This is a genomic window from Mesorhizobium sp. B3-2-1 (assembly GCF_006439515.1).
Lineage (GTDB): Bacteria > Pseudomonadota > Alphaproteobacteria > Rhizobiales > Rhizobiaceae > Mesorhizobium.
The window spans coordinates 1-54,911 of sequence record NZ_VFTI01000027.1; the positions used below are offsets into that span (position 1 = coordinate 1).

At 63.9% G+C, this 54,911-nt stretch carries 55 protein-coding genes, 1 other RNA gene and 2 pseudogenes; 28 read left to right on the plus strand and 30 right to left on the minus strand.

What is annotated here, in order from left to right; all coding sequences use genetic code 11:
• Positions 1 to 122: 122 nt before the first annotated feature.
• Together FJW08_RS24190 and miaA are read right to left on the minus strand one after the other, a co-directional pair.
• Positions 123 to 917, minus strand: a complete 795-nt coding sequence (locus FJW08_RS24190; protein WP_140758093.1) for a GGDEF domain-containing protein — start codon at positions 915 to 917, stop codon at positions 123 to 125.
• A 105-nt stretch (positions 918 to 1,022) separates the two neighbouring features.
• Positions 1,023 to 2,012 (minus strand): tRNA (adenosine(37)-N6)-dimethylallyltransferase MiaA, encoded by a 990-nt coding sequence (gene miaA, locus FJW08_RS24195; RefSeq protein ID WP_140812592.1) that lies wholly within the window; start codon positions 2,010 to 2,012, stop codon positions 1,023 to 1,025.
• Between miaA and serB the strand changes: the two genes are divergently transcribed.
• Both serB and FJW08_RS24205 read left to right on the plus strand, forming a co-directional pair.
• Positions 2,002 to 2,889 carry a phosphoserine phosphatase SerB gene (gene serB, locus FJW08_RS24200; protein ID WP_140812593.1) on the plus strand — a complete coding sequence of 296 codons (888 nt, stop codon included), beginning with the start codon at positions 2,002 to 2,004 and terminating at the stop codon, positions 2,887 to 2,889. The two genes, miaA and serB, sit on opposite strands and share 11 nt — an antisense overlap.
• The gene (locus FJW08_RS24205; protein WP_140812594.1) at positions 2,886 to 3,458 is read left to right on the plus strand and encodes a GNAT family N-acetyltransferase; all 573 of its coding nucleotides are present in this window, start codon (positions 2,886 to 2,888) and stop codon (positions 3,456 to 3,458) included. Before serB ends, FJW08_RS24205 begins: the two co-directional genes overlap by 4 nt.
• 43 nt (positions 3,459 to 3,501) lie before the next feature.
• Here FJW08_RS24205 and FJW08_RS24210 read toward each other — a convergent pair whose 3' ends face one another.
• Positions 3,502 to 5,019 carry a DegQ family serine endoprotease gene (locus FJW08_RS24210; RefSeq protein ID WP_140812595.1) on the minus strand — a complete coding sequence of 506 codons (1,518 nt, stop codon included), beginning with the start codon at positions 5,017 to 5,019 and terminating at the stop codon, positions 3,502 to 3,504.
• Here FJW08_RS24210 and FJW08_RS33315 point away from each other — a divergent pair.
• Complete coding sequence (locus tag FJW08_RS33315) at positions 5,009 to 5,134, plus strand: hypothetical protein (protein ID WP_263489008.1); 126 nt, start codon at positions 5,009 to 5,011, stop codon at positions 5,132 to 5,134. The genes FJW08_RS24210 and FJW08_RS33315 overlap by 11 nt on opposite strands.
• Positions 5,135 to 5,164: 30 nt before the next feature.
• On the opposite strand, the gene FJW08_RS24215 is transcribed toward FJW08_RS33315, so the two are convergent.
• The 5 genes and pseudogenes from FJW08_RS24215 to FJW08_RS24235 all read right to left on the minus strand — a co-directional run bounded on the left by FJW08_RS24215 (position 5,165) and on the right by FJW08_RS24235 (position 9,155).
• Positions 5,165 to 5,353 (minus strand): DUF2065 domain-containing protein, encoded by a 189-nt coding sequence (locus FJW08_RS24215; protein ID WP_140758098.1) that lies wholly within the window; start codon positions 5,351 to 5,353, stop codon positions 5,165 to 5,167.
• A gap of 6 nt (positions 5,354 to 5,359) precedes the next feature.
• Positions 5,360 to 6,343: a protease modulator HflC gene (locus FJW08_RS24220; RefSeq protein WP_140758099.1), complete on the minus strand. Its 984-nt coding sequence runs from the start codon at positions 6,341 to 6,343 to the stop codon at positions 5,360 to 5,362.
• Positions 6,343 to 7,458, minus strand: a complete 1,116-nt coding sequence (gene hflK, locus FJW08_RS24225) for an FtsH protease activity modulator HflK (RefSeq protein WP_140758100.1) — start codon at positions 7,456 to 7,458, stop codon at positions 6,343 to 6,345. Before hflK ends, FJW08_RS24220 begins: the two co-directional genes overlap by 1 nt.
• A gap of 166 nt (positions 7,459 to 7,624) precedes the next feature.
• Complete coding sequence (locus FJW08_RS24230; RefSeq protein WP_140812596.1) at positions 7,625 to 8,143, minus strand: dihydrofolate reductase; 519 nt, start codon at positions 8,141 to 8,143, stop codon at positions 7,625 to 7,627.
• Positions 8,143 to 9,155 (minus strand): annotated as a pseudogene (locus tag FJW08_RS24235) (DUF4424 domain-containing protein). Before FJW08_RS24235 ends, FJW08_RS24230 begins: the two are co-directional and overlap by 1 nt.
• Positions 9,156 to 9,335: 180 nt before the next feature.
• Between FJW08_RS24235 and cobF the strand changes: the two are divergent.
• A complete protein-coding gene (gene cobF, locus FJW08_RS24240; RefSeq protein ID WP_140812597.1) occupies positions 9,336 to 10,100 on the plus strand; it encodes a precorrin-6A synthase (deacetylating) in 765 nt (254 codons plus the stop codon).
• A 125-nt stretch (positions 10,101 to 10,225) separates the two neighbouring features.
• On the opposite strand, the gene FJW08_RS24245 is transcribed toward cobF, so the two are convergent.
• From FJW08_RS24245 to modA, 4 genes are all read right to left on the minus strand, one after another.
• Positions 10,226 to 10,567 (minus strand): winged helix-turn-helix domain-containing protein, encoded by a 342-nt coding sequence (locus FJW08_RS24245; RefSeq protein ID WP_140758104.1) that lies wholly within the window; start codon positions 10,565 to 10,567, stop codon positions 10,226 to 10,228.
• 74 nt (positions 10,568 to 10,641) lie between these two features.
• Positions 10,642 to 11,754, minus strand: a complete 1,113-nt coding sequence (gene modC, locus FJW08_RS24250) for a molybdenum ABC transporter ATP-binding protein (RefSeq protein WP_140812598.1) — start codon at positions 11,752 to 11,754, stop codon at positions 10,642 to 10,644.
• On the minus strand, positions 11,751 to 12,455 hold the full coding sequence (gene modB, locus FJW08_RS24255) for a molybdate ABC transporter permease subunit (protein ID WP_140812599.1): 705 nt from the start codon (positions 12,453 to 12,455) through the stop codon (positions 11,751 to 11,753). Before modB ends, modC begins: the two co-directional genes overlap by 4 nt.
• A gap of 25 nt (positions 12,456 to 12,480) precedes the next feature.
• Positions 12,481 to 13,275, minus strand: a complete 795-nt coding sequence (modA, locus tag FJW08_RS24260) for a molybdate ABC transporter substrate-binding protein (protein WP_140758107.1) — start codon at positions 13,273 to 13,275, stop codon at positions 12,481 to 12,483.
• A 107-nt stretch (positions 13,276 to 13,382) separates the two neighbouring features.
• On the opposite strand from modA, the gene FJW08_RS24265 reads away from it, so the two are divergent.
• Positions 13,383 to 13,586, plus strand: a complete 204-nt coding sequence (locus FJW08_RS24265) for a TOBE domain-containing protein (RefSeq protein ID WP_140812600.1) — start codon at positions 13,383 to 13,385, stop codon at positions 13,584 to 13,586.
• 11 nt (positions 13,587 to 13,597) lie between these two features.
• Here FJW08_RS24265 and FJW08_RS24270 read toward each other — a convergent pair whose 3' ends face one another.
• Entirely contained in the window at positions 13,598 to 14,392 is a 795-nt protein-coding gene (locus tag FJW08_RS24270; RefSeq protein WP_140768817.1) for a thymidylate synthase, read from the minus strand.
• 361 nt (positions 14,393 to 14,753) lie between these two features.
• On the minus strand, positions 14,754 to 15,065 hold the full coding sequence (locus FJW08_RS24275; protein WP_140812601.1) for a DUF2853 family protein: 312 nt from the start codon (positions 15,063 to 15,065) through the stop codon (positions 14,754 to 14,756).
• 168 nt (positions 15,066 to 15,233) lie between these two features.
• Between FJW08_RS24275 and ssrA the strand changes: the two genes are divergently transcribed.
• The 3 genes from ssrA (at position 15,234) to FJW08_RS24290 (ending at position 16,796) form a co-directional block, all read left to right on the plus strand.
• Positions 15,234 to 15,594, plus strand: a transfer-messenger RNA (tmRNA) gene (gene ssrA, locus FJW08_RS24280).
• A gap of 110 nt (positions 15,595 to 15,704) precedes the next feature.
• Complete coding sequence (locus FJW08_RS24285; protein ID WP_140812602.1) at positions 15,705 to 16,271, plus strand: AAA family ATPase; 567 nt, start codon at positions 15,705 to 15,707, stop codon at positions 16,269 to 16,271.
• 87 nt (positions 16,272 to 16,358) lie between these two features.
• Entirely contained in the window at positions 16,359 to 16,796 is a 438-nt protein-coding gene (locus FJW08_RS24290; RefSeq protein WP_140812603.1) for a VOC family protein, read from the plus strand.
• A gap of 151 nt (positions 16,797 to 16,947) precedes the next feature.
• Here the strand turns inward: FJW08_RS24290 and FJW08_RS24295 are convergent, their stop codons facing one another.
• Entirely contained in the window at positions 16,948 to 18,153 is a 1,206-nt protein-coding gene (locus FJW08_RS24295; protein WP_140812604.1) for a multidrug effflux MFS transporter, read from the minus strand.
• 186 nt (positions 18,154 to 18,339) lie between these two features.
• On the opposite strand from FJW08_RS24295, the gene FJW08_RS24300 reads away from it, so the two are divergent.
• The 4 genes from FJW08_RS24300 (at position 18,340) to FJW08_RS24315 (ending at position 20,179) form a co-directional block, all read left to right on the plus strand.
• Positions 18,340 to 19,029: a TetR/AcrR family transcriptional regulator gene (locus FJW08_RS24300; RefSeq protein ID WP_140812605.1), complete on the plus strand. Its 690-nt coding sequence runs from the start codon at positions 18,340 to 18,342 to the stop codon at positions 19,027 to 19,029.
• A gap of 146 nt (positions 19,030 to 19,175) precedes the next feature.
• Positions 19,176 to 19,712, plus strand: coding sequence for an SspB family protein (locus FJW08_RS24305; protein WP_140812606.1), 537 nt, complete (start codon positions 19,176 to 19,178; stop codon positions 19,710 to 19,712).
• A gap of 12 nt (positions 19,713 to 19,724) precedes the next feature.
• Positions 19,725 to 19,958 (plus strand): DUF4169 family protein, encoded by a 234-nt coding sequence (locus FJW08_RS24310; RefSeq protein WP_140812607.1) that lies wholly within the window; start codon positions 19,725 to 19,727, stop codon positions 19,956 to 19,958.
• Positions 19,955 to 20,179, plus strand: a complete 225-nt coding sequence (locus FJW08_RS24315) for a ribbon-helix-helix domain-containing protein (RefSeq protein WP_140812608.1) — start codon at positions 19,955 to 19,957, stop codon at positions 20,177 to 20,179. Before FJW08_RS24310 ends, FJW08_RS24315 begins: the two co-directional genes overlap by 4 nt.
• Before the next feature lies 1 nt (position 20,180).
• On the opposite strand, the gene FJW08_RS24320 is transcribed toward FJW08_RS24315, so the two are convergent.
• Positions 20,181 to 21,983 (minus strand): chloride channel protein, encoded by a 1,803-nt coding sequence (locus FJW08_RS24320; protein ID WP_140812609.1) that lies wholly within the window; start codon positions 21,981 to 21,983, stop codon positions 20,181 to 20,183.
• Between the two features lie 164 nt (positions 21,984 to 22,147).
• Between FJW08_RS24320 and FJW08_RS24325 the strand changes: the two genes are divergently transcribed.
• From FJW08_RS24325 to FJW08_RS24335, 3 genes are all read left to right on the plus strand, one after another.
• Positions 22,148 to 22,579: a MarR family winged helix-turn-helix transcriptional regulator gene (locus FJW08_RS24325; protein WP_181183035.1), complete on the plus strand. Its 432-nt coding sequence runs from the start codon at positions 22,148 to 22,150 to the stop codon at positions 22,577 to 22,579.
• Between the two features lie 105 nt (positions 22,580 to 22,684).
• Complete coding sequence (locus tag FJW08_RS24330) at positions 22,685 to 22,990, plus strand: hypothetical protein (protein ID WP_140758118.1); 306 nt, start codon at positions 22,685 to 22,687, stop codon at positions 22,988 to 22,990.
• Between the two features lie 33 nt (positions 22,991 to 23,023).
• The gene (locus FJW08_RS24335; RefSeq protein ID WP_140812610.1) at positions 23,024 to 23,917 is read left to right on the plus strand and encodes a sigma-70 family RNA polymerase sigma factor; all 894 of its coding nucleotides are present in this window, start codon (positions 23,024 to 23,026) and stop codon (positions 23,915 to 23,917) included.
• A gap of 19 nt (positions 23,918 to 23,936) precedes the next feature.
• Here the strand turns inward: FJW08_RS24335 and FJW08_RS24340 are convergent, their stop codons facing one another.
• Positions 23,937 to 27,953, minus strand: a complete 4,017-nt coding sequence (locus FJW08_RS24340) for an AsmA family protein (protein WP_140812611.1) — start codon at positions 27,951 to 27,953, stop codon at positions 23,937 to 23,939.
• A gap of 133 nt (positions 27,954 to 28,086) precedes the next feature.
• On the opposite strand from FJW08_RS24340, the gene FJW08_RS24345 reads away from it, so the two are divergent.
• Together FJW08_RS24345 and FJW08_RS24350 are read left to right on the plus strand one after the other, a co-directional pair.
• A complete protein-coding gene (locus FJW08_RS24345; RefSeq protein ID WP_140812612.1) occupies positions 28,087 to 29,049 on the plus strand; it encodes a Dyp-type peroxidase in 963 nt (320 codons plus the stop codon).
• Between the two features lie 91 nt (positions 29,050 to 29,140).
• Positions 29,141 to 29,512, plus strand: coding sequence for a hypothetical protein (locus FJW08_RS24350; RefSeq protein ID WP_181183036.1), 372 nt, complete (start codon positions 29,141 to 29,143; stop codon positions 29,510 to 29,512).
• A 17-nt stretch (positions 29,513 to 29,529) separates the two neighbouring features.
• Here the strand turns inward: FJW08_RS24350 and FJW08_RS24355 are convergent, their stop codons facing one another.
• A complete protein-coding gene (locus FJW08_RS24355; protein ID WP_140812614.1) occupies positions 29,530 to 30,048 on the minus strand; it encodes a hypothetical protein in 519 nt (172 codons plus the stop codon).
• A gap of 101 nt (positions 30,049 to 30,149) precedes the next feature.
• On the minus strand, positions 30,150 to 31,565 hold the full coding sequence (locus tag FJW08_RS24360) for an FAD-linked oxidase C-terminal domain-containing protein (RefSeq protein ID WP_140812615.1): 1,416 nt from the start codon (positions 31,563 to 31,565) through the stop codon (positions 30,150 to 30,152).
• 102 nt (positions 31,566 to 31,667) lie between these two features.
• On the opposite strand from FJW08_RS24360, the gene FJW08_RS24365 reads away from it, so the two are divergent.
• Both FJW08_RS24365 and FJW08_RS24370 read left to right on the plus strand, forming a co-directional pair.
• Positions 31,668 to 32,153, plus strand: coding sequence for a thioesterase family protein (locus FJW08_RS24365; RefSeq protein ID WP_140812616.1), 486 nt, complete (start codon positions 31,668 to 31,670; stop codon positions 32,151 to 32,153).
• A gap of 252 nt (positions 32,154 to 32,405) precedes the next feature.
• Positions 32,406 to 32,603 carry a hypothetical protein gene (locus tag FJW08_RS24370; RefSeq protein WP_140758125.1) on the plus strand — a complete coding sequence of 66 codons (198 nt, stop codon included), beginning with the start codon at positions 32,406 to 32,408 and terminating at the stop codon, positions 32,601 to 32,603.
• Between the two features lie 101 nt (positions 32,604 to 32,704).
• Here the strand turns inward: FJW08_RS24370 and FJW08_RS24375 are convergent, their stop codons facing one another.
• Positions 32,705 to 33,184: an Lrp/AsnC family transcriptional regulator gene (locus FJW08_RS24375; RefSeq protein ID WP_140812617.1), complete on the minus strand. Its 480-nt coding sequence runs from the start codon at positions 33,182 to 33,184 to the stop codon at positions 32,705 to 32,707.
• Between the two features lie 89 nt (positions 33,185 to 33,273).
• Here FJW08_RS24375 and FJW08_RS24380 point away from each other — a divergent pair, with 89 nt between their 5' ends.
• Positions 33,274 to 34,194 (plus strand): DMT family transporter, encoded by a 921-nt coding sequence (locus tag FJW08_RS24380; RefSeq protein ID WP_140812618.1) that lies wholly within the window; start codon positions 33,274 to 33,276, stop codon positions 34,192 to 34,194.
• On the opposite strand, the gene FJW08_RS24385 is transcribed toward FJW08_RS24380, so the two are convergent.
• Entirely contained in the window at positions 34,191 to 35,090 is a 900-nt protein-coding gene (locus FJW08_RS24385) for a dienelactone hydrolase family protein (RefSeq protein WP_140812619.1), read from the minus strand. The genes FJW08_RS24380 and FJW08_RS24385 overlap by 4 nt on opposite strands.
• A gap of 420 nt (positions 35,091 to 35,510) precedes the next feature.
• Here FJW08_RS24385 and FJW08_RS24395 point away from each other — a divergent pair, with 420 nt between their 5' ends.
• A complete protein-coding gene (locus FJW08_RS24395) occupies positions 35,511 to 35,942 on the plus strand; it encodes a hypothetical protein (protein ID WP_140758129.1) in 432 nt (143 codons plus the stop codon).
• Positions 35,943 to 36,347: 405 nt separating this feature from the next.
• On the opposite strand, the gene FJW08_RS24405 is transcribed toward FJW08_RS24395, so the two are convergent.
• Entirely contained in the window at positions 36,348 to 38,663 is a 2,316-nt protein-coding gene (locus FJW08_RS24405) for a glucose/quinate/shikimate family membrane-bound PQQ-dependent dehydrogenase (RefSeq protein ID WP_140812621.1), read from the minus strand.
• Between the two features lie 249 nt (positions 38,664 to 38,912).
• On the opposite strand from FJW08_RS24405, the gene FJW08_RS24410 reads away from it, so the two are divergent.
• Complete coding sequence (locus FJW08_RS24410; RefSeq protein ID WP_140812622.1) at positions 38,913 to 41,624, plus strand: UvrD-helicase domain-containing protein; 2,712 nt, start codon at positions 38,913 to 38,915, stop codon at positions 41,622 to 41,624.
• A gap of 38 nt (positions 41,625 to 41,662) precedes the next feature.
• On the opposite strand, the gene FJW08_RS24415 is transcribed toward FJW08_RS24410, so the two are convergent.
• The 3 genes and pseudogenes from FJW08_RS24415 to FJW08_RS24425 form a co-directional block, all read right to left on the minus strand.
• The gene (locus FJW08_RS24415) at positions 41,663 to 41,977 is read right to left on the minus strand and encodes a hypothetical protein (RefSeq protein ID WP_140758180.1); all 315 of its coding nucleotides are present in this window, start codon (positions 41,975 to 41,977) and stop codon (positions 41,663 to 41,665) included.
• A 124-nt stretch (positions 41,978 to 42,101) separates the two neighbouring features.
• On the minus strand, positions 42,102 to 43,655 hold the full coding sequence (locus FJW08_RS24420; RefSeq protein WP_140812623.1) for a trimethylamine methyltransferase family protein: 1,554 nt from the start codon (positions 43,653 to 43,655) through the stop codon (positions 42,102 to 42,104).
• 13 nt (positions 43,656 to 43,668) lie between these two features.
• A pseudogene (locus FJW08_RS24425) lies at positions 43,669 to 43,860 on the minus strand (glycine cleavage T C-terminal barrel domain-containing protein); the annotation flags it as partial.
• 223 nt (positions 43,861 to 44,083) lie between these two features.
• Here FJW08_RS24425 and FJW08_RS24430 point away from each other — a divergent pair.
• Together FJW08_RS24430 and FJW08_RS24435 are read left to right on the plus strand one after the other, a co-directional pair.
• Positions 44,084 to 45,553: an esterase-like activity of phytase family protein gene (locus FJW08_RS24430; protein WP_140812624.1), complete on the plus strand. Its 1,470-nt coding sequence runs from the start codon at positions 44,084 to 44,086 to the stop codon at positions 45,551 to 45,553.
• Between the two features lie 244 nt (positions 45,554 to 45,797).
• On the plus strand, positions 45,798 to 47,258 hold the full coding sequence (locus FJW08_RS24435; protein WP_246682531.1) for an MATE family efflux transporter: 1,461 nt from the start codon (positions 45,798 to 45,800) through the stop codon (positions 47,256 to 47,258).
• A 24-nt stretch (positions 47,259 to 47,282) separates the two neighbouring features.
• Here the strand turns inward: FJW08_RS24435 and FJW08_RS24440 are convergent, their stop codons facing one another.
• The gene (locus tag FJW08_RS24440; protein ID WP_140812626.1) at positions 47,283 to 48,488 is read right to left on the minus strand and encodes an MFS transporter; all 1,206 of its coding nucleotides are present in this window, start codon (positions 48,486 to 48,488) and stop codon (positions 47,283 to 47,285) included.
• Between the two features lie 316 nt (positions 48,489 to 48,804).
• Between FJW08_RS24440 and FJW08_RS24445 the strand changes: the two genes are divergently transcribed.
• Entirely contained in the window at positions 48,805 to 49,380 is a 576-nt protein-coding gene (locus FJW08_RS24445) for a TMEM175 family protein (RefSeq protein WP_140812627.1), read from the plus strand.
• 2 nt (positions 49,381 to 49,382) lie between these two features.
• On the opposite strand, the gene FJW08_RS24450 is transcribed toward FJW08_RS24445, so the two are convergent.
• Entirely contained in the window at positions 49,383 to 49,664 is a 282-nt protein-coding gene (locus FJW08_RS24450; RefSeq protein ID WP_140758137.1) for a hypothetical protein, read from the minus strand.
• 134 nt (positions 49,665 to 49,798) lie between these two features.
• On the opposite strand from FJW08_RS24450, the gene FJW08_RS24455 reads away from it, so the two are divergent.
• Complete coding sequence (locus FJW08_RS24455) at positions 49,799 to 50,665, plus strand: SDR family NAD(P)-dependent oxidoreductase (RefSeq protein WP_140812628.1); 867 nt, start codon at positions 49,799 to 49,801, stop codon at positions 50,663 to 50,665.
• Between the two features lie 3 nt (positions 50,666 to 50,668).
• Here the strand turns inward: FJW08_RS24455 and FJW08_RS24460 are convergent, their stop codons facing one another.
• The 3 genes from FJW08_RS24460 to FJW08_RS24470 form a co-directional block, all read right to left on the minus strand.
• Positions 50,669 to 51,097, minus strand: coding sequence for a low affinity iron permease family protein (locus FJW08_RS24460; protein ID WP_181183037.1), 429 nt, complete (start codon positions 51,095 to 51,097; stop codon positions 50,669 to 50,671).
• A gap of 286 nt (positions 51,098 to 51,383) precedes the next feature.
• On the minus strand, positions 51,384 to 52,025 hold the full coding sequence (locus tag FJW08_RS24465) for a DapH/DapD/GlmU-related protein (protein WP_140812629.1): 642 nt from the start codon (positions 52,023 to 52,025) through the stop codon (positions 51,384 to 51,386).
• 443 nt (positions 52,026 to 52,468) lie between these two features.
• The gene (locus FJW08_RS24470) at positions 52,469 to 52,987 is read right to left on the minus strand and encodes a CreA family protein (protein ID WP_246682533.1); all 519 of its coding nucleotides are present in this window, start codon (positions 52,985 to 52,987) and stop codon (positions 52,469 to 52,471) included.
• Between the two features lie 199 nt (positions 52,988 to 53,186).
• Here FJW08_RS24470 and FJW08_RS24475 point away from each other — a divergent pair, with 199 nt between their 5' ends.
• Together FJW08_RS24475 and FJW08_RS24480 are read left to right on the plus strand one after the other, a co-directional pair.
• Entirely contained in the window at positions 53,187 to 53,765 is a 579-nt protein-coding gene (locus tag FJW08_RS24475; RefSeq protein WP_140758141.1) for an SCO family protein, read from the plus strand.
• 10 nt (positions 53,766 to 53,775) lie between these two features.
• The gene (locus tag FJW08_RS24480; protein WP_140812630.1) at positions 53,776 to 54,648 is read left to right on the plus strand and encodes a 50S ribosomal protein L11 methyltransferase; all 873 of its coding nucleotides are present in this window, start codon (positions 53,776 to 53,778) and stop codon (positions 54,646 to 54,648) included.
• Positions 54,649 to 54,911: the final 263 nt, after the last annotated feature.

Below are 54,911 nucleotides of genomic sequence, written 5' to 3' on the forward strand. Positions count from 1 at the left end.
AAGCGATCCGATCAAATCATCTTCAGCCAAAACCTTGCAAGCAGGGGGCCGTCCACATATGAGCACCGGAAGCGCAGAAGTCGGCATCAAGCGGCCAGCATCACGAATTTAGTGACGGGATTTCAGGCGCAGACGCGATTGCGGCCTTGCCTCTTGGCTTCGTAGAGCTGGCGGTCGGCGCGGCGATAGAACTCCTCCGCCGTTTCCTTGCGGTCCCAGACGGCAAGCCCGACGCTGGTCGTGATCTTGAGCCGGACATTGTTGCCGGAGAGGATCGACATGTTGGCGATCGCCTTGCGGATGCGCTCGGCGAATTTGGCCAGAAGGTCCGCCTCCATATTGGGCGTGACAACGGCGAACTCCTCACCGCCCAGGCGCGCCACGACGTCGTGATAGCGTGTCATGTCCTTGAGGCAACTGGCGACCGCCCTGAGCACCTCGTCGCCGACATCGTGGCCATGCGTGTCGTTGACCTGCTTGAAATGGTCGAGATCGAGGATCATCAGCCCGACCGGCTTTTCGATGCGGCGGAACTCCTCGAGATATTCCTTCAGCGCGTCATCGAAATAGCGTCGGTTCTGCATGCCGGTCAGGCCATCGGTCAGGGCGGCGTGCTCGAGCGTTTCGGAGCGGGCGCTGAGCGAAACCGTCATGGCGCGAAGTTTGCCTTCTTCCGTCGCCTGTTTGCGGATCAGCGGGTAGATGAAGAAGACGCCGAAAAACAGCGCGGTCGCAAGCAGCACGCCCGTCGCGAACAACAGCTTGTTGAGGTAGATGACCTTGTCCAGGCCCGACTGCGTATGGAGTTCCGGGGCAAAGGATTGCAAGAGCCCATAGGAGTGCAGCGTCACCAGGCCGGCAGCCAGGATCACGAAGATGAAGACGAAGAAAGCGGATTCCGCCTTGTGGAAACGCATCTGCTCCCCGATGGAAAAGTACCCCAGGACCTTATGGCATGGACCGGCTTACGGAGCGTTAATTCCGGCAACTTCGGCGGGAACCTTGCCCTCAAGATCAACTTTTCAAGTTGCATTAGCAACAAGTGTTTGGATCGTGGTTTCGAAATTGTCATCGGGGCGCAATCTTCGCCATTCCGGCCCCAGCTGATGTCGAAACCAGGTCGCCTGCCGTTTGGCATACTGCCTGGTCGCGATCTTGGCGCGCTCGATCGCCTCGGGAAAGCTCGATTGCCCTGCCATTGCGGCCTGCAGCTCGCGAACCCCGATCGCCTTCATCGCCGGCAGGTCTGGATCCAGATGAAGGGCCGCAAGCTGCTTGACTTCCTCCAGCGCGCCCTTGTGCAGCATCCGGTCGAAACGTCTTTCGATGCGGTCGACCAGCGCAGCCCGATCCGGCTCGATGACCAGGAAATGCGCGCTCTGCCTGTCGATCAGCGGCCGGCCGCGCTCGGCCTGCCATTCGAGGATCGACCGGCCGGACGCGTCGAGCACCTCGAGCGCCCGCACGATGCGCTGGCTGTCGGTCGGCTTCAACAGCATGGCGGCTTTCGAATCCTCGTGCAGCAGGATGCCATGCAATTTGACCGCGCCGTGCTCCTTCAATTCATAGCGCCAGCGGTCGCGTATCCGCTGCGGGATATCAGGCATTTCCGAAATGCCCTCGGCCAGCGCGCGAAAATAAAGGCCTGTGCCGCCGACGAAGATTGGCCGCCGCGAGAACGCTTCGTCAGGCCGTTCGAAGAACGTGCCGTCATCGATGAGTTTCAGCACGTCGCGCAGCCAGGCACCGGTCGAGTAGGCGGAGCTGGGATGGACATGCCCGTAGAGAAAATGCGGCGCTCGTGCGAGCTCGGTCGCCTCCGGCCGGGCGGTCAGAACGTCGAGAACCGAATAGCCCTGCATGGAATCGGTGTTGACAATGACGCCGCCTGTGCGTTCGGCCAGTTCGAGCGCCAGCGCCGACTTGCCGCTGGCGGTTGGCCCGGCTATCAGGATCGCGTTCTTCACGCGGCCTTTGCCCGCATCCGTCCCGGAATTCTCGATGCCGCTCATTGCCACGCTTGTTTCCCATCCCGCTGACCGCGCTCTGTCGCCGTCGCTTGCGAATATGGCCTCACGGTCGGTGGGCGCAAGCGCTGTCATCTGGCTGGCCGAGGGGATTGCCTGCGATCTTGCCTTGCCGCCAGTGGCGCAGGCTGATGAAACGATTGCAAACCTTCGTGCCGCATTGGCCGTCGAGCCCATCGACGTGGTCGTCCAGCAGGCCGAAACACGTCGCAAGAAAATCCTTCTCGCCGACATGGATTCGACCATGATCGACCAGGAGTGCATCGACGAACTGGCCGACGAGATCGGCGTCAAGGATCACGTGGCCGCCATCACCGCGCGATCGATGAATGGCGAGATCGCCTTCGAGCCGGCGCTGCGCGAGCGCGTGGCACTGCTCAAGGGTCTCGATGCCGCCGTGGTCGAGCATATCGTCGCCAATCGGCTGACGCTGGCTTCGGGCGGCCGCGCGCTGGTCCAGACCATGCGCGCCAACGGCGCCTGGACGGCGCTCGTCTCGGGCGGCTTCGAGGTGTTCACCACGCGCATCGCTGCGATGCTTGGCTTTCAGGAAAACCGCGCCAACAGCCTGCTCGACCAGGATGGACGCTTCACCGGGCTGGTCGGCGAGCCGATCCTCGGCCGCGCCGCCAAGGCCGAGGCGCTGCTCGAAATCTGTGCGCGCCTTGGCCTGACGCCGGCCGATGCCATCGCCGTCGGCGACGGCGCCAACGATCTCGACATGATCCGCCTGGCCGGCACCGGTGTCGCGCTCCATGCCAAGCCTAGCGTCGCGGCGCAGGCAAAAGTCCGGATCGACCATGCCGACCTAACCGCGCTGCTCTATCTGCAGGGCTACAGGAAGGAAGAATTCGTGCAATGAAACCAATCCGTACCGAACGCCTGATCCTGCGCAATTGGGAGGATCGCGACCGCGAATTGTTCCATCGCATCAATTCCGACGAACGCGTGATGGAGTTCTTTCCGTTCCGCCGCGTCCGCGCTACCGCCGACGCCATGATGGATGAGTTCCGATCCTGGATCGCCGAGGACGGCTATGGTTTTGCCGCCGCCGAGATCGCGGCCACCGGCGACTGCATCGGCTTCGTCGGCCTCCTCGAAACCGATCATGTACCCTCCCTGCCGGCCGGCACGATCGAGATCGGCTGGCGGCTGGCACCGGAATACTGGGGCAAGGGCTACGTCACCGAGGCGGCGGAGGCCTGGCTCGCCTACGGCTTCGAGACGCTGGGCGTCAACGAGATCGTCTCCTTCGCCGTGGCCGACAATCATCGCTCCACCGCCGTCATGAAACGCCTCGGCATGAGCGCCGACCCGACCAGCGACTTCGACCATCCCGACATTCCCGACAGCCACCCCGCGCTCAAGCGGCATGTGTTGTACCGGCTGTCTCGCCAAGATTGGCAGGCGAGAAAAAGGGCGGCTCTCTAACCGCCCCTTCCATCAAAATCAGATTTTTGCAGGCCCTACCGGATCAATCCATCCGGATCGTCACGAATCTGAGCTCACCGGTCTTCGAAGCCAGCATCAGCAGCGCGTTCTTGCGCCCCTGCTCCTTCAGGGCGCCAATCCGGTCCATGACGTCCTTGGGCGTGGCGACCGATTCCTGCGCGATCTCGGTGATCACTTCGCCCGGCTGGATACCGCGTTCGGCGGCGGCGGAGTCCTTGGCAACATCGGTGATGACGACGCCGGAGACATCGCCGGCGATGCTGAACTTCTTGCGCGTCTCGTCGTTGAGTTCGCCGACCGTCATGCCGAGCACCGCGGCAGTCGAGACGGCCGGAGCCTTGTCGCCGCCCTTGTTCTGGTCGGTGTTGCCATTCTCGCCGCTGGCGAGCTTCTCGCCATCCTCGAGCCGCCCGAGAGTCACCTTCACCGTCTGCTCGACGCCCTTGCGCACGATCAGCACATCGACGGCCTTGCCGACGGGGCTTTCAGCGACGACGCGCGGCAGGTCGCGCATTTCATGGATGTCCTTGCCGTCGAACTTGATGATGACGTCGCCGGCCTGGATGGTGCCGTTGTCGACAGGCCCGCCCTTGATGACGCCGGCCACCAGCGCGCCCTTGGCGGTCGTCATGCCGAGGCTTTCCGCGATGTCGTCGGTCACCGGCTGGATACGCACGCCGAGCCAGCCGCGCCGCGTCTCGCCATATTGGCGCAACTGCTCGACGACGCCCGCGGCGAGTTGCGAGGGAATGGAGAAACCGATGCCGATCGAGCCGCCGGACGGCGAAATGATCGCGGTGTTCATGCCGATGACCTCGCCGGCGCTGTTGAACAGCGGTCCGCCCGAATTGCCGCGGTTGATCGCCGCGTCGGTCTGGATGAAATCGTCATAGGGACCGGAATTGATGTCGCGGTTGCGCGCCGAGACGATGCCGACCGTGACCGTGCCGCCGAGGCCGAACGGATTGCCGACCGCCATCACCCAGTCGCCGACGCGCATCTTGGTGGAATCGCCGAATTTCACCGCCGTCAGCTTGTGGCCTTTCGGATCGACTTTCAGCACCGCGACGTCGGTCTTGGTGTCGGTGCCGACCAGGGTAGCCTTCAAGGTCACGCCATCGGAAAAATTGACCTCGATGTCGTCGGCATCGGCGATCACGTGGTTGTTGGTGACGACGATCCCTTGCTCGGCGTCGATGACGAAACCCGAACCGAGCGATTGCACCTTCTGCGTCCCATTGTCCTTGTTGCCGCCGCGGTTCTTGAAGAAGTCATCGAAGAAATCCTGGAACGGCGAGCCTTCGGGCAGCTGCGGCATCGGCACGGCGCCCGGACCTTCGGTGCCCTTCACCGTCTGCGAGGTCGAGATGTTGACCACCGCGCCGAGCACGCCTTCTGCCAGGTCGGCCACCGAGGCAGGTCCATCGGCGGCGAATGTCGGCGTCACGAAGGACGGAACGGCGGCGGTGCCCAGGACAAGCGCTGCCGCGCCGGCGACCAACGTCCGTCGAGCGGCGCGCAAAAGGGTGTTGGATGTCATCGAGAAGCCTCCCGGCATTTCTGAAAGAGAAAAGCGCTTCGACGAAAACGCCGTGTTGCGCCATGATGGCAAGAAATACGGCACGTTTGCGGCTATGGCTATCGGCAGAGTGTAAATCGAGCGTTATTCCGCAAACCGCCCGCCTCTACCCGCCTCGGATCAGCCAGACGACGCCGACACCGATGGCGATCGCCACCAGCCCGCCAATCCGCAGTGCATTCTCCGGCATCGACAGCACTTCGCCCGCGAGTTTCCTCGCAAAGCCGGGGAAGCCGCCGTAGACCAGGCCCTCTATGACGAGGACCAGGCCTATCGCCGCGAAGAAATCCTGCACCGGCCTTTACTGGCCGGTGCTGGGTTGTGTCGTCGGCGCGGCAGGTGCCGTCGTCGGCGCAGCAGGTGCCGCAGCTGGCGCGGCGGGGGCCGGCGGCTTCGCCGGCCCTTCCTTGCCGTCGGGATCGCGGAAGAAGCGGAAGAACTCCGAGCTCGGCGACAGCACCATCGTCGTCCCGGTGTTATCCAGCGCGGTGCCATAGGCGTTCATCGACCGGTAGAAGTCGAAGAAGGCCGGATCACGCTGATAGGCTCCCGCGAAGGTGGCGCTGCGCTGGGCTTCGCCCTCGCCGCGCAGGATCTCGGACTCCTTCCGCGCTTCGGCAACGATCTCGACCACTTCACGATCGGCGCGCGCGGTGATGCGCTGTGCCGCTTCGTTGCCGCGTGCCCTCAGCCGCGCAGCCTCCGCCAGGCGTTCCGCCTTCATGCGGTCGTAGGTCTGCTGCGAGACTTCGGCCGTCAGATCGGTGCGGCGGATGCGGACGTCCTCGATCTGCAAGCCGAGCGACGTGGCGTCGGGCCTGAGCTGATCGCGAACTTCGCGCATCATCACGGCACGCTCTTCGGAGAGCGCGGCCTCGAAATCGCGCAGACCGTAGACGCGGCGCAAGGCAGCGTCGAGACGCGTCCTGAGCCGCGCTTCAGCCAGTTCGATCTGACCGGACACCGCCGCACGGAAGACGCGCGGATCCGAGATGCGGTAGGCGATGAAGGCATCGACCTCGTAGAACTTGCCGCCCGACACCTGGACGCGGATGTTGTCGAGATCGAAGCGCAGCACCCTGTTCTCGATCAGTTGCACCGTGTCGGCGTCGAAGAACGAGAACGGCGCCTTGAAGTAGATGCCGGGTTCGGTCTTGACGTCGACGATCTCGCCGAAGCGCAGCACCAGCGCCTGCTGGCGCGCATTGACCACGAAGACCGAGGAATAGATCAGGAACAGGATGACCGCCACTACGACGACGAAGATGGGAAGACGGTTGGCCATCACTGGGTACCTCCCGTTTTCGCAGCGGGCGCAGCAGGCGCCGGCGGTTTCGGCTGCAATGCGGGCAGCGGCAGATAGGGCACGACACCTTGTCCGTTGCCCTGTTCGACGATGACCTTGCTCGAGTCCTTCAGAACCCTCTCCATGGTTTCCAGATAAAGGCGTTTGCGCGTGACATCCGGTGCTTTGACATATTCGTCATAGACCGAGATGAAGCGCTGGGCCTCACCTTCGGCTTCCTGCACCACACGGTTCTTGTAGGCGGCCGCGTCTTCGCGGACCTGGGCCGCCTCGCCACGCGCCTGGCCGAGCTTCTGGTTGGAATACTGATTGGCCTGCTCGACGAACTTGTCCTCGTCCTGCTCGGCGCGCTGCACCTCGTCGAACGCGTCCGCAACCTCGCGTGGCGGTGCCGCATCCTCGATGGAGACGGCATTGACCTGTAGGCCGGCCTTGTAGCCGTCCAGCGTCGTCTGGATGATCTCGCGCACCGAGGCGGCAATGCCCTGGCGGTCGTCGCGGAAAATGTCCTGCGCCGGCCGGCGGCCGACGGCTTCGCGCATGGCGCTTTCGGCAACCTGCCTCAGCATGCCGTCCGGGTCGGAGACATCGAACAGGTAAGCGCGGGGATCGGAGACCTGATAGGCAACCGAAAACTGTACATTGACGATGTTCTGGTCGCCCGAAAGCATCAGGCCGTTGCCGCTGGTATTGCCACCGCCAATGTCTACGAGCTGCTCTGAAATCTTGGCCGTCTCGACGGTCTCGAGCGGCCACCAGTGGAAGTGCAGGCCTGGCTGGGAAAGCTGGGCCTTCGGCTTGCCGAAGCGCAGTTCGACCGCGACCTCGTCGGGCTGCACGGTATAGACCGCCTGGAAGGCCCACAAAACGACCAGCACCGCGGCGATCAGCCCGAACACGGCCGGACTGGCGCCACCGCCGCCGGGCAGCACGCGCCTCAGCCGATCCTGGCCACGGCGAATGATGTCTTCGAGGTCGGGAGGCGACCCCTGCGGGCCGCTCGGCCCCTTGGGTCCCTGCCCCCAGGGTCCCTGATTGTTGCCGCCGCCACCCCACGGGCCGCCGCCTCCGCCACCTTTGTCGTTCCAGGGCATGAATGTCCTTTCGCTTGGAATTCCCTCAAGCGCCGCAGTTACGGCGCAAATCCAGTGTCGTTCTTCTATAGGGACGCCACGGCACGCTTTCAACGCGATGCCTGTCGACTTCATCCGTTTTGGGCCGGTAGCGACCCTTTGTCGTCCTACAATTGCGTTTTTGCCTTCAAACCATCTCGCGGCGGCGCTCGTAAACCGTATAGCGCGTCGCGTGGCTGTCCTTTTCTCCTGATGGAACCTCCTGCGAACCGACCACGTGCCATGTATCAGGGTCGATCGGCGGGAAATGCGCATCGCCGTCGACGGCGGCCAGCACATGGGTGACGTGCAGACGGTCGGCCAGCGGCAGCGCCTGGGCATAGATCTCGCCGCCGCCGATGATGCAGACCTCGTCGACGCCTATCATGCAGCGTCCGCGCACGGCGGCCAGTTGGATCGCGGCTTCCAGAGTATGTGCCACCTCGACGCCCTCGGCGCGCCAGGCCTTGTCGCGCGTAACGACGATGTTCAGCCTGCCCGGCAGCGGCCGGCCTATGCCTTCATAGGTTTTGCGGCCCATGATGATCGGCTTGCCCATCGTATCGGCCTTGAAGCGCTTGAGGTCGGTGGAGAGCCGCCAAGGCAACCCGCCGTCCCGCCCGATCACGCCGTTCTCGGCAATGGCGACATAGATCGCGACATGCATCAGTTTGCGTCCCCGCCATTGCTGTCAGATGGTTCGAGCAGCAGGATGTCGATATCGTGCTCGGGATAGAAATCGTGCGCCGTCATCTCGAAACTCGTCGGCCCGACCTTTTTGACGTTGTCGCCGCAGAACGAGACCAGGGCTTTTGGATTGCCCTTGTCGACGGTCAGCTTGAACTTGCCGATGGTGCCCGCCGCCCAGTTGCCACCGGTGGTCAGGATATAGGCGATGCGGCTTTCGTAGAATTTGGGATAACCGTCCGGATTGGCCTTCGCCGCCTTGCGCACCGCATTCTCGAAGGTGTCGTCCATGCAGTAGCGGGTCTTGTAGGCTGCGTATGAGCCCTGGAACTGGCCCTCATTGAAAAAGCTCACCGACGACGTGCCGCCGACACTCGGCTTGTAGCGGTGCGAGACGTGAACGTCCTTGTTGGCCGGAAAGGCCGAGCGCCACCAATAGGTCGAGCGCAATTGCCAGAACGGCGCATAGCCGGGTTTTTGGCCACTCTCGGTTTCCGGATCCTCGATGATGATGCCGCGGTCGACCAGTCGTCAGCCACCGTTTGCGGCAGCTTCGCCAGCGCCGCCTTGGCGGCGTCGCCGAACGGATTGAAGGGTACGTTTTGCGCCTTCAAATCGGCGCTGATATCGATGCCGAGCGCGAACACCTTCTGCTCGAGTTGCGGCTTCGCCGGCGCGCCGTCGATCGTCACCTCGAAGCCGAGGAAATTATCGCTCTGGTTTTCGGGGATCGCCGGCATCTCTTCGGGATCGCCCGAAATGTCAGGCATCGGGAAGGCGACGATCGCCTCGACATCCTTGTCGGTGTTGTTGTGGAAGACGTAGTCCACCGTCACCTTTTCGGGCGAGATGAAAAGATCCTCGCTTTGCATCGCCACGGCATCGCTGCGCGACAGGATCAGGCCGCCGGTGCCAAGCTCGGCAACCGAATCATTGGCGATTGCCGGCGCCGCCGACAGGGCCAGCACGGTGGTCAGGACATATCGCAGCATGAAAGCCTCCTCGGCGAGAATGCCCGCGGGACCCTAGCCGTTTCAACGCGGCGTTTCAAAGTCCTTCCGCGTCAGTGTTCACGCATGCGGTCTGGACACGCGTGCGGTCTGGACACGCATGCGGTCTGGACACGCACGCGGTCTGGACTAACAGGTTACGATCGGGCAGGAGTTCGCGCCATGCGCAAGCTTCTCGTCATCGGCATCGGCGCCGGCAATCCCGACCACATGACCGTCCAGGCCATATCAGGCCTGAACCGGGCGGACGTCCTGTTTATTCCCGACAAGGGCGCCGACAAGACCGACCTAGCCAACCTGCGGCGCGAAATCTGCGACCGCTTCGTCACCAACCCGACCTCACGCAGGGTCGAGTTCGACGTGCCGGTGCGCGCTGAACCAACGTCTTCCTATCGCTCGACCGTCGACGACTGGCACGAAGCCATCGCCGCCATCTACGAGGGACTGATCCGCGACGAGATTGCCGCCGATGGTTGCGGCGCCTTCCTGATCTGGGGTGATCCCTCGCTCTACGACAGCGCCTTGCGCATCCTCGAGCGCGTGCGCCTGAGGGGCAATGTTGCCTTCGACCTGGAAGTCATCCCCGGCATAACGGCCATCCAGGCGCTGGCCGCCAGCCACAAGACGGCGCTGAACCGCATCGGCGATCCCGTGCTGATCACCACCGGCCGCCGCCTGGCCGAGGAAGGCATGCCGGACAATGCCGGCAGCGCCGTCGTCATGCTCGACGGCAAATGCGCCTTCAACACGCTCGCGGACAAGAACCTTTTCATCCAATGGGGCGCCTATCTCGGCACGCCGGACGAGATCATCATCTCCGGCCGCCTCGGTGATGTCGGCGCCGAGATCGAAAAGCGCCGCGACGAAGCCCGCCGGGAAAAAGGCTGGATCATGGATACGTATTTGCTGCGGAAGCAGGAAGAATAGGCAGTAGGCAGTAGGCAGTAGGGAAGAACACTAGACGCGCGTCAGATATGATTCGGAACAAAGATCTCTGCCGGCCAGAAATTGGACTAGGTGCCCTACTGCCTACTGCCTATTCCCTTACTCCCCTACCCCGCTTCAATCTCCGCCTGCAACGCATCCATATGAGTCGCTGCCGCGGCGGTCGCTGCGCGCTCGATGGCGCGAAAACGGCTGACCACCGCCAGGCCGACCGTCGTCAGTTGCGCGCCGCCGCCCTTGTGGCCTCCGGTTTGCGCCGAGACCAGCGGCTTGCCGAACACCCGGTTCATGTCCTCGACCAGATCCCAGGCGTGCTTGTAGGACATCTCCATGCCGCGCGCGGCTGCCGAGATCGAACCGAAGGTGGCGATGTGCTCCAGAAGCTCGACCTTGCCAGGGCCTATCCGTCCGTCCGGATCGAGATTTATCCGCAAGCTCAGCGACGGCATCTTTGCTCCTCCGCGATCGCTTCAGCTTAGGCGACCGTTATTCCAAAACAATATAGCGGCGATCACCGCTGCTGTCAGCCGTCGACCACGAGCGGCAAGCCGGCGCCGGTGTTCGCTCGGTCGAAGCTCACGGTCTTCACCACCGCAAAGACCTTGCCGCCGAGCCGCAGCTCAAGCACCTGCCGCGACTGTTCCGTGATGCGGGCCAGCACGGTTGCGCCGTTGCAGTTGATGCCGACTTCGACCGCTGGGCCCTCGCCCGGGCTGATCGCGACGACCGTGCCGGGCAGGATGTTGAGCGCGCTGAGGCCGGTCGGTTTCTCCGTCGCGATCATCACGTCGCGAGCGCGAATGCGGACACGCACGGGAGCCCCGGGCTTCATTGCAAGGCGCGGGACGCGGATCTCGCCGGCGGCCGAGCCGAGCACGGTCATGCCGAAAGTCTCGTCGTGACGCAGCACCGTGGTGTCCAGCACGGCGCCACCCTCGCCGCGCTCTTCGGCTGGCAACAGGTCGAGCCTTCGCATGACAGCCTCGGTCGGGCCGCTGGCGGTGACCTTGCCCTGCGCCAGCATCACCACGTCGCTGGCCAGCCGCGCCACCTCGGCAACCGAATGGCTGACATAGACGATCGGGATCTTCGTTTCGTCGCGCAGCCGTTCGATATAGGGCAGGATCTCGGCCTTGCGCGCTTCGTCGAGCGAGGCCAGCGGCTCGTCCATGAGCAGTAGCCTCGGGCTGGCAAGCAATGCCCTGCCGATCGCCACGCGCTGTTTCTCGCCGCCCGAGAGCTTTGCCGGTCGCCGCCCGAGCAACGGGCCGATGCCGAGCAGTTCGACAACACTGTCCATGTCCGCGTAGCGTTCCGCCGCCGGCGTGAACCAACGGCCGTAGTGCAGATTGCTCTTCACGCTCATATGCGGAAACAGGCGCGCATCCTGGAACACCATGCCGACGCGGCGCTTGTGCCTTGGCACGAAAATGCCGGCACCGGTGTCGACAAGCACCCGGCCGTCGACCTCGATGCGTCCCTTGTCCGGCCGGATCAGTCCCGCGATCATGTTGATCAGCGTCGTCTTGCCGGAACCCGACGGCCCGAACAGCGCCGTCAGCCGTCCGGCGCTCTCGAAGTGGGCGTCGATGGCGAAATCGCCAAGCCGGTGGCTAATGTCAACACGGACGCTCATTCGATGTCCATCCGCCGCCCGACCCGCCGCGCCAGCACTTCCGAGGCGACCAGTGCCGCCATCGAGATGACGATGGAAATCAGCGTCAGCCGCAGCGCCCCTTCATCGCCGCCCGGCACCTGGGTAAAGGTGTAGATCGCCGTCGGCAGCGTCTGCGTCTCGCCAGGAATGTTGGAGACAAAAGTGATCGTCGCGCCGAACTCGCCCATCGCCTTGGCGAAGGCCAGGATGGCGCCGGCGATCAGCCCGGGCAGGATCAGCGGCAGCGTAATGGTGCCGAACACCCACAAAGGGTTGGCTCCGAGCGTTCCCGCGGCCGCCTCCATCTTTCGGTCCACCGCCTCGATCGACAGCCGGATCGCGCGCACCATCAGGGGAAAGCCCATGACACCGCAGGCGAGCGCCGCACCCGTCCAACGGAACGAGAAGACGATGCCGAAATGTTCGGCGAGGAATGCGCCGGCCGGGCCGCGCCTGCCGAAAGTCAAAAGCAAGAGATAACCGGTCACCACGGGGGGCAGGATCAGCGGCAGATGCACCAGCCCGTTGAGCAGTGTCTTGCCCCAGAATTCCCCCCGGGCAAGCAGCAGCGCGATCGCTATGCCCGGCGGCAGGCTGGCGAGCATCGCGGCCGTCGCCACCTTGATCGACAGCCGGACCGCATTCCATTCGTCGGGAGTGAGGTCCAGCAGCCAGGTCATCTCGCGGTATCGGGGCCTTTCGAACTCAGTTGCTCGGCGTGAGCACGGTAAAACCCTGTTCCCTGAAGAGCGCACCTGCCTTGGCGGATTGCAGGCACTTCAGGAAGGCTGGCGTATCCTTGTCCTTCGAATCGGCGGTCTGGGCAACCGGATAGATGATCGGCGGATGCGAATCCTCGGGGAAGGTGCCGACCACCTTGACGCCCTTTTCGGCGTGCGCGTCGGTGGCATAGACGATGCCGAGGGCCGCTTCGCCGGTTGAAACCAGCTTGAGCGCCGCACGGACATTTTCGGCCTGCGCCACCTTGCCCTCGACCGAGGACCAGACGCCGAGCGATTCCAGCGCCGCCTTGCCGTACTTGCCGGCCGGCACCGCCTTGAAGTCGCCCATGGCGAGCTTGCCGTCGCCGACTAGCCTGGCGAGGTCGAAGCCCTTCTCGATCTTGGCTTCGACCGTCGAATCCTTCGGCGCCACCAGCACGATCTCGTTGCCGAGCAACTTCACTTCCGTATCGGGCTTGGTCAGCTTTTTGTCGGAGAGATATTTCATCCAGTCGAGGTCGGCCGAGATAAAGACGTCGGCCGGCGCCCCGCCCTCGATCTGCTTGGCCAGCGCCGAACTAGCAGCATAGGAGACGGTCGCGGCCCCGCCGACATCGGCCTCGCAGGCCTTGTTCACCGCGTCGAGCGCGTCCTTGAGGCTGGCTGCCGCGAACACCACGACCTTGCCTTCCGCGTGCGCTACCGGCATTGCTGCCATCAACGTCGCCGCAAAACCGCCAATGGCGATCGCTTTCAACCCGAAACCTCTGCGCGTCATCGAAAACTCTCCCTGGGTCTGAAATCCGGTCGGCTCAAGCCTCCAACCGATATATCCGCATGGATATAACAAGGGAAGGCCTGCGCTGCTGGAACTCATCTGGTCGAATGAGGCTCGTGGACGTCCTCAACGGAACGATCACCGAAATCGTCAAGGGAGCCACCTCCTCGCATGTCAGAATCGACATCGACGGCGGCGCCATCGTCACCGCCTCGATCACCAACGAAGCCGTCGCCGACCTCGAGCTCGAAAAGGGCAAGCAAGCCTATGCCGTGGTGAAGGCTTCGGACGTGATGGTCGGCATCGACTGAAAAGCCGCGGCTCAGACCGCGATGGGCGCCTTGATCGACGCATCGGCGACATAGTTTTCCAGCCGGAAATCCTCGAAGCGGAAGGCAAACAGGTCCTTCACCTCTGGGTTGATCCACATCGTCGGCAGAGCCCTCGGCGTGCGCTGCAATTGTTCGCGCGCCTGCTCGAAATGGTTGGAGTAGAGATGCGCGTCGCCGAGCGTGTGGACGAAATCGCCCGGCTTCAGCCCGGTCACCTGCGCCACCATCAGCGTCAGCAGCGCGTAGGACGCGATGTTGAACGGCACGCCGAGGAAGATGTCGGCGGAGCGCTGGTAGAGCTGGCAGGAAAGCCGGCCCTCGGACACGTAGAACTGGAACAGGCAGTGGCAAGGCGGCAGCGCCATGGCTTCCACCTCGGCGGGATTCCAGGCCGAGACGATCAGCCGCCGCGATTGAGGATTGCGGCGGATCTCCTTGAGAAGATTGGCGATCTGGTCGATCGAGCCGCCGTGGCCGTCCGGCCACGACCGCCACTGCTTGCCGTAGACCGGACCAAGGTCGCCATTCTCATCGGCCCATTCATCCCAGATCGAAACGCCGTGGTCGGTCAGGTATTTGATGTTGGTGTCGCCGGCCAGGAACCACAGGAGTTCATGGATGATCGACTTCAGGTGCAGCTTCTTGGTGGTGGTGACCGGAAAGCCGCGCGCCAGATCGAAACGCATCTGGTAGCCGAAGACGGAGCGCGTGCCGGTGCCGGTGCGGTCGCCGCGATCGGCGCCGTTGTCCAGCACATGCTGCAAGAGGTCGAGATATTGGCGCATCGGTTCCGGGCTCGATTCGAGAGTGTGGGTATTATAGCTGCCGAGCGGGCTGCCGAACACACCAAAAGGGGATGAGGCGTCGCTTGCCCCCATCACTCTTCAAAGGTTAGCGCTGCCCCTCACCTGCCTGCCGGCATCCTCTCCCCGTATAGTGACGGGGAGAGGGACGCTATCGTCCGTGAATTCGCCAATTGTCAGCGATAAATACACGTCGAGGCTGCGGCCAGCCCATTTCTCCCCGTCACTATACGGGGAGAAATGCCCGGCAGGGCAATGAGGGGCGGCGCCTACATCCGGCAAGTAGCAGAATCGACACTGAAGCGACGCATTCAGCCACCAGTGTCGCCATGCCACCAAATCCTTAGAGGGAACCGAGCTTGCCCAGGTCCTTGGCCACCAGATAGTAGAAGGTCACGCGGTTCTTGGTGTTGTCGGCGTGCATCGCCTTGCAGGTCTTCTCGATCGCCGCGTCGGCTTTCGGCCCGTCGCTGACGCCGAGCTTCTTGGCCACCCAGTTCTCCTTGACCCGTGCCAATTCCTTCGGGTCCGTGCAGGACACCAGCGAGGAGTCGCGGTTCCTCAGCGCAATGCCCAGATGCTTGACGATCTTTTCGACCGCGTCGGCGTTTGCCGCGGCGTCATATTTCTTCACATCCGCAAGATAGTCGGCCATCAAAATTCCCCTCGTCGGCGCCACGGATCCGATCGGCGAGGGCTGTGGCGCGCTTCGCAACTTATGCGCTAGGTCGGTAACTCCTCACCGCTCGCAAAGCTTCGGTTGAGACCGCGCCCAAGTCAACCCTCGGCGTCGCGATTTGACACAGGGACAAAGCGCCATTGCGGCCTTTCATTTCCACGCGACGCACCCTATATTCGCTTCGTCGGCTTGACCGACTATGGCGATAAATGGGCGATGAAATAAGCCGTTCGGACCCGGGGGCGGTACCCGGCGCCTCCACCAAAAGCCGCTGTTTAAGACGGAGCGGTTTTTGCTGGGGGCGAAATAGGATCGACGAAGGTGTAAAGATCGTACTTTTGCCCGGCATTGTACCACCGTTATCGGGCTAAACTTATAGTTGCCAACGACAACTATGCGGAAGCACGTCTCGCTGCTTAATGCAGTGCGATAGCTTCAAATCAAGCCCTAGGGGTTCGCACTTCTAGGCGGGGTTCGGAGGTACCTGGCAACAGAAACCTCCACTTCTCCCCCTTCAATTTGCGTCACGCACAACGGCTGCCACCGTCGAGACTTCGCACGGTCCGTAGGCCGCGAAGCCGCTGCGGCGCGTGCCTCTTTCTCCACCGATGAAAAATGCAAAACGATTCCGATCGATTCTTCGTGCTGACGGGCGGCCCGGGCTCCGGCAAGACCACTCTGATCGAAGCCTTGCAGCAGGCGGGCTTTGCGACATCCGTCGAGGCCGGACGCGGCATCATCCGCGACCAAACCGCCATTGGTGGAACCGGCCTGCCCTGGAGCGATCGCGCATTGTTCGCCGAACTGATGCTGTCTTGGGAGATGCGCTCGTACCGTGCGGCCCGCGAGCTGGCCGGGCCGGTCTTCTTTGATCGCGGCGTGCCGGACACGATCGGCTATCTCAGGCTCTGCGGCTTGCCGGTGCCGGGTCACCTCACCAGTGCCGCCATGGAATTCCGCTATGCGCGTCGCGTCTTCATCGCCCCGCCATGGCCGGAGATTTTCACCCAGGACGAAGAACGCAGGCAAACGCTCGACGAGGCCGAGCGCACTTGCCGATCGGTGGCAGGCGTTTACGCCGAACTCGGCTACGAATTGGTGGCCTTGTCGCTCGCGCCGGTCGCGGAGCGCGTGCGTTTCCTACTCGACGCTGCTGGATTGCCGCCGACATCACGGACATGAAGAGGCGGACAGATCTGACCTTTCATGCGCGTTGTTGGAACCAGGCGATACCTTATGGATTGAGCCGACATCTTGGAGATCGGACACATGGCGCTCAAGCGGATGGACAATGTGGGAATCGTCGTCGAAGACCTCGGAGCGGCGATCGATTTCTTTCGCGAACTCGGCCTCGAGTTCGAGGGGCGGGCCACGATCGAAGGAGAATGGGCCGGACGTGTCACCGGGCTGGGCGATCAGCATGCCGAGATTGCCATGATGCGCACACCCGACGGCCACAGCCGGCTGGAGCTCTCCCGCTTCCTCACGCCGCCTGTCGTCGCGGATCACCGGAACGCCCCGGTCAACGCCCTGGGCTACCTTCGCGTCATGTTCACCGTGGACGACATCGACGATACGCTTGAAAGGCTCGGCACGCGCGGCGCTGAGCTCGTGGGCGAAGTGGTCGAGTACAACGACGTGTATCGGCTCTGCTACATCCGCGGGCCTGAAGGGCTCCTCATCGGCCTCGCCCAGGAACTCAACTGAGCACCGTCAGCAGCCAGAGGGCAGTCGTGAACCCAAGAGCAAACGCCGGATCTGCACCGGGTTAAACGACTGCAGCCTGTGTCGTCCGCCGTGCCTCCGGCACAAAAAAGGCCGGGATCGACCCGGCCCTTCCTGGTTCATTGAGGATTTCCTATTCCGCAGGCGCCTCGACCGCTTCCCGCGAACGGCCAAGCGTGGCCTTGGCCAGTGCGAACGATGTCACCGCGCACAGCGTGATGCCGGCGACCATCGGCAGCGGCGTGCCGTCGAAAAACACGCCGGCGACGCCCATGGCGAGTGCGCCGATGGCAAAGTGCAGTGTGCCCATCAGCGCCGACGCCGTGCCGGCGATCTCGCCATGCTCTTCCATGGCCAGCACCGACGTGGTCGGGATCACCAGGCCGAGGAAGCCGTAGCCGACGAACAGCAGGGCCGCCATCACGTCGAGCCGGTCGACACCCGTCGCCATGACGGCGAACAGCACAACCATCGTCGTGGCATAGCCGGTCACCGCCACCCACACCACGCGCTTCAGCCCGAACCTCTCGGAAAGCAGGCCGGTCAGTTGCGACATGCCGATGAAGGCAACCGCGTTGATCGAGAAGAACACGCTGTAGACCGAAGGCGACAGCCCGTAATGGTCGATCAGGATGAAGGAGGAACTCGACAGATAGACGAAGAAGCTCGCAATGCCGAAGCCGGCGATCGCCACCAGGCCAAGGAAATTCCGGTCGCCCATCAGGAAACGGTAGCCGGCAAGCGCGGTGCCGAAGGAGGACCCGACCCGTTCTTCCGCCGGCCGCGTCTCCTTGAGTGAGGTCGCGAGCAGGATGGTGGCAAGCACCGCCGCGCCGGTCACCGTCCAGAACACGGCGCGCCAGCCGAAATTCTCGATGATCTGGCTGCCGGTCAGCGGCGCCAGGATCGGCGACACCGAAAACACCAGCATCAGCAGCGACATCAGCTTGGCCGCCTCATTGCCGGTGTGCAGGTCGCGCACGATGGCGCGCGGAATGGCCATGCCGGCGCTGGCGCCAAGCCCCTGCAGGAAGCGGAAGGCGATCAGCCACTCGATGGTCGGCGCCATTGCCGAACCGATGCCACCGGCCATGAACAGCGCCAGGCCGCCATAGAGCGGCAGCTTGCGGCCGACCATGTCCGAGATCGGCCCGACGACGATCTGGCCGAAGCCCATCGACAGGAAGAAGATCAGAAGGCTCATCTGCACGGCGGCGGTGCCGGCATGCAGATCGGTGCCGATCGACGGCAGCGCGGGCAGATACATGTCGATGGCGAACGGGCCGATGGCGGACAACAGGCCGAGCACGACCGCGATGCGGAGGAATTTGGGACTCATGATATTGGCTTCTTTCGAATCTGGTTGCCGTCGCCAGGCGACGTCTGACCCCAGGACGTTCCATCCCGTGGAATTCCGACTCCTGGAGCGAATTTATTCGTCCCTCTGGAGCGAAATCCCCTTATATCGTGTCCACAAATTTAGACAGCCTTGTCTAAATCGTCAATCACCTCTATATAGATTTTCATGAGACCGGGCGTTTCTCCTGACATTTTCCCGCCACGCGGCCATGAGGCCAAGCGTCTGTCGATCGTCGACGCCGCCGCCGGTGTGTTCTGCCGCGAGGGCTTCGCCGGCGCCAATATCGACCTGATCGCGATTGAGGCGGGCGTGTCGCGCCAGACCGTCTACAACCACCATGGCGACAAGGAAAAACTGTTCATCGCCGTCGTGCGCGACCTGACCGAGCGCTGCAACGCCGGCATTTTCGCCACCATCGCCACCTTCCCCGATCAGCCCGGCGATCTCGAAGCAGACCTGATCGGTTTTGCCGTGCGCCTGAACCAGAACTGCATCTGCAATCGCGACGGAAAGTTCCTGCGCAAGCTGATCCAGACCGAGGGCGAGCGCTATCCCGAACTCTTTGCCGAATGGCGCGAACAGGGCCCGGGCCGGACATGGCCGGCAATCGCTGCCCGCTTCGCACGCCTCGCCTATGGCGGCCACCTCACGATCGACGATCCCGACGTCGCGGCACGCCAGTTCCTTGGCCTCGTCAATGCCGAATTGCAAACCACCTTCATGCTTGGCGGCACGCCGCGCGAGGACGAGGTGGTGCAATCGGCAACCAACGGCGTGCGCACCTTCCTGCGCGCCTTCGGCAAGCGCCCTTCCCCGGCCAGCGCGAAAAAGCACACCACGCTGGCTAACGCATGACATTTGCGGTTGCGGCGAAGCCGCCTTGCCGATCAAATCGTTGGCAATAGTCTTCGCTTCGGTGCGGCGGCGGTCTATATCAGGTTTACGCCGCGCTCAAGCTTGATTACAGCTATGCGGACGATTCAACGGAACCCGACCAACTCATGGCCGACGACCACATCCGCTACGACATTCTGGCCCAGGAGGCGTTGCGCGGCGTCATGCGCAAGGTCCTGGCCGAGGTCGCGCGCACCGGCCTCCCCGGCAACCATCATTTCTTCATCACCTTCCTGACCGGCGCGCCCGGCGTGCGCGTCTCGTCGCGCCTGCGCGAGCGCTATCCCGAGCAGATGACCATCGTCATCCAGTTCCAGTATTGGGACCTGAAGGTGACGGACACTGGATTCGAGGTCGGTCTCTCCTTCTCCGACGTGCCTGAGAAACTCGAGATCCCGTTCTCGGCCGTGCGCGGCTTCTACGATCCTTCGGTCAATTTCGAACTCGAATTCGACGTCAAGACCGATGCGCAGCCCGACGGGGAACCGGCAGCACCGGCTCCCGAGCCGCTGACCATCGTCTCCGAGAAGAAGCCGAAGGCCGAGAAGAAGGCCGCAGCCGAAGCGGAGAAGAAGCCCGCCCCTGCCGATGCCGGCGCCAAGGGCGCAGAAGTGGTCTCGCTCGACGCCTTCCGCAAGAAATAGGCTTCGCGGTCCGTGGCCGACATCGTCAATCTCCGCCAGGCTCGCAAGCAGAAGGCGCGGGACGACAAGGAACAAGCGGCCAGCCAGAATCGTGCCTTGCACGGCCGCACCAAGGCCGAAAAGCAGCGCGACCGCCTGATCGCCGACAGGAGCGAAAAATTCGTCGCGGGCCATCACCGCGAAAAGCCCGGCCAACCTTGCGACCCCAGCCAATCTGACGATCCCAGCCAACCAGACGGTCAATGAGCGCCGTCGAAAAACGCTCGGTGACCATTCGCGGCCATCGCACCAGCTATTCCCTCGAAAAGCCCTTCTATGACGATCTCGTCGCCATTGCAGCGGCGAGAAAGCTGACGCTCGCCGCCCTCGTTGCCGAAGTCGACGAGATCCGGCCGCGCGACACCAACCTGTCCTCGGCGCTGAGGCTCCATGTCCTGGAATGGGCGAAGCGCGGGGCGAACGTCTAAACTAGGCGCCCTCGACCGCGTCAGTCTTTTTCCCACGTCTGATGCCGAAGCCGAGCAAGGTCGAACGCTCGCGCTCCTCGGCCTGCTTGCGCGAGCGCACGCGCATCAGATCCTTCCAGCCGACATAGCCGACCAGTCTTCCATCCTCACGCGCCACGACCGGCAGATGCGATACATTGGCCGTCAACAGTTTGTCCGACAGGCCTTCCAGATATTCGTCGGGATAGGCCAGCGTCACCTTGCTTCCGGCCAGCAGCTCGCCGAGCGTCGTCGTCCGGTGCTTGCCGGCACGGCGCCAGCGCAGGATCGCCGGCGGATCGATAAGACCGAGTACCTGCCTGTTTTCATCGACCACGGGAAAACTCGGATGCCGGGTTTCCGGCGCGGTCAGGAAGGCGGCCGCGCCATGCAGCGTCATCGTCGTCGGCACGCTCTCGACGTCCGACGTCATCACCTCGCGCACCCTGGTGAGCGCGAATGGGTCGACGCGATATTCGCGAACCAGATGATGTCCCCGCCTGGCGATCTTCTCGGTCAGGATCGAACGCTTCATCAACAGCACGGTAACGGCATGCGCCGCCGCACAAGCCGCGATCAGCGGCACCAGCACATGCGTGTTGCCGGTCAGCTCGACTGCGAAGAAAGTGGCTGTCAGCGGCGCGCGCATCGTGCCGCCCATGGTGGCGGCCATGGCCAGCAGGGCCCAGAAGCCCGGGTCCGCCGCCGGCAGGATTCCGGCAAGCACCGCGCCCATTGCGCCACCCATGATCAGCAGCGGCGCCAGCACGCCGCCGGAGGTTCCCGAGCCGAGCGCCACCGACCAGATGATGGCTTTGACCACCAGCAGCAGCAGTGCCGCGGTGGCGATCGTGCGGCCGTCCAGCATGTCGGCGATGTTGTCATAGCCAACGCCGAGCGCCCGCGGGTCGATCAAGCCGCCGATGCCGACCACCAGGCCGCCGAGCATCGGCCACCACATCCAGTGGATCGGCAGCTTCTGGAAGCCGTCCTCGCAGGCATAGACCATCTGCGTCAGCAGTCCCGACAAAAGACCGGCGCAGATGCCGATCAGCACCCAGCCGCCAAGGCCGAGGAAGGAAACAGCCATGCCGCCCTGGAACGGAAAGATCGGCCCCGGCATGTGCAGCATCGTGCGCTCCACCTCCGCCACGATGGCCGCCACCGCCACGGGAATGAAGCTGCGTGGCGTCCATTCGAACAAAAGCAGTTCCACCGCCAGCATGATGGCGGCGATCGGCGTGCCGAACACGGTGGTCATGCCGGCCGCGGCCCCCGCCACCAGCAGTGTCTTGCGCTCGTTGTCGCTGACCGGCAGCATCTGCGCGATCAGCGAGCCGATGGCGCCGCCGGTCATGATGATCGGCCCCTCGGCGCCGAACGGCCCGCCGGAGCCGATCGAGATCGCCGACGACAGCGGCTTCAGGATTGCCACCTTGGCGTCCAGCCTGGAACGTCCGAGCAGGATCGCCTCGATGGCCTCGGGTATGCCGTGGCCGCGGATCTTCTCGCTGCCATAGCGCGCCATCAGGCCGATGATCAGTGCGCCGATGACCGGAACGATGACAGCGGCAAGCCCGAGCGGCGTATCCTGCAGCTTCAGATCGGCGAGCGAGAACTGACCGAAATAGGCGATGTTGGTGGCCAGCCGGATCAGCTTCAGAAGCACGATGCCGGCAAACAGCCCGGCGGTCGCCACCACCACCGCTATCGCGGCGACGAGCAGCACTCTGGCATCCGTGGTGAAATCCCTGAGATGACCGGGATTGGAGTTGTGGGTCTTCATGGTGGCTTTGCTTCCTGGCGGCGGCCATGTCTGGTTCTGCGGCACGGTCGAAGCGGCCAGCCGGTTGTCGGTCGGCTATGTATCGTAACACGATATATCTATTCAAGCTCGTTCTGCTCGAAATTTCGTTTGAGCTTTCACCGGAAAACGAAGACATCTCCGATATGAAGCAGCCGCCCAAGACACCACGCCCCACCATCAGGCAATCCGACTACCAGCGGCTGTCCGAGTTCCGCTACCTGATCCGCCGCTTCCTCGAATTCAGCCAGGTGCAGGCCGAGGACGCCGGCCTGACCCCGCGCCAGCACCAGGCGCTGCTGGCGATCAAGGGATTTCCCGGCGGCGGGCCGGTGACGGTCGGCGACCTGGCGGAACGCCTGCGCATCCGCCACCACAGCGCCGTCGAACTGGTCAACCGCCTCGGTGAGGCAGGATTGGTCGCACGCGACCAGGACAAGGACGACCACCGCCGCGTGCTGCTGCGGCTGACCGAGCGCGCCGACGATTGCCTTGCCGAATTGTCCGCCGCGCATCTCGACGAGCTCTCGCGCATAGAACCCATGCTGCGGCGCCTGCTCGATGGGGGCCGAGACTGACGCTCGGCGTCGGTGCGGGCCGATATCGAACAATTTATTCGGAATCCGAATCCTTTGACTTGGCCGCGGCGTCTTGGACACGCGATAGCCAAAGGAGCCAATGCGATGAAACACCATCTGATACGCTACAAGACGAAGCCGGACCGGGCCGACGAGAACGAGCGCCTGGTCAAGGCTGTGTTCGAGGAACTGCGCGGCAAATCGCCGGAGGGCGTTCGCTACATGACCTGGCGCTCCGGCGACGGCACTTTCGTCCATCTCGTCGAGATCGAAACCGACGAGCATGCCGACATCATCACAGGACTTGCCGCTTTCGAGGCCTTCCAAAATGGCATCAGGGATCGCTGCATCGACCCTCCGCATCGTGACGTGATGACAGTGGTGGGCCATTATCGGATGCTGGACGAGTAGCTTGGATAGAACCACGCCAAGAACGGCCGATGCATGAACAGTCCTGGCGAAATCCGCGAGCCTTTCGACCGCTTGTTCGGCGAATTGCGCCCCAAGCTGCACCGCTACTGCGCCCGCATGACAGGCTCGGTCGTCGATGGCGAGGACGTCTTGCAAGAGGCCTTGGCCAAGGCATTCGAGGCCTTGCCCGGCGCCGGGCCGATCGCCAATCCCGAAGGCTGGCTGTTTCGCATCGCCCACAATGCGGCGCTCGATTTCCTGCGCCGCCGCGCCCGTGAGAAGACTTTCCCCGACGAGGAGCTGGACATGATCGCCGACCCGGCAAATTCCATCGCCGCCCGGCAGGCCGCGGCAGCCGGATTGCACAGTTTCATGCGCCTTCCCGTCGCGCAACGAAGCAGCGTCATCATGATGGATGTTCTGGGCTATTCGCTGCAGGAGATCAGCGCCATGCTCGACACCAGCATTCCCGCGATCAAGGCCGCGCTCCATCGTGGCCGTGGCCGGTTGCGTGAGATCGCCGAGGAACAGGACGATCGTCCTGTTCCCAGGCTGAGTGCATCGGAGCGCCTGTTGCTCGACGCCTATGTCGATCGCTTCAACGCCCGCGATTTCGACGCCGTGCGGGACATGCTGGCCGATGAAGTGCGGCTGGAACTGGTGGCCAGGGCAAGGCTGAACGGCCGCAAGGAGGTGGCCACCTATTTCGGCAATTATTCCCGGGTGCAGGACTGGCATTTCCAGCCTGGTTTCGTCGAAGGCCGTCCTGCAATCCTCGTGCGCGATCCCAACGCCCCGAAGACAGCGCCGACATACTTCATCCTGCTGGGTTGGCAGGGCGGCAAGCTTGCCACCATCCGCGACTTCCGCCACGCCAGATACGTCGCTGACGGCGCCGAAACGTTCGAGACGATGCCTCTCGGGTGAGCAGCCGGACAGCCTGGCCCTATTGCAACGACTTCAACAGGTTGTCGACCGTGAACGGATTGGCTTTCGGCTTGGCCGGAGACGGATTGTCGTTGGCGGGCACGCGCTCGGCCTTGGGCGCTTGTTCCGCCGCCTTGCGCTCGGCTTCGAGCCTGGCTTTTTCCTGGGAGGCAATGCGCATCGCCTCCTCCGCCCTCTGACGCTCCTGCTCGGGCTGCGCCTTGGCCGCCTCGTCCGCCGCCTGCTGTTCCGCCGCCGCCTTGGCCTCGGCATCGGCCTTGGCTTTCGCTTCTGCATCCGCCTTGGCTTTCGCTTCCGCGTCGGCCTTCGCCTTGGCATCCGCTTCAGCCTGGGCCTGAGCGTCGGCTTCCGCTTTCGCCTTGGCGTCGGCCTCTGCTTTCAGGCGCGCCGCTTCCTCCTGTTGGCGCAGTTCCTCAGCGGCCTTGTCACGGGCATCCTGAAGTGCCGCGTAGTAGCGCACCTCGCGCCGCAGCCGCTGTTTCTCCAGCAGCGCGGCCTGCATCGCCTCGACGCGTTGCTGTTCTTTTTCCAGCGCGCGCTGGGTCAGGAACTGCGCCAGCGGCTCGCTGTCGAATTGGCGTTTCACGGCGCCGAACGGCCCCTCGGCGGTGAAATTCACGGCCGGCTCGGAGCCGACCAGCGCTTCGTCGCCGGGCCGATAGGTGACCGCGCCCTTGGCCGAAACCGTGCTGGCATTGAGGTCGGCCGTGATGTCGGCCGACAAGGTCGCCGCCGGATTTTCAAGGCTGATCGGCGGCGCCCTGAGCGTGCCGCCGGCAATCGTAAAGGCGACCTCGGCGTCTTTTGCGGCGAAGCTGCCGGCGGCGGCGATGCCAGGCGCGAAGCTGGCCGTCTTGGCGGCGTCGATATCGCGGCCGATCCCATCCGCCTTGGCGAGGAATGCGCCGAACGCGTCAGGATTGACGCCTGCGATCTGCAAGCCCTTCAGGGTCGCCGTGCCGGATCCCGACAAAGCGGCGATCATCGCATCGACCGACTTGCCGCTGGTCGACAGCGTCGTCGAGAAATCGCCGCTGCCGCCGATGCCCGCATTCGGCAACACATCAGCCAGATCGGCACCCGCCAGTTTCATCTGTCCGGTGAGAAGCCCGGTGCCCTCATTGTTCTTCAATTCGAACAGGCCAGAGAGCGCCCCGCCGAGGAATTTGGCTTTGAGATCGGCGACCCGAATGCCTTCCGGGTCGAGTTTGAGCGAGAAGGCCGCATCATAGGCGGTGGCCAACGGGCCGGCGGCCAGCGAGGCCGTGGTCAGGTCGAGATCGGCGGTGAACGGCAGGCTGGACTTCTGGCTGAACGGCGCCGACGGCCACGCGCTGGCCCTGTCACCCTTGTCGGCCTTGTTACTCTTGCCGGCATTAGCACTCTTGTCGGCCCCGTTCTTGTCCACGAGAAAAGCGGAATCGCCAAACAGCGCCACCGCCGTCGGATCGAGGTCGAGTTCGTCGAGCGCCAGCGCCCCCGCCAGATGCGGCACACCGTCCTTGCCGTCGACCCCTTGCTTGACATCGAGGTTGATGTCGCCCGACACAGCCGCCTCGTTGATGGCGCCGCTGAGCCCGGAGAGCACCAGCAGGCCGTTGCCGTAATCGGCCTGCGCGGCCAGCGATGTCGACATGCCGGCGCCCATGCCGGGCAGGCCGATTCCCGTCGTCATTAGCCACGGCTCGATGTCGGACGCGTCGAGATTGACCTTGCCCTTGGCCGTCGGACCTTGCGGCGTGTCTGCGACCGTTCCCTCGAAGCCGGCCTTGAAGTCGTTGCCGGCAAGGCTGAAGCTCGTCGCCAGGCCGCCGCCAAACGTGCCCTTGGCCTGGATATCGGTGCTTGCTTCACCCAGTATGCCGAGCGGCAGCGCCGGCAGGCCATAGAGCGCCAGCAAGGCGGTTGCGTCCGGGTTCCTGGCGTTGAACGTCAGTGTCACCGGCGCGTCGGCGAGCTTGTCCACCGCGCCCCTTCCCGACAGCGACGCCGAAAACGCCGAGCCGCCGGCATTGCCTTGCCCGCTCACCGCCAGGCCCGTGGTGCCGTCGCCATTGTCGGCGGCACTGGCCACGAGGTCGATGCGCGCATCCTGGAACAGGTCGGGATAAGCGGCGGCGCGGCCCGCGAGCCCCTTCAGCACGGCATTGTCAGGATAATGCTGCGCGGCGACATCGATCAGCGGTTTGAGGTCGACCGCGACAACGGACGCATCGAGCTTGCCGGTCGGGCTCGCCGGGAAATCCTTGATCCGGCCGGTGGCGCTGATCGAGGCGCCGGCCAGTCCGCCGACCGACAGCCGGTCGATTTCGAGCAGCCCGTTCCGCAGCCTGAGCGCGGTATCGACGGTATCGGCGGTCAAGCCACCGGCGCTGACTGGGCCGGCCTTGATCTGGAAATCGAGGTCGCTGTTGGCAAAGCGGTTGGCGCCCTTGTCGCTGACGAAGATCGAGGCGAAGGCCGTCAGCCCGTCGACATCGAGGTCACCGCCCTCGAGCCGCATCAGCACCGAGGGCTTTGCGTCCTCAGGCTGGCTGGAATCGATGCGGCCGGAAAACTTCGCCTTGCCCAGGATCAATTCGAGGTCGCTGAAGGACTGATGGTTTTCGGAGAGATCGACCTTGGCCTTGAAGCCTGCGGCAGGCAGACGGCGGATCGCCTCGTCGACATCCTTCGACAGCCAAGCCGCAAAACCCGAAGGTTGCGCCACGGCCAGCAGCAACGAGCCGGTGAAGCCGAAACGGCCCTGCACGTTGAGCATGACCTTGCCATCGGCCTCCAGTTTGGTGCGGCCCGGCAAGGTCGCGGCCAGCGATTTCACCGACCAGCCGTCACCGACCGGCTCGGCGGAAAGATGAACGTCGCGCACCGTGGTGTCGCCGGCCACCACCGCTGGCAGCTTGACCTCGACCGTGCCGGGAATGGTCGGCTTCGGCAGATCGAGCAGCGCCTGTTCGAGCCCGGCGATACGCTGGTCCAGCGTCAGGCCGGCGCCGGCCGGCGCACCCACCGCCTCGTCGAATTGCACCTGTGCGCCATTGGCCTCGATGGCGAAGCTCGGCTTCTGGCCGAGATCGATCGAAGCCTTGCCGTCGGCGGTGTAGGGATTGTCGAGCGGACCGGTCTCGAAACGGAATTCATCGACGCCAAGCTTGTGGTGGTCGAGCGAGAACTTGCCGTTCAGCCGGAAACCCGGATCGGGCTTGCCGCCGCTGATCTTGACCGTCTCGCCATCCGTGCCGCGCAACTCGGCTGAATTCTTGTCGGCACTACCCTTGTCGGCACCCGAAATCTTGAACTGGCCGGAATAGACGGCCGCACCGTTGACGATGCCGGCATTGCCGTCGGTCTCGATGACCAGCGGATAGGCATCGGGATCCGCCTTCACCCGTAACCGCATCTGGCCGGAGGGTTCGGCCTTGCCGGTCGACGCCGCGACCGTGGTGCGCAAGCCGTCCAGCCGCAACGTCCCGTCCATGCGCCACGGACCGGCCAGCGACTTGGCCGAAATGGTCGAGTTGATCTCGGAAAAGATGTGGCTGCGACCGCCGGCGGCATGACGCAGTTCGACCTGCCCTTCCGTCACCGTCAGCTTTTCGATCGAGATCTGGCTGGGGTCGAAGGGCGAGGACGGACGCATCGCCCAGTCGACGGTACCATTGGCGGCGATGTCTATGGTCGCCTTCGGCCGCACCAGCCGCATGTCGAAGATCAGCACTTCGCCGCGCAGGAAGGGCGCCAGTTCGGCGTCCATCGAAAACGTCTCGACGGTCATGGCCGGCTGGCCGTTCGGGCCACCGGCGACGGCGACGTTCGAAAAGGTCACCGAGGGAAACGGCAACAGCCTTGCCGTGGCGTCGCCCTGCACGGTCACCTTGCGGCCAAGGATGGCGCTTGCCTCGCGCTCGAACTCGGCGCGGTAGCCGGTCCAGTCGACGAAATACGGCACCACCAGCGCCGCAAGCAGCACCAGCACGAACAGGCCACCGAAGATCACGAACAGGCGTGCGAGCATCCGCTCCGAACAGGTTGATTGAAATTCTGTCGCACTCTACCCGCATCCGCGTGTCGATAAAGAGGCAAATCATCCGGTGTTGCGTCATGTCGGACGATCTGAAACAAATCCGTGAACAAGCGGAGATTCTTGGATGTCGGGCAAGAACTGGGATCGAGTGCCGATCGATGCGCAGAGCGTCGATGCCCCGCTATCGCAGTCGGCGATTTTCCTTGTCGTCACAGTCGCCGGCGAACAGCCGGCCCTGGCCAGGGTTTGTTCCGTGCTCGGCGAACTCGATGATCTGGTCAAGGCTGTCGGGTTCCGCGACCTTGGCGGGCGCCTGTCCTGTATCGCCGGCATCGGCCGCGATCTCTGGGACCGGCTCAGCCCCGGCCGGCGGCCGCTGGAGTTGAAGCCGTTCGCGCCGATCAAGGGCGCGGTCCATTCGGCGCCAACGACACCGGGCGACCTGCTCTTTCACATCCGCGCCGAGCGGCCCGACATGTGCTTCGAACTCGAACGTATCCTGCTCGACAGGCTTGGTCCCGGCGTGACCGTCGTCGACGAAGTGACGGGCTTTCGCTATTTCGATGCCCGCGACCTGCTCGGTTTTGTCGACGGCACAGCCAACCCGGCCGGCCTCGATTTGCCCGCCTCGGCGCGTGTCGGTGACGAGGATCCCGACTTTGCCGGCGGCAGCTATGTCGTCGTCCAGAAATACCTGCACGATATGCAGGCCTGGGCGCGCATCCCGACGCCCGAGCAGGAGGCGATCATCGGCCGCACCAAGATCGACAACATCGAAATCGATGACGACGACGCGCCGCGCAAATCGCACAAGTCGCTGGCCACCATCGAGGATGCCGACGGCAACGAATGCGACATATTACGCGACAACATGCCGTTCGGCAGGCCCGGGCAGAACGAGTTCGGCACCTACTTCATCGGCTACAGCAGATATCTCTGGGTCACCGAGAAGATGCTGCAGCGCATGTATGTCGGCGATCCGCCGGGTGCCTACGACCGGCTGCTCGACGTCTCGACGCCGCAGACCGGCACGACCTTCTTCGCCCCGACCCGTTCCATGCTGCAGACGCTTGTGCAGGCGAAGTAAGAGACGCTCACAGCCGCCGGTCATATTGGCTCGTTGCTGAGCCTGAATCAGATTCCGTTGCAATATGAAAGTCTCGGTCGAAAACGACCCATTGCAGACCGACGCCCAAGAAGGATATGTTGCGGCAGCGCGCGTAGGCATTCCGCCTCACCATCGCGCATGTTTCATGAAAGAAAATAACAGATTCTACTCGCTCATGCACGCGGTTTGTGCTGGTCATGGCTATTGTGGAGGAATGCACGGCGACAAATTCATGGACGTCATCGATTTTATTCCTCAATCCGGTAATGTTACAGCGGATCAATTCGTCGAATGGGTATTTCTAGCCGAGTATGAGAATGAGACCGAGCGAATGTCTCCCAGATGGGATCGGCATCGCCAGAGGATACGAGACTTTTTTGCTGAGCATATGGGATCAGACGCTGTCGATGCCAGCCAACTAAAATGGGAAGTGGAAAGCTAACCAACCCCTTGGCAAACTCAACGTGCGTCGCGTTTCGCTTGCGCCACCTTGGCCGCCTTGCGCTGGCGGCCGAGTTCGGCCGGTCGAACCAGGTTTGGAACCTTCTGATTGGCCACGGCCCGCATGCCCTTGTGCGCCGTTCGAGAATTGTGCGTGGGACCGTCCGGAGCTTTCTGCTTCAAGGCCAGCGCCTTGCGCGCATTGTCGATCAGCGAAATGCGGGCCGCCAGTTGGCGGCGCCGTTCGGCCTCGCCGTTCAGCCGCCGCATCGCCATCGCCAGCACCGCGAGCTTCACTTGCGAACCGCCATCGGCCTTTGACGGCGTAGCGCCCTTCGCCGCGCCCTTGCCGCGTATCTCGCGCCGCCTGCGATGTGCTTCGGTCTGCGCCTTGTCGCGCCGCTCCCGCAACAGCTTGACCAGGCCGGAGAGGTCGGAGTCGGAAAGCTCCTGCACCGCCGGATGGTGCGATTTCTCCACCATCTCGTGTTCGTCGGCGCTCAGCGCGCGCGCTTCTTCCTTGCGTGAAATGGCCATAAAGATCCTCCTCAGCCGGCATGCCTGTCTTTCCAGACCTGCCACCTGAGGAGCCTCGACCCGAATGGCCGCGCGGTCAAGACGCGCTCGTCACGGTGCCCTTAGCCCGCGTCAGGCAGGATCTTGCCCGGATTCATGATGTTTTGCGGATCGAGCGCCTGTTTGATGGTCCGCATGATGTCGACGCCGTGGCCGAGTTCATGGCGCAGGAAGCCGATCTTGCCCTGGCCGATGCCGTGCTCGCCGGTGCAGGTGCCCTCCATGGCGATCGCGCGCATGTTGAGCCGCGCGACGAATTTCTCCGACAGCGCGATCTCCTGGGGATCGTTGACATCCATCAGCACCAGCACGTGGAAATTGCCGTCGCCGGCATGGCCGACGATCGGCGCGATCAGGCCCATCTCGGCGATGTCGGCTTCGGTTTCGGTGACGCATTCGGCAAAGCGCGAGATCGGCACGCAGACATCGGTCGACAGGCCCTTGGCGCCCGGCCGCAAGGTCAGCGACGCCCAGTAGGCGTCGTGCCTGGCCTTCCACAATTTGGTGCGCTCCTCGGCGACGCTGGTCCACAGGAACGGCCCGCCGCCATTTTCTTCCGCGATCATGCCGAAGGTCTCGGCCTGCTCGGCAACGCCGGCGTCGCTGCCGTGGAATTCGACGAACAGGCACGGGCTCTCGGGATAATCGAGCTTGGAATAGGTCTTCATCGCCCGCATCTGCAGCGCATTGACCAGTTCGATGCGCGCCACCGGAATACCCATCTGGATCGTCGCGATGACCGCGTTACAGGCCGCCTCGACGCTCGGGAATGGGCAGACGCCGCCGGAGATCGCCTGCGGAATGCCTTGCAGCTTCAGGGTTAGCGCGGTGATGATGCCGAGCGTGCCTTCCGAGCCGACCAGCAGCCGGGTCAGATCATAGCCGGCCGAGCTCTTTTTCGCCCGCTTGCCGGTCGTCACCGTCTCCCCGTCGGCCATGACGGCGGTCAGCGACAGCACGTTCTCGCGCATCGTCCCGTAGCGCACGGCATTGGTGCCGGACGCCCGCGTCGCCGCCATGCCGCCGAGCGAGGCATTGGCGCCCGGATCGATCGGGAAGAACAGCCCGGTGTCGCGCAGATGCCGGTTCAGGTCCTCCCGCGTCACGCCGGGTTCGACGGTGCAGTCGAGATCCTGCGGGTTGACCGAAAGAATGCGGTTCATCCGCGACGTATCGACCGAGATGCCGCCACCCGGCGCGTTGGTGTGGCCTTCGAGCGAGGAGCCGACGCCGAACGCGATCACCGGTACGCGGTGCGCCGCGCAGGCACGCACGATCTCCTGCACCTCGGCCGTCGTCTCCGGAAAAGCGACGCCGTCGGGCGCCTGCGTCGGGATGTAGGTCGTCGTATGCGCGTGCTGCGAGCGGATAGCCTGGCCGATCTGGAAGCGCTCGCCCAGCCGCTGCTTGAGGATGCCGAGCACCGCCGCGATGCCTTCCTCGTTGCGTTCGACCGGATTGAGGTCGCTCAGAGCCATGAATTCCTCCGCGAATGGACCAGCGCCCACGCTTGTTATGCGATTATGGATGCGTAGTCTCCGCAGCTAGGCTCTGTCCAGCACCAGAACAAGGAAGTTTCGATGTCCATCCCCGCCCCCTTCGTCTCCAGGCCCATGGACATCGAGAAGGACTGGATCGACTATAACGGTCATCTCAACATGGCCTATTACAACGTGCTGTTCGACCGCTGCTCGGACGAGGCCTTCGAGGCGATGGGCATGGGGTTGGACTATGTGAAAGAGCGACGGCTCACCATCTACACCGCCGAAGTCCATGTCTGCTACGTGCAGGAACTGCACTTGGACCACAAGGTCACGGTCTCTTTCCAGCTCATCGACCATGACGAGAAGCGGCTGCGGGCCTATCAGGAAATCCGCCATGTCGACGGCTGGCTCGCCGCCACGTCCGAGACCCTGTCGCTGCATGTCGACATGTCGGGCCCGAAAGTGGCTCCCTTCCCGGCCGATGTGCTGGCCAGGATCGAAGCCATGCGCGCCGCCCATTCGGCGCTGCCGATGCCCGAACGCGCCGGCCGCTCGATCGGAATCAAGCGCAAACAGGGCTGAGCCGGCTCCATCTCGCCCCCTTGGCGCGGAGACCGGGCTGGCTTCAAAGCCACACCCGAACCTCAAAATCGCAGAACCTCCGATATCCACCGGCACCCGCGCTTGAAGCGGGTTCGCGCCGGCATTAACCTTACCGAGGTTTTAACGGGAACAAGCCATTTGAGCCGTTGAACGACTCAGCGGAGCGGTTGAAAACGTCCGCACAGGGGTTGTTTTGCGGGCGGCGAGGCGAAGCCGGTTCGAGGAACGTGCATGAAAACCGACATCAAGATCGAGGTGGACAGGCTGGCGGCCGATCCGCGCATATCAGACTATGATTTCTGGCGTTCGCTCAAGAATGTGGACAACGAGATCTTTCACATCGCCAACAACAACGAACCGATTCCGTTCGACATGATTCGCTGGCGCAGCATCCTGAAGCGCGCCCGCCTGAAGCGCGGCCACGCGTAAGGCGGGCGATTTCAATCGCCGTCTGGCGCCGACATTTTTCTCGTAACTTGGCGCTGCCCCTCATGAGGGGCGGCGCGACGTTTCAAGCAACATCTCACGGATCAAACCTGCCGCTTGATCGCCGCCAGCGGCGAGCGCGCGATCACCGGCGAAGACTGGATGATCGCCGTGTTGGTCATCGCATGGGGGATGATGCGGTCGATCACCCGTTCGAGTTCGGCGACCGAGCCGACATGCGCCAGCGCGATGAAACAGTCCTCGCCGGTCACCCGGTCGCATTGCGCGATTTCCGGCAGGTCGCGGATGATCTCGGCGACAACAGCCAATTGCCCCGGCACCGGCCGGATGCGCAGCCATGCCGATAGTTTCAGGCCAAGAGCCGCGGGATTGATCTTGACGCAATAGGCTTCGATCACGCCGTTCTCCTGCAGCCGCTTGATGCGCTCGGCCACACTCGGCGCTGACAGGCCGACCGAGCGCGCCAACTCCGCCGTGCTGATGCGCGCGTCCTCTTCCAGGAGGCGCAATATCTTCATGTCGGCCGCATCAAGATCGGCATTTTCGGTTCGAAGGCGTTTCACGGAAACCTCCTTGCTTCCGGAACAGAAGTGGCCTGATAGGCCACTCATCATCCATATGAACCGGAGAGATCGGCTGCGATACTGATCCAATGGATGACCAGACGCAAGTCCCACCTGCCGGTCCCGGCGCCACCAGGCCTGCCCTTGTAGGCCCCGACAGCCTAGTGACAAGACTACCGCCGCATCTCTGGTTCGCGGTCAGCGCGGTCTTCCACTATCTCGGGCCGGCCTTCGCCGTGCTGCTTTTCCCGCATGTCGGCGTGCTCGGCATGGCGTGGCTGCGCATTGCCAGCGCGGCGCTGATCTTCGCGCCGCTGACCCGCCCTTGGCGAACCTTCGCAAGAGCCGACTCCCGAACGCGGCTCCTGCTCATCGCCTTCGGCGCTTGCCTGGCGGTGATGAACTGCTCGTTCTACCTGGCGCTTGACCGCCTGCCGATCTCGCTGGTGGCGGCGATCGAATTCGTCGGCACCATCGCCATTGCGCTGGTCGGCCTCAGGACCGCCCGCAATCTCGCCGCTCTCGCTATCGCCGTCACCGGCACCTTGCTGTTGATTGACGTGAAGTGGTCAAGCGACCCCGTCGGGCTGTTCTGGGCCTTCCTCAACGGCGCGCTTTTTGTCGGTTACATCGTGCTTGGCCACCGTGTCGCTCGCGCGGGCGCCGGCGACGGGATCGCCGGCCTGGGGGCTGCCATGGCGGTCGCCTTCGTGGTCGTGCTCCCGATCGGCGTCAGCGACGCGTTGCCCGCCTTTTTCTCGCCGCCACTGCTCATCGCGGCCATCGGCGTCGGCATCTGTTCTTCGGTCATACCGTATGTCTGCGATCAACTCGCCATGTCTCGGTTGCCGCGCTCGAGTTTCGCACTGATGCTGTCGCTGCTGCCGGTCACCGCGACGCTGATCGGCGTCGTCGTGCTGCAGCAGATTCCAAGCCTCGGCGATTGCCTCGGCGTCGCGCTGGTCGTGGCCGGTGTTGCCTTCCACAAACCGGTGAGCGATCGCGCCTAGGCCAACTTCTGCTTGAGGAAGGCGATCGTCCTGCCCCAGGCGAGGTCGGCCGCCTTCTTGTCGTAGCGTGCCGCCGAGGTGTCGTTGTTGAAGGCATGGTTGGCGCCCTCATAGACATAGACCGTGTATTCGACATGCGCGGCGTCGAGTTCCTTCTTGAAGGCGTCGATGCCGGCGTTGGTGCGCTCGTCGAGGCCCGCATAATGCAGCAGCAGCGCAGCCTTGATCTTCGAGACGTCGGCGGCCTTCGGTTGCATGCCGTAATAGGCGACGCTGGCGGCGAGGTCGGGCGCATTGACGGCCAGCATGTTGGCCGTGCCGCCGCCCCAGCAGAAGCCGATGGCGCCGACCTTGCCATTGCCGTCCTTGTCGGCCTTGAGGAACGCGACCGTCGCCACGCCGTCGGCCACGGTCTGCGCCGGGTCGAGTTTCCCGAACATGTCGCGCGCCTTGTCCTCATCGGTGGGCGTGCCGCCGAGCGGCGACAGGAAATCAGGCGCAAGCGCCACGAAGCCCTCCAGCGCCACGCGCCGGGCGACGTCGCGGATATGCGGGTTGAGCCCCCTGTTTTCATGGATGACGATGACGGTGCCGAGCTTGCCGGTCTGGTTCGCCGGTTTGACCAGATACCCCTTCATCTCGCCGCCGCTGCCGGGATAGGTGATGTCCTCGCCTTTCACGCGGGGATCGTTTTCGGCCACGATCGCCGCCTGGGCGGAGTTCGCCGCCAGCATCGGCGCGATCGCTGCCGCCGCCGCGCTTGATCCGGCAAGCCTGGTCAACTGCCCCATGAAGCGGCGGCGGTCCAGGGTCAGATGCGTGTATTCGTCATAGGCGTCGATCATCGCCTGGGTGATGACAGGCTTGGCGGGTGTCGCGACGGCTGATTTCGTCATGGTACATTTCCTCGGCTTCGAATTTCGATATCCGAGCTAGATAGGGACGCGGCCGGGCGGGTCCAGCCCGGACGAGCGCTGCGGCGGGCATTGCCTGCAAGCCCGTGAAGCCGGCAACGCGCGCGTCCGTGTCATCACATTTTAGTCATCGGCGAGAAATCCTGCTGGCGCCGCCACGATGGTGAGGAAAACTGCCGGCGATCGATGGCGCGGTACCCGGCCTTCACGTCCCGGTCACATGTCCCGGTCACAAGGAGCGATGCCGATGACCATGCCTCCCCGATCCTCGCCGGTGCATTCGTCCTTGCCGCCGCGGCTGCCCTGGCGCTAGGCTCCATGGTCGTGCAGGCCGGCAGGCGGTCGATGGTCAGGGGCCGCAACCACCGCACGAACCAGAAAATCCAAGGCTGAGGTGAGACCATGAACATCCAGGATATCGTCAACACCGTCTCGCAGAAGGCGGGCCTCGACCAGGCAACGACTGAGAAAGTCGTCGGCACCATCTTCTCTGTGCTGGAGCATGAAGCCGAAGGCACCAGCGCATCTTCGTTTTTCGCCAAGATCCCCGGCGCCGACGACCTCGCGCACCAATATGACGTCATGGCCGCACCGGCCGGCGGCGGCGGCTTCCTGTCGTCGCTGCAAGGCGCGCTTGGCGGCGTTCTCGGAGAAAAGGCGGGCGCGCTGGTCAACGGCCTCGCCGCGCTCAAGGCCTCCGGCCTCGACATGGCGCAGATCCAGAAGGCCGGCGAGACGCTGGTCCAACAGGCCGAGGCCGCCGCCGGCCCCGATTTGACCAACCAGGTGCTCGGCTCGGTGCCTAGCCTGAAGAGCCATCTGGGGCTCGGCTAGAGCAATTCCAGGAAAAGTGCGTAGCGGTTTTCCGTCCGGAATTGCGTAAAAACAAAGAGTTAGAGCGGTTCGGCGATTCTATCAAGCGCTGAACCGCTCTAGAAGGGCACGGCCAACCGGCAGTCGCTGGCGGGAGGGCGTGCCGCATTGCGACGCTTTACTGACCATGGTTAGCGCCGCCCCTCATCCGGCTGCCGCCACCTTCTCCCCGTAAGGGACGGGGAGAAGAGGCAACTTCAGCGCTGCGCCATTCCTGCAACGCCGGCGATCGGCGAAGCCATCGATGACGCGTCCTTCTCCCCGTCCCTATACGGGGAGAAGTGCCCGGCAGGGCGATGAGGGGCGGCGCCAAAGTTGCCGGAATTGCAAACCTGGCGGATCACCCATCCATCCAGAATCTTGCCCCTATTTCGGCAGCGCGTAGGCCATCACATAGTCGCCCGGCTTGGTGCCAATCGAGCCGTGGCCGCCGGCGACGATGACCACGAACTGGCGCCCGTCCGCGACCGTATAGGTCATCGGCGTCGATTGCCCCCCGGCCGGCAGCCGCGCCCGCCAGAGCTGCTTGCCCGATGTCAGGTCGTAGGCGCGCAGATAGTCGTCGACGGCGGCACCCAGGAAGGCGACACCGCCGGCGGTGATCATCGGCCCGCCAATGCCGGGCACCCCGACCTTCAGCGGCAGCGGCAGCGGCGTCATGTCGTAGACGGTGCCGTTGCGGTGCTTGTAGGCAATCGTACCGGATCGAAGATCGACGCCGGCAACATAGCCCCAGGGCGGCGCCTGGCACGGAATGCCCAGCGGCGACAGGAACGGTCCCATCACCACCGCATAAGGTGCGCCTTCGTTGCGGTTCAGCCCCTGCTCGCTGCCCTTGGCGTCGCCCGGCGGCGGCACATCCGCGCGGGGGATCAGCGTGGATGTGAAGGCGAGATAGGTCGGCATGCCGAACATCACCTGCCGCACCGGATCGACCGCCACGCCACCCCAGTTGAAAGTGCCGAAATTGCCGGGATAGATCAGCGATCCCTGCAGCGAGGGCGGCGTGTAGCGGCCTTCATAGCGCAGTTTGTGGAGCGCGATCCGGCAGGCCAGCTGGTCGAACATGGTGATGCCCCACATATCGGCCTCGGTCAGCGGCGGCGGGTTGAAGGAAAGGTCGGACGCCGGCTGCGTCGGCGATGTGTGGTCGCCCTCGATGGCTCCCCCGGGCGCCGGGACTTCCTTGACCGGGATGACCGGCTCGCCGGTGCGCCGGTCGAGCACATAGAGGTCGCCCTGCTTGGTCGGCCCAACCAGCGCGGGCACCACGGAGCCGTCGGCCTTGGTGATGTCGATCAGGCTCGGCTGCGCCGGCACGTCCATGTCCCAGAGGTCATGGTGCACGGTCTGGCGCACCCATTTCAACTGCCCGGTGTTGAGGTCGAGCGCCGTGATCGACGAGGAGAATTTCTCGACATTGGCGCTGCGACCCGTGCCGAGCTGGTCCGGCGTCTGGTTACCGAGCGGCACGTAGAGCAGGCCGAGCTTCTCGTCGGCGCTCGGCGTCGACCACATGTTGGGCGAGTTGGCGGTGTAGGTCTGGCCGGCCGCCAGCGGCGTCGTCTGGTCCGGATTGCCGGAATCCCAGTTCCACAACAGCTTGCCGGTGCTCGCGTCGTAGGCGCGGATGACGCCGGACGGCTCCTGCGTCGAATAATTGTCGTTGACCGCGCCGCCGACGATGATCTTGCCGCCCGCGATCAGCGGCGCCGAAGTCGAGTAATAATAGCCCGACTTGGGATACGGCATGTTGGCCAACAGATTGAGCGTGCCGGCCTCGGCGAAAGCGGGGCAAACCTGCCCGTTGGCGGCGTCGAGCGCGATCAGCCGCGCATCCGAGGTCGGCAGGTAGACGCGTGCCGCGCAGGGCTGGCCGGCGGCGCCCGCGGCATCGGCATAGTAGGAGACGCCGCGGCAAGTCTGGTGCTGGCGATCCTTGTCGAGCTTGATCTTGGGATCGTAGCGCCACTTCTCCTTGCCGGTCGCCGCATCGACGGCGATGGCGAAATTGTGCGGCGTGCAGATATAGAGCGTGTCGCCAATTTTGAGCGGCGTCACCTGGTAGGTGGTCTCGCCGACATCGTCCGGTCCCTTCACGTCGCCGGTGCGGTAGATCCAGGCCGGCTTCAGGTCGGCGACGTTGTCCGGTGTGATCTGGTCGAGCGGCGAATAGCGCTGGCCGAACTGCGTGCGCCCGTAATAATGCCATTCGCCCGCCGGCACATCGCCGCCGAGATTGGCGTTGGGGATCACCTTGTCGGTATCGAGCGCGCCGGCGATGTCCTTCGGGTCCGCGGTCATCGAATAGCCGGCCACCGCCAGCGATGCCAGCACGGCAAGGATCAGAGGTGCGCGCCCGTCCGGGCCGGCAAGGCCGCGCCGCGCCCACGGCGTCAGCAGCCACAGCGCCACCAGCACGATGATGCCGCCGCGCGGGCCGAGCTCCCACCAGTCGAAGCCGGTTTCCCAGACCGCCCAGGCCAGCGTGCCGAGCACGATCGCCGCATAGAGCCAGAGCGCCGTGGAACGGCGCCGGTAGAGCAGCCAGGCGGTGATCAGGAAGGCGAGGCCGACAATGATGTAGTACCAGCTGCCGCCCAGCGAAGCCAACCAGATACCCCCGGCGCCAAGTGCCAGGCCGATGAGGAAGAGGATGAGGGAGGTGATGGTGACAGCCAAGATGATACTCCTTCGACTGTTGCGCGCATGGTGGCGGCCCTGGGCAACCCGGCATTGCGTGCCGCCCCCTACGCAACTTTCTCCCGACCGCCGCGCCTGTCAAGCGTAGGCCATGGGTCCGCGGCAGCAACCCTCGTTTGTTCACAACGCCGGCTGCCATGTCGCTCGACTGGCCGTATCAGGCACTTTACCGGAACAAAACGTAGACAGTTCTGGTCTTTCGCTGCCGAATCACTACATTCGGGGGCGATGTCCGGCTTTTCCGAAGACATGCCCTTTTTCGACGAACCCGATGCGCGGCCCACGGCCCCGTCGGGCATTGCCGCGCGCGCCATGGCTGCCCGCGGCGGCCAAAACAATGCGCCGGACTATCTCAGGGGGCTTAATCCCGAGCAGCGGCTGGCGGTGGAGACCACCGAAGGCGCGGTTCTGGTGCTGGCCGGCGCCGGCACCGGCAAGACCCGCGTGCTGACCACCCGCATCGCCCACATCCTTGCCACCGGCAAGGCCTTCCCGTCGCAGATCCTGGCCGTGACCTTCACCAACAAGGCCGCGCGCGAGATGAAGCAGCGCATCGGCATCCTGATCGGCGAAGGCAATGTCGAAGGCATGCCGTGGCTCGGCACCTTCCACTCGATCGGCGTGAAGCTGCTGCGCCGCCACGCCGAGCTTGCCGGCCTGAGATCCGACTTCACGATCCTCGACACCGACGACGTCGTGCGGCTGATCAAGCAGCTGATCCAGGCCGAGGGGCTGGACGACAAGCGCTGGCCGGCAAAGCAGTTCGCCCAGATGATCGACGGCTGGAAGAACAAGGGCCAGGGTCCGGCCGACATCGCCGAGGGCGATGCGCGCAGCTTCGCCAACGGCAAGGGCCGCGAGCTCTACAAGGCCTATCAGGAGCGCCTGCAGACGCTGAACGCCTGCGACTTCGGCGACCTGCTCTGCCACCCGATCCGCATCTTCCGCGCCAATCCCGATGTGCTGAAGGACTATCACCGGCGCTTCAAATACATCCTCGTCGACGAGTACCAGGACACCAATACCGCCCAGTACATGTGGCTGCGGCTTTTGGCGCAAAGGCCGCAAGGCAAGCCGATCTCCCCCCTTGAGGGGGAGATGTCCGGCAGGACAGAGGGGGGCGCCTCGCACCGACAGGCCGGCGGGCCAGCGCCCCCCTCTGTCGCCTCCGGCGACATCTCCCCCACATGGGGGGAGATTGGGCGCTCTTCGGCCGAAGCCCGCGCCACCGTAAACATCTGCTGCGTCGGCGACGACGACCAGTCGATCTATGGCTGGCGCGGTGCCGAGGTCGACAACATCCTGCGCTTCGACAAGGATTTTCCCGGCTCCACCATCATCCGGCTGGAGCGCAATTACCGCTCGACCGCGCACATACTGGGCGCCGCCTCCCACCTCATCGCCTATAATGAGGGCCGTTTCGGCAAGACGCTGTTCACTGACCGCAACGATCCGGAAGACGGCAAGGTCAACGTCCATGCCGCTTGGGATTCGGAGGAAGAAGCCCGCGCCATCGGCGAGACCATCGAGGCCTACCAGCGCCAGAAGCATAATTTGAACGACATGGCGATCCTCGTCCGCGCGTCCTTCCAGATGCGCGCCTTCGAGGAGCGCTTCACCACGCTCGGCCTCAACTACCGCGTCATCGGCGGCCCGCGTTTCTACGAGCGCATGGAAATCCGCGACGCGATGGCCTTCTTCCGCGTCGTCGCGCAAGGCGCCGACGACCTCGCCTTCGAGCGCATCGTCAACGTGCCGAAGCGCGGCCTGGGCGAAGCCACCATCCGCCAGATCCACGACACGGCCCGCGCCCTGCGCATCCCGATGCTGGAAGCCGCCGGCAATCTCGCCGAAAGCGACGAACTGAAGCCGAAGCCGCGCGCCGCGTTGCGCGAGGTGGCGGCCAATTTCGAGCGCTGGCAGAAGGCGCTGGAAACGACGCCGCACACCGAGCTCGCCGAGACCATTCTCGAAGAGAGCGGCTACACCGACATGTGGAAGAACGACCGTTCGGTCGAGGCGCCCGGCCGGCTGGAGAATCTGAAGGAACTGATTCGCTCCATGGAGCAGTACGAGTCGCTGCGCTCCTTCCTCGAACATGTCGCGCTGGTCATGGATGCCGAGCAGAACGCCGGACAAGACGCCGTTTCCATCATGACGCTGCACTCGGCCAAGGGCCTCGAATTCGAGACCGTTTTCCTGCCCGGCTGGGAGGAAGGCCTCTTTCCTCACCAGCGCGCGCTGGACGAAGGCGGCCGCTCCGGGCTCGAGGAAGAGCGGCGGCTCGCCTATGTCGGCCTGACGCGGGCCAAGAAGAACCTGCATATCTGGTTCGTCTCCAACCGCCTCATCCACGGCCTTTGGCAATCGACCATCCCGTCGCGCTTCCTCGAGGAACTGCCGGAAGCCCATGTCGAGGTCGCCGAAGCCGGCAATTCCTATGGCGGCTACGGCAATCCCTATGGCGGCGGCTCGTTCGCGTCCGGCCGTGGCGGCGGCCAGGGGGCTGGAAGACAGAACCCGTATGGCGCCTCGCGCTTCGACAATATCGGCGGCAATTCTGGCGGCGGTGAAAAATCCGGCGCCTTCTCAAACACCTATTCGACGCCGGGCTGGCAGCGCGCACAGGCCAACCGCACCGAGGCGACCGACCGCAATTGGGGCACGCGCTCGGGCCATCAGGTCGAACGCATCGGCTATGGCGAAACAGACTCCGGCTACGGCGCCGGCCGCACCAGCGTGAAGGGCCGCACCATCGACGGCGAACTGGTCGCCAAATCCGTCTCCGACACGCCGTCGGCCTTCAACGTCGGCGACCGCGTCTTCCACCAGAAATTCGGCAACGGCAATATTTCAGCCATCGAAGGCAACAAGCTGACCATCGACTTCGACAAGGCCGGCCAGAAGCGCGTGCTGGACGGGTTTGTGGTGGGGGTGTGAGTTGAATGCGGCTGGCCTCGCAAAGCTGGCTTTCCGCCTCAATCCACCTTCTTCTCGCCCTTCTCCCCAGCCTTCACGATATCCCCTGTCGTAAACAGGATTTCCTTCAGTTCCACGCGCCAGTCCGTCTTCTGGCGCAGCAGGAATTCGAGGTCCATGCCGAAATGCTTGAACTCCTCGCTCTGCGCGTTCTTCATGATCGCCTTGGCCTGCGGGTCCTTCTCCACCGACATGCGCTGTTCGTACCAGCTGATCGCTTCCGCCTCCTCGATCAGCGAGGTGATCATGCGGGCAAAGGTCCGCACTTGCTGCGACAGTTCTTCCGGCGGTTCGTGATACTGGTCGAAACCCATGTCGTCCTCCCTCAACGGCTCGCAAATGGAGCCAGGCATTGGCCCGCTTCCATGAATGCGTGGGAAGCGCCGCGGGTTCCGGGATCGCGGCCACAATTCTGGAACGGCGAGTAGGCAGGCTACTTTACGACACCGGCGCCGCACCGCCCTCTTCCGTGCGCCGCGCGATGAACGCGTCGAGCACGCCTGACGTGGCGGCGGCCGCAGCCGGCGCCTCGAAATCGGCGAGGATGCGCTTCCAGATGCCGGTGGCGCGTTCGGTCGCGTTCTTCGAGCCGCTTTGCGTCCAGTTGCCGAAATTCGACCAGTCGGCGACCAGCGGCTCGTAGAAGGCGGTGCGGTAGCGCGCCATGGTGTGGCCGGCCGAGAAGAAGTGGCCGCCCGGCTGCACTTCGGCGATCGCCTCGAAGCCTATTGCGTCGTCGTCGCCGGGGGTCGCGGCACAAAGCTCCGCGACGGTCTGCAGCGCCTCGATGTCGGTGACCAGCTTTTCCAGCGAGACGCTCAAGCCCCCTTCCAGCCAGCCGGCGGCATGGATGCAGACCGTGGCGCCCGACAGCACAGAGCCCCACAGCGCGAACTGCGTCTCGTGCGCGGCCTGCGCGTCCGAAATGTTGGCCGCGCTGCCACCGCCCGAGCGCCAGGGCAGACCGGTGAAGCGCGCCAACTGGCCGGCGCCCAGTGTGGCCTTGACGTGCTCCGGCGTGCCGAAGGCGGGTGCTCCGGATTTCATGTCGACATTGGAGGAGAAGGAACCGTAGACCACCGGCGCGCCCGGCCGAACGATCTGCGCCAGCGTCAGCCCGGCCAACGCTTCGGCATGCTGCAAGGTCAGGGCGCCGGCCACCGTGATCGGCGCCGTCGCGCCGGCCAGGCAGAACGGCGTGATGATCAGGACCTGGCCCGCCTTGGCGAAATCGATGATGCCTTGCGCCATCGGAATGTCGAGCTGGCGCGGCGAGTTGGTGTTGATGACGGTGTAGCAATGCGCGCCCGAGCAGAACTCGTCTTCGGACAGCCCGCGGGCCAGCCTGATCATCTCGAAACTGTCATCGACCTGCGGCGTGCCGCGCGCGAACACGAATGGGAATTTGTCCGACAGGGTCAGTTGCGCCCGATTGACGGCATAGTGGCGGAAGCGGTTGTCGATGTCCTGCGGCTCGATGCACGGCCCCAGCATGTGCAACACATCGAAATGCTGCACCAGCTTGATGAGCTCCTCGAAGGCGGCCAGCGTTCCGGGCCGCCGGCCGCGGTCGAGATCGGTGACGTTGGGTGCGCCGGAACCCGCAAGGAACGTCATCGAGCCCAGTTCGAGCGACAGATCGCGAGCACGCGCGCCTGCCTTGGCGTGGATCGATCGCGGTGCCGAGGCTAAGGCCGCCACCACCATGCCGCGGCCGATGCGCACCATGTCGGTGTCGGGATCGACCAGCGCGCCGGCGCGGGCAAGCACCTCGCGCGCCTCAGGCAACAGCACCTTGATGCCCAGTTCTTCCAGCACGCGCAGCGCCGTGTGGTGGATCGACGCCACCTGGTCGTCGGAAAAGATCGGCTGCGGCAGGAATGGATTCTTCAGCGACCGGTAATTGGGCTTGCGGTTTGATTCGCTGCCGGCCTCGCCCGTGCGTCCACGCCGGCGTTCGCGCCTGCTGTCTCGTGCCGCATCATCGATCATCGCAAGTTCCTCCTCATTGCCGCATCGCCTTGCCCTGGGGATCACAGGGCGAGGCCGCGATGACCCGCGCAGTCCGCTCGACGCCGACAATGTGCACGCAAAGCGCCGTCCCCTCCCCGGCGAAATCGTCGTCCACCAACGCCAGCGCGACGCCCTTGCCGATCGTGTAGCCAAATCCGCCCGAGGTGACGAAGCCGACGCGGCGGCTTCAAGGCTTCTCCCCGGTCAGTTCGAAGCCGGCACCCTATATGCACTAGACATAGGTGTCCAGTAAGCTGGCGGAGCGGCATCGCGCACTGTCACGCAAGCATCATGTTCACGCCTTAGATCGCTTTCGGGGAGGCACGCACGGCACCGTCGAGGCGGCACCTCTTTCCGTTTTTGTCCTTCGGCCGCTCCGGCATGCTTCGTCACAAAGAGGATTGTCCATGAAACACCTGCACCGAACCGCCTCGCTCGGCGTCGCGCTGGCCTTGTTCACCGCCCTCACCCCGGCGCTTGCCGACGGCATGGCTTACATCAACAAGGGCCTGGTCGGCGTCGGCCGCATGCCGGCCGACCAGCGCGACAAGTTCGGCGAGACCTTTGGCTCCGCCTCCGGCATGGCGATCGACACATCAGGCTGGACGCATGAAGCGGGTACCTACAAGGGGTCGCTCTGGCTCCTGCCCGACCGTGGCTACAACGTCGGCGGCACCACCGACTATCGCCCGCGCCTCAACGCCGTCGGCATCGAATTCACGCCTGTCGCGCCCGACGCCGCTCCCGCCGCCGGCCAGGGGCAGACGGGCGTCAAGGCGACGCTTGCCGACACGATACTGCTCACCGATGACAAGGGCGTCGATGCCACCGGCCTCGATCCATTGTCGGATGTACGCGCCGCGGCCGGCGACATGCCGATGCTGCCCGTCGCCACCAACGGCAAGCTCGCTCTCGACAACGAGGCCATCGCGCGGCTGCCCGACGGTTCGATGTTCATCTCCGACGAGTACGGCCCCAACATCTACAGGTTCTCCGCGCAAGGCCGCCTGATGTCGGCGACCCAGCCGCCGGCGGCCCTTGTGCCGATGCGCAAGGGAGCGCCGAACTTCTCCTCCGACAATCCCGGCCCGGGTGCCGCCGACCCTGATCCGAAGGATCCCGACACCGGCCGCCAGAACAACCAGGGCCTCGAAGGCATGGCGATGACGCCGGACGGCAAATTCCTGATCGCCGTGCTGCAGTCGGCGCCGAGGCAGGACGGCGGCGATTCCCCAGCGACGCGGCAGAACACCCGGGCGCTGGTCTACGATGCCTCCGACCTCGCCCATCTGAAGCTCGCGCATGAATATGTCGTGCCGCTGCCGGTGTTTAGGGATGCCAAGGGCAAGACCAAGGTCGCCGCGCAGAGCGAGATCATGGCGCTTTCGGACACGTCCTTCCTGATGCTGGCGCGCGACAGCGGCAACGGCCAGGGCCTGAAGAAGGGTGACGCTTCGCTCTACCGCCAGATCAACATCGTCGACGTGTCCGGCGCGACCGACATCGCGGGCGGCCCCTTCGACGCGGCCGACAAGCCGGTGGCGCCCAAGGGCGTGCTTGATCCCTCGGTGACGCCGGCCAAGCTGACGCCGTTCATCGATATAAACGACGCCGCGCAGCTTGGCCGCTTCGGCCTGCACAATGGTGGGGCGAAGGACCGCAACGAGCTTTCGGAAAAGTGGGAAGCGATGTCGGTTGCCAGCGTCCTCGACCCGAAGCTGCCCGACGACTATTTCCTGTTCGTCGCCAACGACAATGACTTCCTCGCCCAGGACGGCTTCCAGGTCGGCGCGCCCTACAAGGCCGATGACGGCGCCGATGTCGACACCATGTTCCTGGTCTATCAGGTCACGCTGCCCGGCCTCGGCAAGAAGTAACGATCACTGCACAAGCGGGCGCGCGCCTGGCGTGCCCGCTTGTGCAGGTTGTGAAGGCTTGCTTCAAGAACTCCGCATCCTTTGGCACGCCCGCATCGATTGGCTCGGCCGTCCTGCTCGATGACCTTGCCGGCAGCCGACACCGCGCACGAAGCTCCCCGCCCCCGCATCGACCTGTTCGGTTGAATCATGCGATCATCGCGCACCGGACTCGAGATAGGCCTTATCGCCCATGGACGAAAAAATGCCCGCGCGTCGGCGCACCGGCGACCTGACCAGCGGCCCGATCCCACGCACGCTGCTGCTCTTCGCCTTGCCGGTGCTCGGCTCCAACGTGCTGCAATCGCTGAACGGCTCGGTCAATGCCGTCTGGGTGGGCCGCTTCCTCGGCGACTCGGCGCTGACCGCGACATCCAACGCCAACCTCGTTCTGTTCCTGATCCTCGGCACTGTGTTCGGCATCGGCATGGCGGCAACCATCCTGGTGGCGCAGTCGGTCGGCGCTCGCGACCTGCCCGAGGCGCGCCGCATCGTCGGCACCAGCGCCACTTTCTTCTTCCTCGTTTCGGTGGTCTTCGCGGTCTGCGGCTGGATCTGGGTCGATGCCATCCTGGGCGCACTTGGCACGCCGGCCGACGCCTTGGCGCTCGCGCACTCCTACCTGCGCATCATCTTCGTCGCCGTGCCGATGATGAACCTTCTGTCCTTCGTCATGACCGTGCTGCGCGGCGCCGGCGATTCACGCACGCCCTTCATCTTCATGGCACTGGCGGTCGTTCTCGACATCGCGCTCAATCCCTTGCTCATCCGCGGCATCGGCCCGTTTCCCGAACTCGGCATCGCCGGTTCCGCCACCTCGACGCTGATCGGTCAGACCGTCAGTGTCATCGCCATCCTCGTCGTGCTCTACACGCGCAAGCATCCGTTGCGGCTGGCCGGCGCCAATCTCGTCCTGCTGCGCCCGGATCCGGCGCTGCTGCGCATCGTCGTCTTCAAGGGCGTGCCGATGGGTCTGCAGATGATCGTCATCTCGGCGGCGGCACTGACGGTCATGGGCATCGTCAACTCGTACGGTTCGCAGGTCGCCGCCGCCTACGGCATCGCCGCGCAGCTCTGGACCTACATCCAGATGCCGGCGCTCGCGATCGGCGCCGCGGTCTCTTCCATGGCGGCCCAGAATGTCGGTGCCGGCCGCTGGGACCGGATCGGCCGCGTTGCCGCTTCCGGCGTCGGCTTCAACCTCGTCCTGACCGGCGCTCTCGTCGCGCTGCTATGGGTCTTCGACCGCTCGATCCTGAGCTTGTTCCTGAGCAGTGACAGCGCAGCGATCGACATTGCCGCCCACATCAACACGGTCGCGTCCTGGTCGTTCATCCTGTTCGGCATCACCATCGTGCTGTTCGCCACCGTGCGCGCCACGGGGGCCGTGATGCCGCCGCTGATCATCCTGGTGATCTCGGTGCTCATCGTGCGCACCGGCTTTGCCTATTACATGCGCGGCGTGATCGGCGAAGAGGCGCTGTGGTGGAGTTTCCCGGCCGGTTCGATCGCCTCGCTGGCCCTGGCCGCGTCCTACTACCGCTTCGGCGGCTGGCGCACCTTGCACATGATCGAGAACAGGCCGGCGGCCGGAGAACCGCCCGACACCGGGCTCGGCGTGCCGCGCCAGCGCGCGAACATGGCACCTGAAACGCCGAACGGCTGAAACACGCCTGCCGGCGCGGCGGTCTCAGCGCCTTTGTCTGAGCCCGAAGGCGAGCGCCACCAGCGCGAACACGATGATCATGGCCGCGAAGGCCAGGCTCGCGGCGACAGGGCTTGCATAGGTCGACACGACGCCGATGCCGATGACAGGCAAGGCGTTGCCGACAAAGCAGCAGACGAAGAAGCTGGATACGACCTCGGCACGGCGGTCCTGCGGCGCGATCTCGTTCACCACCTGCAGGCCGCCTCGGTAGCCGAGTGCGGCCACGACACCGCAGCAGGCCGTCGCCACGATCATCAGCGCCATCGAGGCCAGAATCTGCGCCGCCACCACCAGCAGCACGCTCGGGATCATCAAGGCCAGGGCGGCCAGCATCGCCTTGCTGCTCTGCACGCGCATCAGCACCACGATGCTGGCCGCCGCGACGATCGCCAGTTCAAAGAACAGTGCGCCGGCAACGGCATGGTTCGTTTCGTGCAGCTGCTGCGCCAGGATGCTCGGCGCCACCGCGGCATAGAAGCCGACCAACGCCATCGCGCCGAAACCGGTCACCGCCGGCGCGACGAAGCGCGTGCGTATCTTCTGGGGTACGGATAGGCGCGGCCGCATCGAAATCCGACCGAGGCCACCCGGCTTGGCCACCGTTTCACGGGTGCGCCAGACCAGGACCGCCACCACCGCGAGTGCCATGAGATAGATGATGAAGACCAGCCGCAGGGGCCAGGGCTCGTATTGAGCCAACAGTCCCGATATCAGCGACCCGAAACCGAGACCGAGGAAATTGGTGCCGGTGGTGATGACGCTGGCACGCGATTTGTCGGCGGCGGGGAGAAGCTCGGCAATCCAGGCAGTCCCGGTCCCCGCACCGATGCCGATGCCAAGTCCGCTCAGGATGCGCGCCACGTCGAGCGAGACGACATTCCCGGCGAACAGGAAGATAAGCGCGCTGACAATGGCCACGATCATCGCCGCCAGCGCTGCGGGTCGGCGTCCGAGCACATCCGACACGCCACCGAACACCAGCAAGGCGCCGAGATTGCCGACAACATAGACCGCGTAGATCAGCGTCAAGGTGATCTGCGAAAAGCCGAATTGCTGCTTGTAGATGATATAGAGGGGCGTCAGCGCCGTGCTGCCGGCAAACAGCACCGCGATCATCGCCGCGACAGTCGGGATCGCGAGGACGTTGCCGGCCTCGTTCTGAGTTTGCGCCAAATCACGAAAGGCCATCGCCAACCTCGTCACCAGTTTCAGGGATCGCGAGGTTAACGCACCCTTACCGCCGGCGTTCCAGTGAACGGCCAGGCTCCTGACACCACGGTGGGCCTTGCCCGATCAGGCAAGCCGATGATCTCACAATTGCGGATCGGGGCCAGCGGCCCCGATCCATCACGGCATCCCTTGTGCCGTATCAAATGCAATCAGTCCTACTTGCAGGAAACCGGGCCTATTGTTGAGGAATTTTCCTCGCACTGTTTATCGGCGCCCCAACATCCGCTAACGATTTACTATCTTTCAGCAATTCATCGCGGACCGGGTTTTGATCATGGGCAAAGGCAGGGTCGAGGCATTCACCGACGGCGTGGTGGCGATCATCATCACCATCATGGTGCTGGACCTGAAGGTGCCGGAAGGCGAGGATTTTTCGGCGCTGCTGCCGCAGTGGCCGGTTTTTCTATGCTACGTGCTTTCCTTCATCAATGTCGGCATCTACTGGAACAATCTGCACAACATGTTCCACACCGTGCAACGTGTCGACGGCCACGTGCTGTGGGCGAACCTGCATCTGTTGTTCTGGCTATCCCTGATGCCAGTGACGACCGCCTTCATGGGCGAGAATCATTTCGCCACCGTTCCCGTCGCGGTCTACGGTTTCGACCTTGCAATGTGTGCGACCGCCTACAGCATCCTGGTCATTGCGCTGCATCGGCTGCATGGGCCGGATACCGCATTCGCCAAGGCCATCGGCCGCGACCGCAAGGGAAGGATTTCGCTCGCCGTCTACATAGCCGCCGTTGGGCTGACATTCCTCGACAGGTGGATCGGCGTCGCGCTCTATGTTGCCGTCGCCTTGGTCTGGCTGGTGCCGGACACGCGCTTTGCACGGGTCCTGGAGAAGTAATTCTATTTACGCATTGCCTTCAGCTTTTCCGCCACCGAAGCGGCAAGATCGGCATAGCGCTCTTCCAGCCGCTCCGCCGCCTTGATGATCGAGAAATCATGGCCGAACTTCTCCAGAGCCATGCGCAGTTTCTCGACGAATTCCGCTTGCTTTTCCAATTCGGAGAACAAGGTTTTCACCTGAGCTTCGCTGATGTCCGGGTTGGCCAGCATCTGCGGCACCTCGCGCCCCATCTGGTCGCCGGTGGCGGTCTGCTCCTTCAGAATTGCAACCCAATCCGTCAATCGGAAATCTCCCTTTTGGCGTCGCAGCATGCGCAGCCACGACCGGAGTGGTCAACCCGACAAGCCTGACGGAGGCTTGCACAAGCCCGTTCCGGCGCTAAGTTCGGCGCCATCGAAAAAGGAAGCCATCGCAGATGATCCCCGACGCCGAGATCCAGACCGCCCTGCCAGCGCTTGGCCAAGGCAATACCGCCGTCATCACCGGCGCCGCCAGCGGCATTGGCCTTGCGGCGGCCAAACGGCTGGCGCTGATGGGCATGAAGATCGTGCTCGCCGACATTGGCGGCCCGCGCCTCGACGATGCTTCTCGAGCCGTTTCCGCGATCGCCGGCGACGACGCCGTGCTTGCCGTTGCATCGGACGTTTCGAAGGCCGATGAGGTGGACCGCCTCACCGACCGGGCATTCGGCGCCTTCGGCGAGGTCTCGCTGCTGATGAACAATGCCGGCGTCGGCGACAACCCGGGAAAACCCTGGGAAAACCGCGACGGCTGGAAACGGCTGCTCGATATCAATTTCTGGGGCGTCGTGCATGGCGTAGAAGCCTTCACGCCGCGCATGCTGGCGTCAGCCAAGCCGGGCCTCATCGTCAACACCGGTTCAAAGCAAGGCATAACCACACCGCCCGGCAACCTCGCCTACAACGTTTCCAAGGCCGGCGTGAAGACCTTTACCGAGGGCCTGGCGCATGCGCTGCGCAAAGAGCCCGGCGCCCGCCTGTCGGCGCATCTGCTCATCCCCGGCTTCACCTATACCGGCCTGACCGAAGGCGCGACGGAAAAGCCCGCCAGCGCCTGGACCGGTGAGCAGGTCATTGATTTCATGCTGGAATCGCTGGTCAGGGGTGACTTCTACATCCTGTGTCCCGACAATGAGGTGGCGCGGCCACTGGACGAAAAGCGCATGGCCTGGGCGATCGGCGACATCATCGAAAACCGTCCTGCTCTGTCGCGCTGGCATCCCGACCACAAGGATGCATTCGCGGCGTTCATGAAAGACTGAGCCTCAAGCCGCGCTCTTTTTCGCGCCCCGCTTCTGGGCAACCGCCTTCTTGGCCGCCATGGTCGCGACTTTCTCGTCATGCCGCTTCGCCGCCCGCTCGCATTTGGCGCGGATCTCCTGGACCTCGGCTTCAGTCAGGTGCTCGATGCCGATGAAGGTGTTTTTGGCCGCGCCGACCCGTATCAGCTCGTCGAGCTTGGCCTGGATCGCCGCGCCGTCGCGATTCTGGGTGTTTTGAATGAGAAACACCATCAGGAAGGTGATGATGGTCGTGCCGGTGTTGATCACCAGTTGCCAGGTGTCCGAGAAGGCGAAGAGTGGCCCGCTTACTCCCCAGACGACGACGATCAGGCAGCAGACTGCGAATGTCGGCGACAGGCCAGCAAGGTGAGCTACCCGGTTGGCGATTTTGGTGAAAAGCTTCTCGATCATGGGCTCCCTCAAAACAGCGCCGCGCCGTTCGGTACGCCGGAAGAAACAACCGGCAGCCATTCGGGTTCCCGCGCGCAAAAAATACAACCGATGCAATTAAATGCACGCGGCGCGCGCATTCGGCACAAAACACACCTTATCGGTTCAATGTCATGGTAGCCGCGCAGGCAAGAGCCTGTTCCTTCCGCTTCACGGCGGTTTACCTCCAGCCCCTTCCGCCGCGCCACCCCCGCCTGGCGGAAGGGGTTTCATTTCGGAGAGCGCGAAGAACAGTTCCCTGCGGAGCTCAAACGGCGTCGTTTTCCCAGCGGTCGAGGAAGGCCTCGATCGGCATTGCCTGCATGTCGGGAACCGCTTTGGCGAGTTTCTCGACCGGCCAGTCCCACCAGGCGAGAGCCTCGATCCGGGCCGCGACGGCCACGGGGAAGCGCGCCCTGATCGGCTTCGCCGGCACGCCGGCGACGATCGTGTAGGACGGCACGTCCCGCGTCACCACCGCATTGGCGCCAATGACCGCGCCGTTGCCGATGGTGATGCCAGGCAAGATGACCGCGCCGTGGCCGATCCAGACATCATGGCCGATGGTCACGGCCTTCGACCGCCGCCGCTCCCGGAACGCGGCATCGACGCCCAGCCAGCGGAAATATTCGTTCGGCCGATAGCTGACCTTGTGCTGGGTCAACCGCTCGATCGGATGCTCCAGCGCATTGATGCGGCTGTTGGCGGCGATGGAGCAGAATTTGCCGATCGTCGTATAGATCGCCTCGGCATGGCGTTCGAAATAGGAGAAATCGCCGACGATAACCTCGCGCAGCACGACGCGTTCGCCGATCGCGGCATAGCGGCCAAGCTTGCAGCCCTTCATCTCCGCGGTAGGATGGATACGCGGCTCGGGGTCTTTCGCAACGAGATCTTCGGAACGGTCCATGCCGGCGGCTTTACGTCAGAGCGATTGGTCCCGCAAGCGGGGCTCCCAGCGCGTAGGTGCACCTCAAGTTACAGAGCCCAGTCGATCGGCTGCGACGCTGACGCATTCGTCGCAAATAAAGGAGACCTTTTCAGCTACAAACCGCCTCTTTCCATCATTCTGGAACTTACATACCGAGCACGCGAAAATCATAGAGCTTTGTGTCCCAAATAGGCAAAGGGCGCCCTTGGATGCAGGGGCAATACATTTCTCGCATGTGTATCTGGCAAGACCGGCAACGAACTTTCTGGCGTCGCCGTATTTCGCACCGCAGAAGTCACATGCAATCGCCTGAGGAAGGTTCCGGGGCGGCGGGGAAATCATCAGGTCTCTCCTCAAGCATGTCGTAGAGCCAGCTTCTATCTTCAACTCAGTGGTGCCCCTAGCCGGGGCCAATCGTCTATCTATTTCGGCTTGGCATTGCTCCACACCACGTTCTGGCCGTAGAGCGGCACCGTCGTAACCGACATCTTGGCCGAGCCGTTCTGCACCTGGCGCGAGTGCGACAGATAAATCAGCGTCTCGCTCTTCTTGTCGTAGATGCGGTTCACCACCTGTTTCTTCCAGATCAGGCTGAGGCCTTGCTTGAACACCTCCTCGCCGCTCTCGCTCATGTCGATGTCGCCGATGGTGATCGGCCCGGTCTGACGGCACGAGATCGAGGAATCGCTGGGATCTTCGAACCAATTGCCCTTGTGCAGGCGGTCGATGATGCTTCGGTCGAAATAGGCGACATGGCAGGTCACACCATCCACCTTCGGGTCCTTGATCGCGTCGATGATGATGTCGTTGCCGACCCAGTCGACGCCGACCTTGCCGACTTCCTCGGCAACGGCGCTACCGGCGCCAAGCACGACAAATGCCGCCAACGCGCCGCCGATCAGTTTCCGCGCAGTCATTTCGAGCCCAATCAGTTCGAGCAAAGAAGCCTCCTCGGTTCGAGTTGCCGGTCTCAGGTGGGGCGAACTGTTCGGCTTTGCAAGCAGATGCGTCAACACCACAGCCGGTTGCGTCAACGCGGCATCTTTGCGTGTACCCTGTCGAACCGCTAAGACTGTGGCCGAACAAGAGGCGCACCGTTTTGGCCGGCGCGTCCCATGACATTACAGACGGACATTTCTGATGATGCGTTCTATCCTGGTCGGCATTCTCGTCCTGATGGCGGCCGGCATCGGCTGGCTGACCTTCGACTGGTATCGCGGCCACTATGGCGGCGAGCCTTTCGGCGCGGCGTTCACCCTGGTCGACCAGAAAGGCGCACCGATCACCGAGGCCGCTTTCCGGGGACAGCCCAGCGTCGTTTTCTTCGGCTTCACCCATTGCCCCGAAGTCTGCCCGACCACGCTGTTCGAACTCGCCGGTTGGCTGAAGACGCTCGGCGACAACGGCAAGAACCTGCACGCCTATTTCGTCTCGGTCGATCCGGAACGTGACACGCCGCAGGTGATGAACGCCTATGTCAGCAATTTCTCCGACCGCATCACCGGCATCACCGGCGACCCGGACAAGGTCCATGCCATGGCCAAGGCGTTCGGCATCTATTGGAAGAAAGTCGACACCGGCGACGGTGATTACACCATGGACCACACCGCCTCGGTGCTGCTGCTCAACGCCAAGGGCGACTTTGCCGGCACGATCGCCTATGGCGAGAGCGCCGACACCGCCGTCGAGAAGCTGAAGCGCCTCGCCGCGAACGGCTGACAAAATTCACATGACCCAGACGCGGCTCCACTTCACCACCGGAAAGATCGAGGCGGAGCGCATCTTCGCGGCGCTCGAAACGGCCTTCGAGGATGAAGGCCTGCCGATCGCCGTGCTGGAGGTCGACGAAGACGCCGACATCCACGAGGTCTCGCTCTACGCCGATGGCGACGTCGACGCCGTCGAGGCGCGGCTGAAGGACACTCTCGCCGGCCTGGCTTTGTCGAGACCGGTCGAGCGCGAGGCGCTGCCCGACATCGACTGGGTGGCACGTTCGCTGGAAGGCCTGAAGCCTGTGCGCGCCGGCCGTTTCTTCGTCCATGGCGCGCATGACAGCAGGAAGCGCCACAGCGGCGAACTGGCCATAGAGATCGAGGCGGGTCTTGCCTTCGGCACCGGCCATCACGGCACCACCGCCGGATGCCTCGAAATGCTGGAGAAAGTCGTGCGGCGCGAGCGTCCGCGCAACGCGCTCGACCTCGGCACCGGCAGCGCGGTGCTGGCGATCGCCGTCGCCAAGCTGGCGCATATTCCGGTTCTGGCCACCGACATCGATCCGGTGGCGGTCAAGGTCGCCGCCGCCAATGCGCGGCTGAACCACGTCAAAGGCCTGATCGAGACGGTGACAGCGCCGGGCTTTCATCACCCGATCTTCGCCAGGCGCTCACCCTTCGACCTCATCGTCGCCAACATATTGGCGCGGCCGCTGATGCGGCTGGCGCCGCAAATGGCGGGCCACATCACGCTTGGCGGTTCGATCGTGCTGTCTGGGATTCTCGATCGCCAGCGCGACGCGGTCATCTCGGCCTATGTCGGCCAGAATTTCCGCCACGTCAGTACCTTGCATCGCGAGGGCTGGGTGACGATCCACCTCAAACATTGACGTTGCGCGGCAGCGATATCTTGTTCCGACCTAAATCGGGCAAAGCGACGGAGTTGGACATGCGGTCACAGTCGACAGCTTCTCGCGCCTCACAAGTTTCGGCCGTTCATATGTCCTCTTCATGAAAACCCCCGTTGTCCCTCAAGTGACAAGTTTGCCTTGCGCCGGCAAAGACAGTCAACCGGCGACTAAATTAGGGTGAACTTAACCCACAGGTGTTGCCGATTGGCTATGGACATGAGCGCTTCTGACGTCGAGAAAAT

Excerpts from the sequence above, each read along its gene's own strand:
- FJW08_RS24190 (WP_140758093.1), bottom strand. The coding sequence starts at position 917 with ATGCGTTTCCACAAGGCGGAATCCGCTTTCTTCGTCTTCATCTTCGTG.
- serB (WP_140812593.1), top strand. The coding sequence starts at position 2,002 with ATGCCGCTCATTGCCACGCTTGTTTCCCATCCCGCTGACCGCGCTCTG.
- miaA (WP_140812592.1), bottom strand. The coding sequence starts at position 2,012 with ATGAGCGGCATCGAGAATTCCGGGACGGATGCGGGCAAAGGCCGCGTG.
- FJW08_RS24205 (WP_140812594.1), top strand. The coding sequence starts at position 2,886 with ATGAAACCAATCCGTACCGAACGCCTGATCCTGCGCAATTGGGAGGAT.
- FJW08_RS24210 (WP_140812595.1), bottom strand. The coding sequence starts at position 5,019 with ATGACATCCAACACCCTTTTGCGCGCCGCTCGACGGACGTTGGTCGCC.
- FJW08_RS24220 (WP_140758099.1), bottom strand. The coding sequence starts at position 6,343 with ATGGCCAACCGTCTTCCCATCTTCGTCGTCGTAGTGGCGGTCATCCTG.
- hflK (WP_140758100.1), bottom strand. The coding sequence starts at position 7,458 with ATGCCCTGGAACGACAAAGGTGGCGGAGGCGGCGGCCCGTGGGGTGGC.
- FJW08_RS24230 (WP_140812596.1), bottom strand. The coding sequence starts at position 8,143 with ATGCATGTCGCGATCTATGTCGCCATTGCCGAGAACGGCGTGATCGGG.
- cobF (WP_140812597.1), top strand. The coding sequence starts at position 9,336 with ATGCGCAAGCTTCTCGTCATCGGCATCGGCGCCGGCAATCCCGACCAC.
- FJW08_RS24245 (WP_140758104.1), bottom strand. The coding sequence starts at position 10,567 with ATGCCGTCGCTGAGCTTGCGGATAAATCTCGATCCGGACGGACGGATA.
- modC (WP_140812598.1), bottom strand. The coding sequence starts at position 11,754 with ATGAGCGTCCGTGTTGACATTAGCCACCGGCTTGGCGATTTCGCCATC.
- modB (WP_140812599.1), bottom strand. The coding sequence starts at position 12,455 with ATGACCTGGCTGCTGGACCTCACTCCCGACGAATGGAATGCGGTCCGG.
- modA (WP_140758107.1), bottom strand. The coding sequence starts at position 13,275 with ATGACGCGCAGAGGTTTCGGGTTGAAAGCGATCGCCATTGGCGGTTTT.
- FJW08_RS24265 (WP_140812600.1), top strand. The coding sequence starts at position 13,383 with ATGAGGCTCGTGGACGTCCTCAACGGAACGATCACCGAAATCGTCAAG.
- FJW08_RS24270 (WP_140768817.1), bottom strand. The coding sequence starts at position 14,392 with ATGCGCCAATATCTCGACCTCTTGCAGCATGTGCTGGACAACGGCGCC.
- FJW08_RS24275 (WP_140812601.1), bottom strand. The coding sequence starts at position 15,065 with ATGGCCGACTATCTTGCGGATGTGAAGAAATATGACGCCGCGGCAAAC.
- FJW08_RS24285 (WP_140812602.1), top strand. The coding sequence starts at position 15,705 with ATGCAAAACGATTCCGATCGATTCTTCGTGCTGACGGGCGGCCCGGGC.
- FJW08_RS24290 (WP_140812603.1), top strand. The coding sequence starts at position 16,359 with ATGGCGCTCAAGCGGATGGACAATGTGGGAATCGTCGTCGAAGACCTC.
- FJW08_RS24295 (WP_140812604.1), bottom strand. The coding sequence starts at position 18,153 with ATGAGTCCCAAATTCCTCCGCATCGCGGTCGTGCTCGGCCTGTTGTCC.
- FJW08_RS24300 (WP_140812605.1), top strand. The coding sequence starts at position 18,340 with ATGAGACCGGGCGTTTCTCCTGACATTTTCCCGCCACGCGGCCATGAG.
- FJW08_RS24305 (WP_140812606.1), top strand. The coding sequence starts at position 19,176 with ATGGCCGACGACCACATCCGCTACGACATTCTGGCCCAGGAGGCGTTG.
- FJW08_RS24315 (WP_140812608.1), top strand. The coding sequence starts at position 19,955 with ATGAGCGCCGTCGAAAAACGCTCGGTGACCATTCGCGGCCATCGCACC.
- FJW08_RS24320 (WP_140812609.1), bottom strand. The coding sequence starts at position 21,983 with ATGAAGACCCACAACTCCAATCCCGGTCATCTCAGGGATTTCACCACG.
- FJW08_RS24325 (WP_181183035.1), top strand. The coding sequence starts at position 22,148 with ATGAAGCAGCCGCCCAAGACACCACGCCCCACCATCAGGCAATCCGAC.
- FJW08_RS24330 (WP_140758118.1), top strand. The coding sequence starts at position 22,685 with ATGAAACACCATCTGATACGCTACAAGACGAAGCCGGACCGGGCCGAC.
- FJW08_RS24335 (WP_140812610.1), top strand. The coding sequence starts at position 23,024 with ATGAACAGTCCTGGCGAAATCCGCGAGCCTTTCGACCGCTTGTTCGGC.
- FJW08_RS24340 (WP_140812611.1), bottom strand. The coding sequence starts at position 27,953 with ATGCTCGCACGCCTGTTCGTGATCTTCGGTGGCCTGTTCGTGCTGGTG.
- FJW08_RS24345 (WP_140812612.1), top strand. The coding sequence starts at position 28,087 with ATGTCGGGCAAGAACTGGGATCGAGTGCCGATCGATGCGCAGAGCGTC.
- FJW08_RS24355 (WP_140812614.1), bottom strand. The coding sequence starts at position 30,048 with ATGGCCATTTCACGCAAGGAAGAAGCGCGCGCGCTGAGCGCCGACGAA.
- FJW08_RS24360 (WP_140812615.1), bottom strand. The coding sequence starts at position 31,565 with ATGGCTCTGAGCGACCTCAATCCGGTCGAACGCAACGAGGAAGGCATC.
- FJW08_RS24365 (WP_140812616.1), top strand. The coding sequence starts at position 31,668 with ATGTCCATCCCCGCCCCCTTCGTCTCCAGGCCCATGGACATCGAGAAG.
- FJW08_RS24370 (WP_140758125.1), top strand. The coding sequence starts at position 32,406 with ATGAAAACCGACATCAAGATCGAGGTGGACAGGCTGGCGGCCGATCCG.
- FJW08_RS24380 (WP_140812618.1), top strand. The coding sequence starts at position 33,274 with ATGGATGACCAGACGCAAGTCCCACCTGCCGGTCCCGGCGCCACCAGG.
- FJW08_RS24385 (WP_140812619.1), bottom strand. The coding sequence starts at position 35,090 with ATGACGAAATCAGCCGTCGCGACACCCGCCAAGCCTGTCATCACCCAG.
- FJW08_RS24395 (WP_140758129.1), top strand. The coding sequence starts at position 35,511 with ATGAACATCCAGGATATCGTCAACACCGTCTCGCAGAAGGCGGGCCTC.
- FJW08_RS24410 (WP_140812622.1), top strand. The coding sequence starts at position 38,913 with ATGTCCGGCTTTTCCGAAGACATGCCCTTTTTCGACGAACCCGATGCG.
- FJW08_RS24415 (WP_140758180.1), bottom strand. The coding sequence starts at position 41,977 with ATGGGTTTCGACCAGTATCACGAACCGCCGGAAGAACTGTCGCAGCAA.
- FJW08_RS24420 (WP_140812623.1), bottom strand. The coding sequence starts at position 43,655 with ATGATCGATGATGCGGCACGAGACAGCAGGCGCGAACGCCGGCGTGGA.
- FJW08_RS24430 (WP_140812624.1), top strand. The coding sequence starts at position 44,084 with ATGAAACACCTGCACCGAACCGCCTCGCTCGGCGTCGCGCTGGCCTTG.
- FJW08_RS24435 (WP_246682531.1), top strand. The coding sequence starts at position 45,798 with ATGCCCGCGCGTCGGCGCACCGGCGACCTGACCAGCGGCCCGATCCCA.
- FJW08_RS24440 (WP_140812626.1), bottom strand. The coding sequence starts at position 48,488 with ATGGCCTTTCGTGATTTGGCGCAAACTCAGAACGAGGCCGGCAACGTC.
- FJW08_RS24445 (WP_140812627.1), top strand. The coding sequence starts at position 48,805 with ATGGGCAAAGGCAGGGTCGAGGCATTCACCGACGGCGTGGTGGCGATC.
- FJW08_RS24455 (WP_140812628.1), top strand. The coding sequence starts at position 49,799 with ATGATCCCCGACGCCGAGATCCAGACCGCCCTGCCAGCGCTTGGCCAA.
- FJW08_RS24460 (WP_181183037.1), bottom strand. The coding sequence starts at position 51,097 with ATGATCGAGAAGCTTTTCACCAAAATCGCCAACCGGGTAGCTCACCTT.
- FJW08_RS24465 (WP_140812629.1), bottom strand. The coding sequence starts at position 52,025 with ATGGACCGTTCCGAAGATCTCGTTGCGAAAGACCCCGAGCCGCGTATC.
- FJW08_RS24475 (WP_140758141.1), top strand. The coding sequence starts at position 53,187 with ATGATGCGTTCTATCCTGGTCGGCATTCTCGTCCTGATGGCGGCCGGC.
- FJW08_RS24480 (WP_140812630.1), top strand. The coding sequence starts at position 53,776 with ATGACCCAGACGCGGCTCCACTTCACCACCGGAAAGATCGAGGCGGAG.